This is a genomic window from Hathewaya limosa (assembly GCF_030815255.1).
In the GTDB taxonomy this organism is placed as follows: Bacteria; Bacillota; Clostridia; order Clostridiales; family Clostridiaceae; genus Hathewaya; species Hathewaya limosa.
The window spans coordinates 173,015-230,685 of record NZ_JAUSWN010000001.1; the positions used below are offsets into that span (position 1 = coordinate 173,015).

General features: G+C 27.1%; 52 protein-coding genes (1 of these 52 cut by a window edge). 36 read left to right on the forward strand and 16 right to left on the reverse strand.

All coding sequences use genetic code 11. The features are described from left to right. The 5 genes from guaB to dut all read left to right on the forward strand — a co-directional run. A protein-coding gene (gene guaB, locus QOZ93_RS00775; protein ID WP_307354743.1) for an IMP dehydrogenase crosses the window boundary here: on the forward strand, nucleotides 1–995 show its 3' portion. The gene continues 460 nt to the left of window position 1, outside the view; only the last 995 of its 1,455 coding nucleotides appear in the window; its start codon lies off the left edge, out of view; its stop codon occupies nucleotides 993–995. 26 nt (nucleotides 996–1,021) lie between these two features. After that, on the forward strand, nucleotides 1,022–2,557 hold the full coding sequence (guaA, locus tag QOZ93_RS00780) for a glutamine-hydrolyzing GMP synthase (protein ID WP_307354744.1): 1,536 nt from the start codon (nucleotides 1,022–1,024) through the stop codon (nucleotides 2,555–2,557). Between the two features lie 223 nt (nucleotides 2,558–2,780). Further along, a complete protein-coding gene (locus QOZ93_RS00785; RefSeq protein ID WP_307354745.1) occupies nucleotides 2,781–3,077 on the forward strand; it encodes a DUF4491 family protein in 297 nt (98 codons plus the stop codon). Between the two features lie 345 nt (nucleotides 3,078–3,422). Then, complete coding sequence (locus QOZ93_RS00790) at nucleotides 3,423–4,643, forward strand: NupC/NupG family nucleoside CNT transporter (protein WP_307354746.1); 1,221 nt, start codon at nucleotides 3,423–3,425, stop codon at nucleotides 4,641–4,643. Between the two features lie 313 nt (nucleotides 4,644–4,956). Continuing rightward, the gene (gene dut / locus QOZ93_RS00795; protein ID WP_307354747.1) at nucleotides 4,957–5,385 is read left to right on the forward strand and encodes a dUTP diphosphatase; all 429 of its coding nucleotides are present in this window, start codon (nucleotides 4,957–4,959) and stop codon (nucleotides 5,383–5,385) included. 284 nt (nucleotides 5,386–5,669) lie between these two features. Here the strand turns inward: dut and QOZ93_RS00800 are convergent, their stop codons facing one another. Next, entirely contained in the window at nucleotides 5,670–6,182 is a 513-nt protein-coding gene (locus tag QOZ93_RS00800; protein ID WP_307354748.1) for a hypothetical protein, read from the reverse strand. 116 nt (nucleotides 6,183–6,298) lie between these two features. Continuing rightward, complete coding sequence (locus tag QOZ93_RS00805) at nucleotides 6,299–6,892, reverse strand: superoxide dismutase (RefSeq protein WP_307354749.1); 594 nt, start codon at nucleotides 6,890–6,892, stop codon at nucleotides 6,299–6,301. Nucleotides 6,893–7,094: 202 nt separating this feature from the next. On the opposite strand from QOZ93_RS00805, the gene QOZ93_RS00810 reads away from it, so the two are divergent. Both QOZ93_RS00810 and QOZ93_RS00815 read left to right on the forward strand, forming a co-directional pair. Next, a complete protein-coding gene (locus tag QOZ93_RS00810; RefSeq protein WP_307354750.1) occupies nucleotides 7,095–7,766 on the forward strand; it encodes a hypothetical protein in 672 nt (223 codons plus the stop codon). A gap of 186 nt (nucleotides 7,767–7,952) precedes the next feature. After that, nucleotides 7,953–9,302: a glucose-6-phosphate isomerase gene (locus QOZ93_RS00815; protein ID WP_307354751.1), complete on the forward strand. Its 1,350-nt coding sequence runs from the start codon at nucleotides 7,953–7,955 to the stop codon at nucleotides 9,300–9,302. A 69-nt stretch (nucleotides 9,303–9,371) separates the two neighbouring features. Here the strand turns inward: QOZ93_RS00815 and QOZ93_RS00820 are convergent, their stop codons facing one another. After that, nucleotides 9,372–10,004, reverse strand: coding sequence for a DUF4397 domain-containing protein (locus tag QOZ93_RS00820; protein ID WP_307354752.1), 633 nt, complete (start codon nucleotides 10,002–10,004; stop codon nucleotides 9,372–9,374). Between the two features lie 221 nt (nucleotides 10,005–10,225). Here QOZ93_RS00820 and QOZ93_RS00825 point away from each other — a divergent pair, with 221 nt between their 5' ends. The 13 genes from QOZ93_RS00825 (at nucleotide 10,226) to QOZ93_RS00885 (ending at nucleotide 22,560) form a co-directional block, all read left to right on the forward strand. Beyond that, nucleotides 10,226–10,777 carry a manganese efflux pump gene (locus QOZ93_RS00825; protein ID WP_307354753.1) on the forward strand — a complete coding sequence of 184 codons (552 nt, stop codon included), beginning with the start codon at nucleotides 10,226–10,228 and terminating at the stop codon, nucleotides 10,775–10,777. Between the two features lie 15 nt (nucleotides 10,778–10,792). After that, nucleotides 10,793–12,244, forward strand: a complete 1,452-nt coding sequence (locus QOZ93_RS00830) for an aminoacyl-histidine dipeptidase (protein ID WP_307354754.1) — start codon at nucleotides 10,793–10,795, stop codon at nucleotides 12,242–12,244. A gap of 244 nt (nucleotides 12,245–12,488) precedes the next feature. Further along, nucleotides 12,489–12,647, forward strand: a complete 159-nt coding sequence (locus QOZ93_RS00835) for a clostridolysin BstA family TOMM peptide (protein ID WP_111943829.1) — start codon at nucleotides 12,489–12,491, stop codon at nucleotides 12,645–12,647. 229 nt (nucleotides 12,648–12,876) lie between these two features. Further along, entirely contained in the window at nucleotides 12,877–13,827 is a 951-nt protein-coding gene (locus QOZ93_RS00840) for a SagB/ThcOx family dehydrogenase (RefSeq protein WP_307354755.1), read from the forward strand. 3 nt (nucleotides 13,828–13,830) lie between these two features. Next, nucleotides 13,831–14,910 (forward strand): streptolysin associated protein SagC, encoded by a 1,080-nt coding sequence (locus tag QOZ93_RS00845; protein WP_307354756.1) that lies wholly within the window; start codon nucleotides 13,831–13,833, stop codon nucleotides 14,908–14,910. Nucleotides 14,911–14,914: 4 nt separating this feature from the next. Further along, on the forward strand, nucleotides 14,915–16,273 hold the full coding sequence (locus QOZ93_RS00850; protein ID WP_307354757.1) for a YcaO-like family protein: 1,359 nt from the start codon (nucleotides 14,915–14,917) through the stop codon (nucleotides 16,271–16,273). Further along, the gene (locus QOZ93_RS00855) at nucleotides 16,248–16,892 is read left to right on the forward strand and encodes a CPBP family glutamic-type intramembrane protease (protein ID WP_307354758.1); all 645 of its coding nucleotides are present in this window, start codon (nucleotides 16,248–16,250) and stop codon (nucleotides 16,890–16,892) included. The genes QOZ93_RS00850 and QOZ93_RS00855 overlap by 26 nt, the downstream gene beginning before the upstream one ends. Beyond that, a complete protein-coding gene (locus QOZ93_RS00860) occupies nucleotides 16,892–17,620 on the forward strand; it encodes a SagF family protein (RefSeq protein ID WP_307354759.1) in 729 nt (242 codons plus the stop codon). Before QOZ93_RS00855 ends, QOZ93_RS00860 begins: the two co-directional genes overlap by 1 nt. A gap of 35 nt (nucleotides 17,621–17,655) precedes the next feature. Then, a complete protein-coding gene (locus QOZ93_RS00865) occupies nucleotides 17,656–18,585 on the forward strand; it encodes an ABC transporter ATP-binding protein (RefSeq protein WP_111943819.1) in 930 nt (309 codons plus the stop codon). An 11-nt stretch (nucleotides 18,586–18,596) separates the two neighbouring features. Further along, a complete protein-coding gene (locus QOZ93_RS00870; RefSeq protein WP_307354760.1) occupies nucleotides 18,597–19,721 on the forward strand; it encodes a SagG family ABC transporter permease subunit in 1,125 nt (374 codons plus the stop codon). A 1-nt stretch (nucleotide 19,722) separates the two neighbouring features. Continuing rightward, complete coding sequence (locus QOZ93_RS00875; protein WP_307354761.1) at nucleotides 19,723–20,865, forward strand: ABC transporter permease; 1,143 nt, start codon at nucleotides 19,723–19,725, stop codon at nucleotides 20,863–20,865. A 141-nt stretch (nucleotides 20,866–21,006) separates the two neighbouring features. Then, nucleotides 21,007–21,423 (forward strand): Fur family transcriptional regulator, encoded by a 417-nt coding sequence (locus tag QOZ93_RS00880; protein WP_111943813.1) that lies wholly within the window; start codon nucleotides 21,007–21,009, stop codon nucleotides 21,421–21,423. Nucleotides 21,424–21,552: 129 nt separating this feature from the next. Next, a complete protein-coding gene (locus QOZ93_RS00885; RefSeq protein WP_307354762.1) occupies nucleotides 21,553–22,560 on the forward strand; it encodes a rhomboid family intramembrane serine protease in 1,008 nt (335 codons plus the stop codon). A gap of 312 nt (nucleotides 22,561–22,872) precedes the next feature. Here QOZ93_RS00885 and QOZ93_RS00895 read toward each other — a convergent pair whose 3' ends face one another. Then, nucleotides 22,873–24,630: an ATP-dependent metallopeptidase FtsH/Yme1/Tma family protein gene (locus QOZ93_RS00895; protein WP_307354763.1), complete on the reverse strand. Its 1,758-nt coding sequence runs from the start codon at nucleotides 24,628–24,630 to the stop codon at nucleotides 22,873–22,875. 181 nt (nucleotides 24,631–24,811) lie between these two features. On the opposite strand from QOZ93_RS00895, the gene QOZ93_RS00900 reads away from it, so the two are divergent. From QOZ93_RS00900 to QOZ93_RS00935, 8 genes are all read left to right on the forward strand, one after another. Further along, nucleotides 24,812–25,825 (forward strand): YkvA family protein, encoded by a 1,014-nt coding sequence (locus tag QOZ93_RS00900; protein WP_307354764.1) that lies wholly within the window; start codon nucleotides 24,812–24,814, stop codon nucleotides 25,823–25,825. An 81-nt stretch (nucleotides 25,826–25,906) separates the two neighbouring features. Then, nucleotides 25,907–26,089, forward strand: a complete 183-nt coding sequence (locus QOZ93_RS00905; RefSeq protein WP_307354765.1) for a YtxH domain-containing protein — start codon at nucleotides 25,907–25,909, stop codon at nucleotides 26,087–26,089. Nucleotides 26,090–26,298: 209 nt separating this feature from the next. Beyond that, on the forward strand, nucleotides 26,299–27,603 hold the full coding sequence (locus tag QOZ93_RS00910; RefSeq protein WP_111944419.1) for a helix-turn-helix domain-containing protein: 1,305 nt from the start codon (nucleotides 26,299–26,301) through the stop codon (nucleotides 27,601–27,603). Nucleotides 27,604–27,629: 26 nt separating this feature from the next. Further along, nucleotides 27,630–28,895: a helix-turn-helix domain-containing protein gene (locus QOZ93_RS00915; protein ID WP_111943803.1), complete on the forward strand. Its 1,266-nt coding sequence runs from the start codon at nucleotides 27,630–27,632 to the stop codon at nucleotides 28,893–28,895. A gap of 363 nt (nucleotides 28,896–29,258) precedes the next feature. Then, entirely contained in the window at nucleotides 29,259–31,853 is a 2,595-nt protein-coding gene (clpB, locus tag QOZ93_RS00920) for an ATP-dependent chaperone ClpB (RefSeq protein ID WP_111943801.1), read from the forward strand. Nucleotides 31,854–32,024: 171 nt separating this feature from the next. Then, the gene (gene galE, locus QOZ93_RS00925) at nucleotides 32,025–33,011 is read left to right on the forward strand and encodes a UDP-glucose 4-epimerase GalE (protein ID WP_307354766.1); all 987 of its coding nucleotides are present in this window, start codon (nucleotides 32,025–32,027) and stop codon (nucleotides 33,009–33,011) included. Nucleotides 33,012–33,034: 23 nt separating this feature from the next. Next, the gene (locus tag QOZ93_RS00930; protein WP_111943797.1) at nucleotides 33,035–33,967 is read left to right on the forward strand and encodes an aldose epimerase family protein; all 933 of its coding nucleotides are present in this window, start codon (nucleotides 33,035–33,037) and stop codon (nucleotides 33,965–33,967) included. A 126-nt stretch (nucleotides 33,968–34,093) separates the two neighbouring features. Continuing rightward, nucleotides 34,094–34,864, forward strand: a complete 771-nt coding sequence (locus tag QOZ93_RS00935) for a polysaccharide deacetylase family protein (protein ID WP_307354767.1) — start codon at nucleotides 34,094–34,096, stop codon at nucleotides 34,862–34,864. Nucleotides 34,865–34,890: 26 nt separating this feature from the next. On the opposite strand, the gene QOZ93_RS00940 is transcribed toward QOZ93_RS00935, so the two are convergent. Genes QOZ93_RS00940 through QOZ93_RS00950 form a run of 3 tightly spaced genes read right to left on the reverse strand, consistent with a single transcriptional unit; the run spans nucleotide 34,891 to nucleotide 38,221 of the window. Beyond that, a complete protein-coding gene (locus tag QOZ93_RS00940) occupies nucleotides 34,891–35,628 on the reverse strand; it encodes a type 1 glutamine amidotransferase (protein ID WP_111943793.1) in 738 nt (245 codons plus the stop codon). 19 nt (nucleotides 35,629–35,647) lie between these two features. After that, a complete protein-coding gene (locus tag QOZ93_RS00945; RefSeq protein WP_307354819.1) occupies nucleotides 35,648–37,003 on the reverse strand; it encodes a Mur ligase family protein in 1,356 nt (451 codons plus the stop codon). 18 nt (nucleotides 37,004–37,021) lie between these two features. Then, nucleotides 37,022–38,221 (reverse strand): CapA family protein, encoded by a 1,200-nt coding sequence (locus QOZ93_RS00950; protein WP_111943789.1) that lies wholly within the window; start codon nucleotides 38,219–38,221, stop codon nucleotides 37,022–37,024. A gap of 240 nt (nucleotides 38,222–38,461) precedes the next feature. Here QOZ93_RS00950 and QOZ93_RS00955 point away from each other — a divergent pair, with 240 nt between their 5' ends. After that, a complete protein-coding gene (locus QOZ93_RS00955; protein ID WP_111943787.1) occupies nucleotides 38,462–39,280 on the forward strand; it encodes an undecaprenyl-diphosphate phosphatase in 819 nt (272 codons plus the stop codon). 86 nt (nucleotides 39,281–39,366) lie between these two features. Here QOZ93_RS00955 and QOZ93_RS00960 read toward each other — a convergent pair whose 3' ends face one another. Next, complete coding sequence (locus tag QOZ93_RS00960; RefSeq protein WP_111943785.1) at nucleotides 39,367–40,335, reverse strand: ComEC/Rec2 family competence protein; 969 nt, start codon at nucleotides 40,333–40,335, stop codon at nucleotides 39,367–39,369. 197 nt (nucleotides 40,336–40,532) lie between these two features. Here QOZ93_RS00960 and QOZ93_RS00965 point away from each other — a divergent pair, with 197 nt between their 5' ends. Continuing rightward, complete coding sequence (locus tag QOZ93_RS00965; protein WP_307354768.1) at nucleotides 40,533–41,237, forward strand: lysophospholipid acyltransferase family protein; 705 nt, start codon at nucleotides 40,533–40,535, stop codon at nucleotides 41,235–41,237. A 53-nt stretch (nucleotides 41,238–41,290) separates the two neighbouring features. Here QOZ93_RS00965 and QOZ93_RS00970 read toward each other — a convergent pair whose 3' ends face one another. The 5 genes from QOZ93_RS00970 to QOZ93_RS00990 all read right to left on the reverse strand — a co-directional run bounded on the left by QOZ93_RS00970 (nucleotide 41,291) and on the right by QOZ93_RS00990 (nucleotide 44,554). Continuing rightward, nucleotides 41,291–41,500 (reverse strand): DUF378 domain-containing protein, encoded by a 210-nt coding sequence (locus QOZ93_RS00970; protein WP_111943783.1) that lies wholly within the window; start codon nucleotides 41,498–41,500, stop codon nucleotides 41,291–41,293. Between the two features lie 74 nt (nucleotides 41,501–41,574). Then, nucleotides 41,575–41,958 carry an aspartate 1-decarboxylase gene (panD, locus tag QOZ93_RS00975; RefSeq protein WP_307354769.1) on the reverse strand — a complete coding sequence of 128 codons (384 nt, stop codon included), beginning with the start codon at nucleotides 41,956–41,958 and terminating at the stop codon, nucleotides 41,575–41,577. A 3-nt stretch (nucleotides 41,959–41,961) separates the two neighbouring features. Then, the gene (panC, locus tag QOZ93_RS00980; RefSeq protein ID WP_307354770.1) at nucleotides 41,962–42,810 is read right to left on the reverse strand and encodes a pantoate--beta-alanine ligase; all 849 of its coding nucleotides are present in this window, start codon (nucleotides 42,808–42,810) and stop codon (nucleotides 41,962–41,964) included. Between the two features lie 55 nt (nucleotides 42,811–42,865). Further along, on the reverse strand, nucleotides 42,866–43,693 hold the full coding sequence (panB, locus tag QOZ93_RS00985; RefSeq protein WP_307354771.1) for a 3-methyl-2-oxobutanoate hydroxymethyltransferase: 828 nt from the start codon (nucleotides 43,691–43,693) through the stop codon (nucleotides 42,866–42,868). After that, nucleotides 43,694–44,554, reverse strand: coding sequence for a Rossmann-like and DUF2520 domain-containing protein (locus tag QOZ93_RS00990; protein WP_307354772.1), 861 nt, complete (start codon nucleotides 44,552–44,554; stop codon nucleotides 43,694–43,696). Between the two features lie 267 nt (nucleotides 44,555–44,821). Between QOZ93_RS00990 and QOZ93_RS00995 the strand changes: the two genes are divergently transcribed. Together QOZ93_RS00995 and QOZ93_RS01000 are read left to right on the forward strand one after the other, a co-directional pair. Then, nucleotides 44,822–45,184, forward strand: coding sequence for a hypothetical protein (locus tag QOZ93_RS00995; protein ID WP_111943777.1), 363 nt, complete (start codon nucleotides 44,822–44,824; stop codon nucleotides 45,182–45,184). Nucleotides 45,185–45,335: 151 nt separating this feature from the next. After that, the gene (locus QOZ93_RS01000) at nucleotides 45,336–46,406 is read left to right on the forward strand and encodes a uroporphyrinogen decarboxylase family protein (RefSeq protein ID WP_307354773.1); all 1,071 of its coding nucleotides are present in this window, start codon (nucleotides 45,336–45,338) and stop codon (nucleotides 46,404–46,406) included. A gap of 82 nt (nucleotides 46,407–46,488) precedes the next feature. Here the strand turns inward: QOZ93_RS01000 and QOZ93_RS01005 are convergent, their stop codons facing one another. Both QOZ93_RS01005 and QOZ93_RS01010 read right to left on the reverse strand, forming a co-directional pair. Continuing rightward, on the reverse strand, nucleotides 46,489–49,473 hold the full coding sequence (locus QOZ93_RS01005; RefSeq protein ID WP_307354774.1) for a vitamin B12-dependent ribonucleotide reductase: 2,985 nt from the start codon (nucleotides 49,471–49,473) through the stop codon (nucleotides 46,489–46,491). Between the two features lie 409 nt (nucleotides 49,474–49,882). Beyond that, entirely contained in the window at nucleotides 49,883–50,638 is a 756-nt protein-coding gene (locus QOZ93_RS01010; protein ID WP_111943771.1) for a biosynthetic peptidoglycan transglycosylase, read from the reverse strand. A 165-nt stretch (nucleotides 50,639–50,803) separates the two neighbouring features. Between QOZ93_RS01010 and QOZ93_RS01015 the strand changes: the two genes are divergently transcribed. From QOZ93_RS01015 to QOZ93_RS01030, 4 genes are all read left to right on the forward strand, one after another. After that, nucleotides 50,804–52,285: a transposase gene (locus tag QOZ93_RS01015; protein WP_307354775.1), complete on the forward strand. Its 1,482-nt coding sequence runs from the start codon at nucleotides 50,804–50,806 to the stop codon at nucleotides 52,283–52,285. A 357-nt stretch (nucleotides 52,286–52,642) separates the two neighbouring features. Beyond that, nucleotides 52,643–53,146, forward strand: a complete 504-nt coding sequence (locus tag QOZ93_RS01020; RefSeq protein ID WP_307354776.1) for a gamma carbonic anhydrase family protein — start codon at nucleotides 52,643–52,645, stop codon at nucleotides 53,144–53,146. 93 nt (nucleotides 53,147–53,239) lie between these two features. After that, nucleotides 53,240–53,731, forward strand: coding sequence for a GAF domain-containing protein (locus QOZ93_RS01025; RefSeq protein WP_111943767.1), 492 nt, complete (start codon nucleotides 53,240–53,242; stop codon nucleotides 53,729–53,731). A gap of 11 nt (nucleotides 53,732–53,742) precedes the next feature. Beyond that, nucleotides 53,743–54,762, forward strand: coding sequence for a CvfB family protein (locus QOZ93_RS01030; protein WP_111943765.1), 1,020 nt, complete (start codon nucleotides 53,743–53,745; stop codon nucleotides 54,760–54,762). A gap of 50 nt (nucleotides 54,763–54,812) precedes the next feature. Here QOZ93_RS01030 and QOZ93_RS01035 read toward each other — a convergent pair whose 3' ends face one another. Continuing rightward, nucleotides 54,813–57,485, reverse strand: coding sequence for a cation-translocating P-type ATPase (locus tag QOZ93_RS01035; protein WP_307354777.1), 2,673 nt, complete (start codon nucleotides 57,483–57,485; stop codon nucleotides 54,813–54,815). Between the last annotated feature and the right edge of the window lie 186 nt (nucleotides 57,486–57,671).

Sequence of the window (57,671 nt, forward strand, 5' to 3'; positions counted from 1 at the left end):
GTGAAAATTTAATTACAGCTCCAGAGGGAACTGCTATAGATGAAGCTAAGAAGATTCTTCAAAAGCACAAAATAGAGAAATTACCACTAGTAGACAAAGAAAATAATTTAGTTGGATTAATTACTATAAAAGATATTCAGAAGAGTATTTTATATCCTAATTCAGCTAAGGATGAAAGAGGCAGACTACTTTGTGGTGCCGCAGTAGGAATCACAAGTGATATGTTAGAAAGAGTTTCTGCACTTGTTAAAGTTGGCGTAGATGTAGTTGTTCTAGATACAGCACATGGACATTCAAGAGGAGTTCTTGAAGGTGTTAAAAAAATAAAAGAAAACTATCCGGAGTTACAAGTTATTGCAGGAAATATTGCAACTCCTGAAGCAACAAGAGATTTAATTGAGGCTGGTGCTGATTGTGTCAAAGTAGGTATTGGACCTGGATCAATTTGTACTACAAGGGTAGTTGCAGGTGTAGGTGTGCCACAATTAACAGCAGTTATGGATTGTGCGGAAGAAGCTAAAAAATATGGAGTACCGATTATAGCTGATGGTGGATTGAAATATTCTGGTGATATTGTAAAAGCATTGGCAGGAGGAGCTCAAGTTTGTATGATGGGTTCATTATTTGCAGGATGTGAAGAAGCTCCAGGAGAAGTAGAAATATACCAAGGAAGAAGCTATAAGGTATATAGAGGCATGGGATCTTTAGGAGCTATGGCTTGTGGAAGTAAAGATAGATATTTCCAAGAAGGAAACAAGAAATTAGTTCCAGAAGGTGTAGAAGGAAGAATTCCATTTAAGGGAAGTGTAACAGATACTATATATCAATTACTAGGTGGAATACGTTCAGGAATGGGATATTTGGGCTCAAAAGACATTAATACTCTATGTGAAAGTGCTAGATTTGTAGTACAAAGCTCAGCAGGATTAAGAGAAAGTCATCCACATGATATAAATATTACAAAAGAAGCACCAAATTATAGTGTGAAACTATAATTAATGTTGAAATGGAGGAAAACTAAGTGGCAAATAATAAAGAATTAATTTTGATAATAGACTTTGGGGGACAATATAAACAACTTATAGGCAGAAGAGTTAGAGAAAATCATGTTTATTGTGAGATTGTGCCATATACAGTTACAGTAGAAGAAGTAAGGGCAAAACAACCAAAAGGAATAATTTTTACAGGTGGACCTAATAGTGTATATGAAGATGGTTCACCAAGGGTTGATAAAGAAATTTTTGAGTTAGGAATTCCTGTATTAGGTATTTGTTATGGGGCTCAATTAATGTCTTATACTTTAGGTGGTAAAGTTAGTACAGCTACAGTTAGAGAGTATGGAAAAACTGATGTTGATTTAAATACAAATTCTTTAATCTTCAAAGATACAAAAGACAAACAATGTTGGATGAGTCATACTGACTATATATCAGCAGTACCAGAAGGATTTGAAATTACAGGGACAACATCTCAATGTCCGGTAGCTGCTTTTGAGAATGAAGATAGAAAATTATATGGAGTTCAATTCCATCCAGAAGTTGAACATACTTTATTTGGAAGACAAATGATAACTAACTTCCTATTCAACGTATGTGAGGTTGCTGGAGAATGGTCAATGTCTTCATTTATAGAAGAAAAGGTTAAAGAAATAAAAGAAATAGTTGGAGATAAAAAAGTACTTTGTGCATTATCAGGTGGAGTTGATTCATCTGTAGCAGCAGTACTTGTTCATAAAGCTATAGGAAAACAATTAACTTGTGTATTTGTAGATCATGGTTTACTTAGAAAAGATGAAGGAGATCAAGTTGAGAATATATTTAGAGAACAATTTGATATGAATCTAGTTAGAGCTAATGCACAAGAGAGATTTTTAGGAAAGTTAAAAGGTGTTTCTGATCCAGAAAGAAAGAGAAAGATAATTGGAGAAGAATTTATAAGAGTATTTGAGGAAGAATCAGATAAATTAGGAAAAATGGATTTCTTAGTACAAGGAACTATTTATCCAGATGTAGTTGAAAGTGGAACTCAAACATCTGCTGTTATAAAAAGTCATCACAATGTTGGTGGACTTCCAGAAGATGTTGAATTTACATTAATAGAACCTTTAAGAGAACTATTTAAAGATGAGGTTAGAGCTGTTGGAGAGGAATTAGGAATTCCTACGAAATTAGTTTGGAGACAGCCATTCCCAGGACCAGGACTTGCAATAAGGGTTTTAGGTGAAATTACAGAAGATAAGTTAGAAATAGTTAGAGAAGCAGATGCTATATTAAGAGAAGAAGTGGCAAATGCGGGGCTTGAAAGAGATATCTGGCAATACTTCGCTTGTCTACCTAATATTCAATCAGTTGGAGTTATGGGTGATGAAAGAACATACTGCCATACAATAGCATTAAGAGCAGTAACATCTTCAGATGGAATGACTTCAGATTGGGCAAGAATTCCATATGATGTTTTAGATAAAATATCAAGAAGAATAGTAAATGAAGTTAAAGGAGTAAACAGAATTGTTTATGACATAACTTCAAAACCACCATCAACTATTGAGTGGGAATAAATATTATTTAGTTGTATAATTAAAAATTAACAATATATTTTAAAATAAAACCAAAAACAAAAAGTAGTCTAAATTTAGGCTACTTTTGTTTTTTTAGAAATAGACTAAAAGATATTTATAATAAAGATGATTATTTTATTTTTTATAGAATACTATATAATTGTCATAAATAATTTAGTACAATAACTAGATTTTGTAACAAGATATAGTGAAAGGAGAAAATATGAATTTTCAAGGAATTTTTATTGGCTTTATAACATTTATAATTATAGGTATGTTTCATCCAGTAGTTATAAAGGGTGAATATTACTTTGGAAAAAAGATTTGGCCAATTTTTCTTATGTTAGGAATTGTTTTTATAGGTTCAGCTTTATTTACAAAAAGTAGTATACTTAGTTCTATTTTGGGAGTAACAGGATTTTCTTGTTTATGGAGCATATTTGAGATAATTGAGCAGGAAGAGAGAGTTAAAAAAGGATGGTTCCCATCAAATTCTAAAAGAATAAATAAGAAAAAATAATCGGGATAAAATATATATAAGAAAGGAAGGAGGTTAATAGCACAACGTATAAAATTTCATGTCAGAATTATATGATAATAGGTTATACTAAGGATACAAGAAAAAATGTCTATTATAGTCGAAAAAAAGTTTAAATTAAAAAATTTTAGATATTAAGACATAAAATTACTATAAAACATTAAACTGTTATACTATATATAATTAAATATTTATTATTATTAAAAAAAATAAAAAAGTTATTTAAATGTGATACAATATATGATAAAATTTTAATAAATAATAAAATTTATATTAACATTTTAATAATAAAATTAAAATACTTAAGAAAATAAAGGGAGAAAACAAATGAGTAGATTCATAGGTTTACTTGGTATTATTGTGATAATAGGAATTGCATATTTATTATCCGATAATAAGAAACAAATTAATTGGAAATTAGTAGGAATTGGTATAGGTCTTCAAGTTCTATTCGCTTTAATAATACTTAAAGTTCCATTGGGAAGAATAGTTTTTCAGTCAGTGGGTTCAGTTATTGATAGTTTGTTAGCTTTTACTAATGAAGGTTCGAAATTTTTATTTGGTCCTTTGGTTACATCAGATAGTTTAGGGATGATATTTGCTTTTAAAATATTACCTACAATAGTATTCTTTTCAGCTTTTATGAGTATTTTATATTATTTAGGAATTATGCAGTTTATAATATCTATATTAGCAAAAGGTATAGCTAAATTACTAGGAACTAGTGGTGCAGAAACATTATCAGCAGTAGGAAATATATTCTTAGGACAAACGGAAGCGCCTTTATTAATAAAACCATTTATAAAAGGAATGACAAAGTCCGAACTTTTAACTATAATGGTTGGAGGAATGGCTACTGTTGCTGGTGGGGTAATGGCTGGATATGTAGCTATGGGTGTTGATGCAGCTAACTTACTTGCTGCAAGTATTATGGCTGCACCTGGAGGACTTATTATTTCAAAAATTATATGTCCTCAAGATGAAGTTCCAGAAACAAATGGATCAGTTAAAATAGAAATAAAATCAGAATGTTCTAATATAGTAGATGCAGCAGCAACAGGAGCTAGTGAAGGGTTATCTCTTGCATTAAATGTAGGAGCAATGCTTTTAGCATTTATAGCATTAATAGCTTTAGTTAATTCTCTTATAGGAGTAATTGGAGTTAGGATAGGGATGCCATCATTAGATTTAGGATGGATTCTAGGAAGAATATTTGCTCCACTTGCTTATGTAATGGGGATACCTCAACAAGATATAATTCAAGCAGGAAATTTATTTGGAACAAAGGTAGTTTTAAATGAATTTGTAGCTTATGCAAATTTTGCTCCACTTATAAAATCACATGCATTACATCCTAAAACAATTCTTATTTTAACTTATGCTCTTTGTGGATTTGCAAATATAAGTTCTATAGGTATACAAATAGGTGGTATCGGTGGACTTGCTCCAGAAAAACGTAAAGATATTGCCAAATTAGGATTAAGAGCTATGATAGGTGGATTACTAACTACCTGTCTAACAGGTACAATAGCAGGTATATTATTTTAACTAAGATAAAATAATTGACTATCTCAAATAGAAAGTTTATTTCTAAAATGAGGTAGTCTTTTTTTGTAAAAAGACTGATAATAAAGTTTATAAAATAAATATAAATTTTAATACTAATAAGTTGTATATATTTATATTTTATTTTAATATAGTATAGACTGAAATGATACTATAGTATATAACATAATAAATAGTGATTTAAGGATTTATTTAAGTATGTATAGAATATAATGAGACTTAACATTAAGTATGCATATTAATAAAATTTACTTAAAATAAAAGATTTTAATAAGTTATAGATGGAGGAAAAATTATGAAATTATTAATAGAAAAAATCAGTGATAGAGCTATTATTCCGTTTAGAGCACATGAAGGAGATGCTGGCCTTGATTTATTTTCAATAGAAGAGGTTATTCTTAAACCGTTGGAAAGAAAGTTAATACATACAGGCATTAAGATTCAATTACCTAAAAATACTGAGGCGCAAGTAAGACCAAGAAGTGGATTAGCATTGAAGCATGGCGTAACAGTATTAAATACTCCTGGTACTATAGATGAAGGGTATAGGGGAGAAATATGTATAATATTAATTAACCTTGGTAATGAAGAATTTAAGGTAGAAGAAGGAATGAAAATAGCTCAAATGGTTATTAAACCAACTTTAACTTTAGATGTGGAAGAAGTATGTGAATTGAGTGAAACAACAAGAGGTCAAGGTGGATTTGGTTCAACAGGTGTATAAAAATGAGGTGTTAAGTTAAGATTAAATAATCTAATAAAAAAGTAAATAAAAATTATTTAAGGAGGTGATATATCACCTCCTTTTTTATAATAAGCAAATAAGACTTAAAGTTATATATATGTTTAATCATTAATAGATACACTTTAATAATGCAATTTAAAGATTACAAGTAATTAATAAATTTTGATAATATACATTTTACACTTTACTTTAATTTATCATTATATATTTTGTCTTTAAATAGATTTTAAAATATAACTGAAAGAACTTATTTGGGTATTATTCTAGTCTATTTGCACAAAAGTATTTGCATTAGCTTGTTGAATAGCTGATTCTAAAGTATTAATTTGTAATTGAATTTTATGTTTTTTATTACTGTATATATCCAAGTCGAAGTTTAACTTTTCTACTTTATAATATGCATTAGAACCATTACCATCAAAACATCTTTTTAAAGAGGGAGTTTTATCACATAATTCTTCTAGTAAATTTAATTGCTTTTTTAAGTTATTGATATTATTTAAGGTTTCTAAAATAGTCATATCTTTATAGGCTATAGAAGTGGCATTAGCTTTAGATAATTTATTTTTATAACATTCCAATTTATTTATGGAATCTACATAAAGATTGTACTCTTGATCAAATTCTTTTATCTCATTTAAAATAGTTTCTTTGCCATCTAATTCTCTATCCTTAATTACTATACTGTTATTTAAAACGTTATAAAAGTTATAATTGGTTTCTTTTTCAGTTTGATTTATTAATAGAATTAATTCAGATAAAGTTATTTTTTTCATATAATATTCTCCTATGTTTTTAAGATAAAATAATTATAAATAATTATAACATAATAATTAGTACTTATCATTAGTAAGATAAAAGGTTGGTTAAACCAACCTTTTATAATGAAATATTAACAACAACAACATTGGGCTAACCTTAAACTTATTACTTTCCAATTTAAATTATCAAATATAACATCTACATATTTAGATCTATCTGTACCAAAGTCCATAAAGTATGCATGTTCATATACATCTATGACTAAAATAGGACATGCACACCATAGTCCACCTTCATCATGCAAGTCAGAGCCTGTAATTCTAAGAGAGCATGTTAAACAATCATAGGTTACTATTGCCCATCCTCGCATAGAAAGACATACGGATTTTAGATATCCTAAAAAATTATTAAATGAACACCATTGACTACATATTAATTTTTTTAAATTATCACTAATATAACAATTAGAATTAGTAATGTTTTCGAAATATAATTCATGAAGTTTAACACCGTCAAAAGAATAACTTTCACCCAATTTTAGGCATCTCATAGGACTGTAAGTGGGATTTGGACCAGGATAACATTTATAGTTTTTGGAAAAATTATCTATTTTATTTATTGTATTAACATATCCTACATATAACTTATAATGTTGGCTAATTTGTTCTGGAGTTAATCCTTTAATAGTACAAAAATCATAATGTTTAGGCTTTAGTTTTTTCATATTTATTCATCCCCTGTAAATAGTTAATAACTGTACACTAATTATTATATTAAGATTTATTTCCTTGGTGCAGAAAATAGGTAAATGTTTTAGGTGAATAGAAATTAATTATAAGTAGTTGAAAACATAAAGAGAAAGAAAAATAAAACGAATATAAAAATATAGAAATATTTATAGTAAAATACGGAAAAGGGGTGGTTTTGTGGGAATAAATATTAATAGTATTAAAAGTTTATTAGGATATACAAAAAAATCAATTAATAAACAAAATAGTGAAGAATTTTCAATTGATGGTAGTAAGATAAAAAAGAATACAATTGAAAAAGAAGAATTAAAATATAAAGAGCTTAGAAGAGACAGTGTTAATATTTCAGATAGAGCAAGAGATTATTTAAAACCTAATGGTGTAGGTTTTAGTTTAGATAAAGGAACAGCTGCTAATACAACCATGTATGTAGATAAAGCAACTTTTAATAACATTGTAAGTTATACTACCAATAATCCTGATTGTCAGTGGGAGGAACTTGGCATTGATGGAGAAAAAAGATGGGTAGTTGTTAATGGTCAGCGTTTTGAATGTGAATTAACTAAAGAGGAAAAAGAGGCAGCTAAAAGAGCAAAGAAAACATTAATAGATTTTATAATGGAAGCAGAAGAAAAAAATGATAAAATAAGAAAAAAAGAAAAAGAAACAAAAAGAAAAGAGAACACATTTAAATTAGATTTTAGAGAAAATAAGATTGAATTAAATGGTAATGAAAATATAGGACAAAGTGAAAAAGTGAGAAATCTTATGAAAAATCATAAGGTTATGCAGATGTTAGCTGAGGTTTCAAGATTAAATGGTGGGCAAATAAGTTTAAGTACAGTATAGATAGAAAAGCTAGGTATAAATGTACCTAGCTTTTCTATCTATATTATAAGGATTTAAGTTAATGCAAATATGCGAATTATTGATAATATTTTTATAAAAAGGTATAATAAAAAGGATATTGTATATAGAAATTCAATATTTTTACTTTAAATATTTATATAAATATATTACTTGGGAGGGAAGATAATGTCAAAGATTAAACTTGATTTAAGTAAAGCCATGCCTTATTTAAAGGAAGATGAGATAAATATGATGGAGGGTATGGTTAAAGAAGCTCATAGTAAGTTGCATAATAAAGATGGAGCAGGAAATGACTTTTTAGGATGGTTAGATTTACCTGTTGATTATAATAAGGATGAATTTAATAGAATAAAGAAAGCAGCAGAAAAGATACAAAATAATTCAGATGTATTGATAGTTATAGGAATTGGAGGCTCGTATTTAGGTGCTAGAGCCGCTATTGAAATGTTAAGTAATTCTTTTTATAATTGTCTTCCAAAAAACAAGAGAAAAACACCGGCTATTTATTTTGTTGGAAATAATATTAGCTCAACTTATATTAGTGATTTAGTGGAACTTGTAAAAGATGAGGATATATCTGTTAATGTAGTTTCTAAATCAGGTACAACAACAGAACCTGCAATTGCTTTTAGAATTTTTAAAGAACTATTGGAAAATAAATATGGAAAAGAAGGGGCAAAGGAAAGAATTTTTGCAACTACAGATAAAGAAAAAGGTGCTTTAAAAACTTTAGCCACTTCGGAAGGATATGAAACATTTGTAATTCCTGATGATGTTGGAGGAAGATTTTCAGTTCTTACAGCAGTAGGATTGCTTCCTATAGCTACAGCTGGAGTTAATATTGATGAAATGTTAGAAGGGGCAAAAGAAGCTAGAAGAGATTTTGATAGACCATCAATAAAAGAAAATCCATGTTATTCTTATGTAGCGGCTAGAAATGCACTATATAGAAAAGGTAAAACAACTGAAATTTTAGTTAACTATGAACCAAGGCTTCAATATTTTTCAGAATGGTGGAAGCAATTGTATGGAGAAAGTGAAGGAAAAGATGGAAAAGGAATTTTCCCTGCTTCTGTTAATTTCTCAACAGATTTACATTCTATGGGGCAATATATACAAGATGGAATGAGAAATATCTTTGAAACAGTGATTAATGTAGAAAAAGCAACTAAGGAAATTACCCTAAAAGCTTTTGAAGAAGATTTAGATGGATTAAATTATTTACAAGATAAAACTATAGATTTTGTAAATAAGAAGGCCTTTGAAGGAACAGTACTTGCACATAATGATGGAGGAGTACCAAATATAATTATAAATATTCCAGAAATAACTCCTTATTATTTTGGATATCTTGTATATTTCTTTGAAAAAGCTTGTGGAGTAAGTGGATATTTATTAGGTGTTAATCCATTTAATCAACCAGGAGTTGAAGCATATAAAAAGAATATGTTTGCACTTCTTGGAAAGCCAGGTTACGGAGAACTTAGAAAAGAATTAGAAGAAAGATTAAAATAAACAGATAAAAAAGAGATTAGATAATTAAAATTATTTAATCTCTTTTTTTATGAAATATACCTTTAAAAACTAACTATAGAAACTTATATAAGAATTTCCATCAAGAGGAATTAATACTTGTAAAGGAGGATTGTCATTTAATAAACCTACTGAATAAATAGTGTAAAATTTATTTGGCATTAATTTTATATTTGGCACATATAAAATTGAAGTTGTAGTATCCGCTAACTTCATATCTACCGCGTAAATTTGTGGATTTAGTTGAATATAGTTTTGTTTTTGTTTATATGATGTATTTTTAAATAATCTTATACCATTAGAAGTTACTATATCTACAGGTGGTGTATTTGGTGAAAGCTGAATAAATCTTAAGTAGGCTTTAGTATTATCTATATTTAACTTTGGATCTAATACTGGGAAAAGTGATAGTGATTTAGGGCCTAAACCTATAGCAGCTATAGTAAGTATTTTGTTTGGATCTATTGTTACAGTGTCATTTAATAAAACTGTATTTGTACCTGAAACATAAATTTTTATATTATAGGTACCAGCAGCAACAGGCATATATTCAGTAAAGCCTCTATATCTTAGTTCTTTAATGACAGGAGAATTATTTATATAAATGTCTACAGTAGGAGTTTTTGGGGAGGCATGAAGCACCCTTATAAAAGATTTTAAATATTTAGGTATAGAAATTTCCATACAAATTATCCTTTCATAAATTATCTCACAATTATTATATGCACAAATTTTTAATAGTGATAATAAGTTAATAATATTTTGAAATTAATATAGGATAATGATATTATTATTATAATGGATAAATTTATCAAAATAAAATTAAATCTTCTTATTTTAAACTAAGAATTATTTTTAAATATTAGTAATAGTAATAATAATAGTTTAATAGTAGGAGGATAAAAATGAATTTAAATTATTTATTGGTTATTGCTTTAGCTTTAGCTTTAGATGCTTTTGGAGTGGCTTTAGGAATCGGATTAAACCCAGAGGTAAAATTTAAAAATAAAATAGGTTTTATTTTTTCTTTTGCATTCTTTCAATTTTTATTTGCATTTATTGGAGGGTATGGAGGTATTCTATTTAGTACATACATAGCCTCAGTACCTAAAATTCTAGGGGGATGTGTTATATCTTTAGTAGGAGTTATTATGATAAAAGAAGGAATGGAAAAAAATAAGAAAAATATATTATTAAATCTTAAAACAAATATTATATTAGGAATATCTGTTAGTATAGATGCAATGGTAATTGGATTTACTGTATTAAATGATCTTAATTCGGTAGGTGTTTTAATAAATTGTACAATAATAATAGGCTTAGTAACTTTGATTATGACTACAGTTGCCTTTTTAATTTCTAAATTATTAAATAAAATAGAAGTATTTCAAAAATATGCAGATTATATTGGAGGAATTATCTTACTATTCTTTGGAATAAAAATGATGTTTATATAGAAAGGATGATAAATAATGTTAGATAGTTTAAAAACACTAGAAAGTTATAAAGTATTTCAATTCTTTAAAGAAATGAATCAACATCCAAGAGGATCTAAAAATGAGAAGGAAATAAGTGATTGGTTGGTACAATTTGGAAAAGACCGTAATTTAGAAGTTATACAAGATGAAGCTTTAAATGTTATTATAAGAAAACCAGGTACTAAAGGTTATGAAAATTCACCAATAGTTGTAATCCAAGGACATATGGATATGGTTTGTGAAAAAGATGCATGTAGTGATCATAATTTTTTAAAAGATCCAATAGATTTTTTAGTAGAAGGTGATGTTCTACGAGCTAATAAAACAACATTAGGTGCAGATGATGGTATAGCTATAGCAATGGGATTAGCTATTTTAGATTCTAATGATATTAGTCATCCTCCAATTGAATTATTAGCTACTACAGAAGAGGAAGTAGGTATGGGAGGAGCTCAACATTTAGATCCTAAGAATATAAAAGGTAGAAGAATGATAAACATAGATTCTGAAGAGGAAGGTAAGTTATTAGTAAGTTGTTCAGGTGGAGTAAGAGAAGTAATAACACTTCCTATAATAAAAGAACAAAACGAAAAACAATGTTATAGGGTTTTTGTTCATGGTCTTCAAGGTGGACATTCAGGAATGGAAATAGACAAGCAAAGAGGAAATGCAAATAAGATTTTAGGACGAATTTTATATGATTTAAGTTCTAAAGTTAAATTTAATTTAGTTTCTATTAATGGTGGAGCTAAAATGAATGCAATTCCAAGGGAAAGTGAAGCGATAATAGCAATACAAGATAATGAAATTGTAAATTTGCAAGAAAATATTGATAAATGGAATAAAATACTTAAAGTAGAATTAAATGCTCAAGATAAAGAAGTAGAAGTATCACTAAATAAGGTAATTAAGTCTATAGATATGTTTACAAAAGAAAGTACAGAGAAAACTATAGGCACTTTAATGTTAATTCCTAATGGAATAGAAACTATGAGTAAAGCTATAGAAGGATTAGTAGAAAGTTCTACTAATTTAGGAATCGTGGCAACAACAGATAAAAGTGTACATTTTGAAAGTACAGTTAGAAGTTCTGTTGGTACATTAAAAGAGTTTATTTGTAACAAAGGCAAACTAATATCAAGTTTGTATGGAGCTAAAATTGAATTATTGGCAAATTACCCAGAATGGCAATACAATCCTGATTCTAAACTAAGAGAAACTTTGGTAGGTGTATATAAAGAGTTATATAAAGAAGAACCAGAAATTTCAGCAATACATGCGGGGTTAGAATGTGGATTGTTTAGTGGCAAGTTTAATAGAGAAATGGATATGATTTCTGTGGGACCTAATATTTTTGATGTACACACACCAAAAGAACATTTAAGTGTTTCATCTACAGATAGAGTATATGGATATATATTGAAAGTTTTAGAGGCATTAAAATAATATAAATTATAAATGAATATTAATAATTAAGTTAAAGAGAGATGAATTAGAAGGATATTATAAATTTTAATACAACTCTCTTTATTTTTGTTCAAAAATTGTAGATAACAAAGAATTATTAAAAAAAATTTAAAAAAAAGTTTAAATATATTTAACTTTGTATTAAAATCGTGTATAATATAAGAGAAAGGTGATGAAAGAATTCATTTACCTTATATATAGTTTAGCATAAGGGGGAGATTTTATGTTAAAGTTTGAAAAAAATGTATTAGCAACAAGTGCTAAAAAGGAAAACGTTCAATTAGCACCAGGCGGATGCTGCTGTTGTTGTTGCTGCTGCTGTGTATCTGTAGGAGTTAATGGTGGTACAGCTACAAGCACAGTTCCAACTCCAGGAAAATAGTATTTTTTAAAATACTATTTTTGGACAATCCCCCATCAAATAATGATGGGGGATATAGTTCAAAAACTTAATTAAGAATTTATTTATGATATTATTTTAATACTACTTTAATATTTGAATAAGGCTGTTATGCAATGCTAAATTTTATAATGAAGCAGTGTAATACGGTCTATTTTATTATTAACTTAAAAATAATGGTGTTTTATCTTTAATTGAAAAGGAGAGTAGTATGCTTTTAAATAAAAATAAAGAAAAAAATAAAGAAAAAAGAACATTGAGTTCTATAGAAAGTAAAGAAATAATTTCTTTTAATACACAATATTTAAATATGTCACCTTATGTAGAAAGTACTGTGGTTAAAATTTCTGATAATATTATAAAAAGTAATTTAACTTCTAAAGAAAATAGATTTTTAGGAGAACAATATCTCTTAAATTATAAGACAAATAATGATTACATAGGTTATAAAATTGGAATATCTAATTTTATAAAACAAGAGGCTATAGCTACAGCAACTAATTTAGAATTTAATGAGGACTTAGAAGATATTATTAAATTGCCAATACATACAAAGGTAAAGGTAGCGTTATCTACAGCTATAATTAATAGAAGAAGCGTAAGGAAATTTAGTGGTAATTCTATGCATTTAAAAGATTTATCTAATATTTTATACTATAGTCAAGGAATATCGGCTGAAGTACCTGCTTATGGTTCTATGGAAAATAAAAATTTGAAGCTTAGAAATGCACCATCGGCTGGTGGACTATATCCAATAGAACTATACCTATATATAAATAATGTAAAAGATTTAGAAGATGGTATATATAGATATTATCCTTATGCCCATGCCTTAAAAAAGGTTTCAGGTAATATAAACGAGAAAGAAATTAGATCTTTAGCTGAATTTGCATTTATTAATGCAGAAAAAGCCAATGTTATTGTATTTTACATATATAATTTACCTATTAATACTAGAAAATATGGTGATGCGGGTATGGCATATGCATTCATAGAAACAGGTGAAATAGCTCAAAATCTTCAACTAGTATCAACTGCTTTAGCATATGGTGCATGCGATATTGGGGGATATGAAAAACAACATGTAGAAGAACTTTTAGGACTTGATGGAGTTTTAAAACATATGATTCATATGACGTTAGTTGGGGTACAGGAGGAATAGATTGTGGACAAAATAAAAGAATATGTTTTTAATAATAATTTAAGAATACTTACTTTAAATAAAGATGAAATAATCTTTAGAATGGGATTATGGAATTATAATGAAGCAACATTAGATTTAAAAGAAGAAAGTGAAAGCTTTAAAAAAGTTATAAAAACTTTCATAAATAATATGGAAAAAGGCAATAGTATTACTTTAGAAGAAATTGAAAAAAGTGATTTAAATGATAATGATAAAGCCAATATATTAGGAACTATGGAAGCATTATGGCAATCAGGTATGATTTGTAGCAAAGAAGATTCGGATATTCATAATGAAATAAGTAAAATACTTTTGGGTGATTTTAGATATCTTGCGCCAGTTAAAGATAATGAAAAAAAATTATTATTTATAGGTGATAGTGATTATGAAAATAAGATAGTAAAGGAACTTTCAAAATCTATAGATTTAGATTTAGATGTATGTTCTAAAGATTTAAAAAATCTTATAACATCAATAGATGTAACATCAAATTTAGATGCTTTAAGTATGAAACAAAATTTAGAAAAGTTAAAACAGGAATTAGGCGGATATTGTTGTATACTTCTTTGTATGCAACAGGTTAGCATAAGTATGCTTAGAAATTTAAATAGAGTATGTATATACAATAATATTCCCGTAGTAACTGCTTTTATAGATGGTCCTTTTATAAATATTTTAAGTACTAAATCACCGAAAACCGGATGTTTAGAATGTTATGAAGAAAGAATTTTAGCAAGACTAGAAGATCATATATTATATCATAAATTTGCATCACAAAAATGCAAGGAAGAGTTTCCAGTAAATAAAGGTATTATTCCAATAATGAATATTATGAGCAATTTACTTGTTTCAGAAGGATTCTTAATAGCTAATACAGGAAGTTCTAAGTTTGAAGGGAGAGCGCTAAGTATATATGTTCCAACATTAGAAATACAAGTACAAGATGTATTAAGAGTACCTTTTTGTAAAGCATGTGGAAACGTGGCTAAGGCTAAACTAGAGGATATAAATGTATCTACTAGAGTAGTTATGAAAAATATAATAGAAAGTCTTGAGGATTAAAGTTATGCTTAAGTATTCTCCTAGTTTTAATAATGTTTTTCAAGAATTTAAAAATTTTTCAAGTAGTCAAAGTGGAATTATGAACACTTCAGCAGCCCCATTAACTAACCATTTAAAAGATGTATCATTAAAAAGTATTACTGGAAATATGCCTAATTATCATAAGCAAGTTATAGATAATTCTACTACGGTACAATATCATATTATAGGATATGGATCACACTATGAAGAGGCTCTGATAAAATATACAGGAGAAAGTATAGAAAGATATTCATCTGTAGTTGCAGGCAAATTATTAGAGGATAAAATTATTTATGCTACATATGAGGAAATCTCTAAAAAGGGTAAAACATTACCATTAAAATATATAGATGTATTTACGGAAAAACAAGTTAATGAAAATAATAAATTAAATATGACTATGTGTAATAAAAAAATAGATGAAAAAGATGTAATAGGATGGATAAAATGTTCATCTTTATTTAATCCAGAAGAAAAGATTTGGGTACCGGCTAAAATGATGTTTGTTGGTTATAATGTTAATTTGGAAAAAGGAGAAAAAAATCATATACCATCTTTTAGTACGGGAACAGCATCACATAAAAGTTTAAAAAAGGCTTTATTAAATGCTTTAATTGAATATATTCAAATTGATGCATTTATGTTAAGTTGGTATACAAAAAGAAAGTGTTCATTAGTACAAATAGATAATCCTATAATTAATAAAGTACTAGAAGATGTTAATCTAGGTAATAACTCAGACTATAATATTATTCCTCTTTATATGACTTTAGAAGAACTTCCTATTCATACTTTAGGTGTATTTTTAGAGAGAAAAGATAAAACTATGCCTTATTTGTTATTTGGAGTACAAGGTGACTTAGATCCTGTACAAGCTATGACTAGAGGAATAATGGAAGCGGCAGCTATTTCATATAGTTCCTATTTTAATACAATATATAATACGGAAACTTTAAAAGCTATGAGCGGAGAAAATCCTAGATTTTTAGATTTAGATAGTAATGTTTTATTTTATAGTATTCCTAAGAAAATAGAGGAAAAACAAAATCTCATAAAAGATTTAATAGATGATGAAATTAAATTATCTAGTTTAGAAGACTTAAGAAAAGACAATATAGATGAGGATATAAAGTTTATATTAAAACATTTAAAGAAAGTAAGTGAATATGCAGTATTTATGGATATAACACCGCCAGAAACTAGAGATAAAGGGTGGTATGTTATGAGGGTACTAGTACCAGAGTTATTAGAAATGTGTATACCAGATTTTCCATTTGCAAACCATCCAAGAATGAAGCAATATGGGGGGATAAAGAATGAATATCCGCATCCAATGCCTTAGTTTATTAATAATACTATTTACTTTCAACCCCACAATTTTATCTCAATGTTTTTTAAATGCTAAAAAAGGTGGTATAGAATTAGAAAAACTTTTAAAAGGTTTATTAATTACTTATATTTTTATAGTTTTAACAGTTTTTATATTAATGCCTACAGCATTAAAACCAAGATTAATTTGTGGAGATCTATGGTACTTTCTGGGGATAGCGACTATTCCTATAGTATTTTTGGGAGAAATTTCTGTAGTGGCATTATGTTTGAAGGCAAAAGGTATTGATATAGAAGGGGTAAAAATATTATCAGCTTGGAAAAAATGTGATTCTAAGAGTATAATTTGTACTGCATTGATAGGAGCCTTTGAAGAACTAGTTTATAGATTAATGTGGTTTTATATTTTAGCTAATGTATTTAACATAAATACAATTATCATTTTGATTATTACTTCAATAGTATATGCATTAAATCATATTTTAATGGGTAAAGAAATATTTTTATCAAAAATATGGAGTGGTTTAATTTATGGATTAATATATTATTTAAGTGGATATTGTATTGTTGTACCTATAATAACTCATTGTATAGGTAATGTACTTATTCTTATAAAAGGAGGAAGAGAATAATGGAATATTTAAATAAGTTTATGATTATAATCTTCCTTTTTATATATGTGTATTTTTTATATATTTTTATGAGAATAAACATAAAGAATGTTTTATGGATTAAAAAATGTTATTTATGGTTTAATGGATTATGTAATCTTTCTAAAGAAAGTTTTATGGAAGGTGTTAAAGTAATTTATCTAGGGATTTTAACATTAATACCTATTTTGTTCGGAACATTCAAAGGGTTTAAGATGTTAATTAAAATTGTACCAACTATAGGAATAATAAAAAGTGTTTTTCTTTTTCTTTTAAGTTTTTTTACTATAATTCAAATTTTATTTTTTGTTATGATCGTACTAGTTGAAGTTATTATGAAACAGGATAGCAGAAAACAAATGCAAGAAATAAAATGGATAAAATTTAATAGAAATAGGCCGTTATACACAGGAATTATTAGACCTCTTTGTTATTCTTTGTGGGAAGTTGTGATTTTATATAATATATTCTTCTACATATTAAACAATAAATTGAAATTAAATATTTTTCTAGTAATATTAATTTTAAGTTTATTATATAGTTTTTCTAAATTAATAGCTATAAAAACAATTCCACAGGCTCTTATATATGGGATATGGGCTTTTTGTTTATGTTTATGTAGTACTCTTGTATTAATTTATTCAGGAGGAATTTTGATAAGTTTTTTAATTTTTTTAAGTTTTAATTTTCTAGTAGCATTTAAAGAGTAAATAAAATAAAGTTTTTAATCATAGGAGCTGATAATATGAGTTTGGTTGAAATAAAAAATTTATGTAAAAGATTTGGACAACATATGGCAGTTAAAGATATTAGCTTAAACATAGAAGAGGGACAAATATATGGACTATTAGGTCCTAATGGTGCTGGAAAAAGTACTACTATAAATATTATATGTGGTCTCCTATCTAAAGATAGTGGAGATATAAATATTTTTAATAAGCCTATGAATAAAAAAGCTAGAGATATAAAAAAGAATCTAGGAGTTGTACCTCAAGATATAGCAATATATGAAGATTTAACTGCCTATGAGAATATAGCATTTTTTGCTTCTTTATATGGAGTAAAAGGGAAAGAACTGAAGAAAAGAGTTGCGGAAACTTTAGAGTTCGTAGGACTTAAGGATAAGGCAAAAGAATATCCAGCAAAATTTTCTGGAGGAATGAAAAGAAGACTTAATATTGCTTGTGCAATAGTACATGAGCCAAGATTAATAGTAATGGATGAACCAACAGTGGGAATAGATCCTCAATCAAGAAATCATATTTTAGAGTCAATAAAGGAATTAAATAGACGAGGATGTACGATTATATATACTAGTCATTATATGGAGGAAGTTGAAGCTATATGTTCTAATCTTGCTATAATGGATCAAGGAAAAGTTATAGCAGAGGGAGAAAAACATGACTTAATACAGAAATATACCGATTGTAGTACTATTATCGTAGAGGTTCATAGTGTTGAACATATAGAAGAATTAAATAAATTAAAAGGTGTACAAAGTGTAGTTGTAGAAGAAAATAATATTATTATAAAACGAAATTCTAATGAAATGGATCTACAGGATGTAATAGAAGTTATAACAAAAAATAATATGATAATTAAAAGTATAGAAAGTAAAAATAATGATTTAGAACATATCTTTTTAAGTCTTACAGGAAAAAAACTTAGAGATTAGGGGGAAACCAAATGGGCATAATAAGTATCTTTAAAAAAGAATTAATTCAAAATGTACGTGATAAGAAAAGTATGTTTATGATGGTTATATTCCCTATTGTAATGATTTTAATTTTAGGAACTGCATTTAAAGGGAATTTTTCCAATACAGGGAGTATTCCTAAGATGAAGGTAGTATATACTTTAAATAAAAATGTCAAGATAACTAAAACTTTTGAAAGTTTTATGAAAGACATGGAAAAAAGTATGAACCTGGAGTTTAAGAAAATAGATAATAAAAATAAAGCTGTAGAATTAATTAAAAATGGTAAATATGATTCTTATATAGAAATTAAAGATGATAAGTATATAAATATAAGTACAAATAATCTTAGAGAATTCAATGCTAGTTTAATTCATACTTTAATAGATACATTTGTTCAAAGATCTAATGTAATGGAACAGATAGTAGAAGTTAATCCTAGGGGAATAAGAAATATAAAGGAAAATAAAGAGCCAAGTTATGTTAAAGTAAGATCTTTAAATGCGAAACGTGCACCAAGAGCAATAGATTATTATACTATAACAATGTTTACTATGATAATTTTATATAGTATAGCAACAGGCGCTATGTCTATACTTTCAGAAAAGAGAAGAAGAACTCTAGAGAGAATACGTTGTAGTGGTATATCACTAGGGAAAATTTTTATAGGAAAAATTTTAGGATGTATAAGCATAACTATAATTCAAGTTAGTATTATTTTTTTATTTACAAAATATATTTTAAAAAGTGATTGGGGAAGTAACGTAGGAGCTATACTTTTAATTTCTTTTTCATTAATTGTTATGGCAGTTTCTATAGGTGTTGGAATGGCCGTCTTAATCAAAAATGAAAATATAATGTCTGTAGCTTTAAATATGATTATTCCAATATTTGTTTTCCTAGGGGGAGGATATATTCCTTTAAATTTATTAGGAAGTAATGTTTTAAATAATATGTCTAAGATATCACCAATAAAGTGGACTAATGATGCTATATTTAGAATAATTTATGGTGGGGATTTATCAGTGACGTCTACAGCTATTTTGGTTAATTGTATAATTGCTTTAGTATTTCTAATGATTCCTTTAATTTTTTCGAGAAGGGAAGTGGCATAATATGAACAATATACTTTCTATTACTAAAAATATATTAAAACAAGCTTTTAGAAGAAAATCTAATTTATTAACTTTTATATTGTTGCCTATTATTGGAATACTTATATCCTTAGGAGTAAATAACAATACTCAATCTTTAACTAAGGTTGGATTAGTAGATTTGAATAATACATATTTATCGCAAGATATGGTTAAATCAATAGGAGACAATAAAAATTTTACAATTCAAAAAGTAGATGAAAAATATATTGAAGAAAGCTTGTTGAATAAATATGTGGATTGTATTTTAGTAATTCCCAAAGGATTTGATAAAGAGGTATATAAAGGTGACATAAAAAAATTAAATATAATTTCTTTAAGAGGTCAGGATATAACTTCATGGATAGAGAACTATGTTAATTATTATGTAGAAAATCTTAGCCATATAGGAAAGGCATCAAATAATAATAATAAAATATTTGATAAGATTTATAAAGGATATAAAGATAAAAAATTAAAGTTAAAGGATGTTGCAATTAAGGATATTAGTGTAACAAAAAGTGTAACAAGACAAAGTATAGGTTTTTTACTGGTCTTTATGCTTATGGCATCTAGTGTAACTTCTAATTTTATAATGAAAGATAAGTGTAATAGGACATATTTTAGAACATTTTGTGCCCCAGTTAGTAAAACAGAGTATATAATTTCTAATATTTTAGCTAATTTCGTAATTTTTTTAATACAAATATTGTTAATATTATTTATGTCTTTAAAGGTATTTAAGATGAGTTTTTACATAAGTACACCAATAATGTTTATGATATTGTGTAGTTTTGGATTGGCATGTATAGGTTTTGGCATAGTTATATCAGCGTTTTCAAAAACTATTTCACAGGCATCGCAACTATCTAATGTTCTTATTGTTCCAACATGCATGTTAGCAGGATGTTATTGGCCAATTGAAATAATGCCAAAATGGCTTCAAAATTATTCGAACTTATTTCCACAGGCATGGATTATAAAAACTATAGAAGCTATGCAATATGGTAAAAGTTTTAGTGAAGTTTATATTAATATAGTATTCGTATTAATTTTTGCAGTGGTATTATTTGCAATAGGAATTTTTAAGATGTATAGAGATGAAAATTTAAAAAATATTTTATAAAGATTAGAGAAAATAAGAATGATATTTGGGCTGAAATAAATTAGCTTAAATATCATTTTTTGTTGAAAAAGCTAGTGTTATTGAGTTTAATTTTGACTTAACCTATGTTAAAATAAAACATAGGATTGGAGGGAATTAAGTATGAACGAAGAAGAATATTTAAGAGATATTGGTATAAAGGTTACAAAGGCCAGAATTAATATTTTGCATATTTTAAAAGAGAGTAATAAATCTTTAACAGCGGAAGATATACATAGAATGTTATATAATGATAAAATTAATATAGATTTATCTACGATATATAGAACTTTAGAAAATTTTTATAAAAATAGTATAATAAATAGGTGGTATCTAGATGAGGGAAAGTACAGTTATAGCTTAAAGACAAAGGGACATAAGCATTTAATAAAGTGTTCTATATGCAATAAAGAGGTAGAATATGAATGTCCAATGCCACAAATAAAAGAATTAATAAAAAAGGAAGTTGGATTTTATGTTACCTGTGGAGATATTACTTTAGAAGGTGTCTGTGACAATTGTAAGAAGAAAAAACATTAGGGTATATAAATATTTTTTGGAATCTTCTGATAAAATTAGTGAAAATTTTGATAAATTTTAAATAAAGGTTTTTAAAAGAAGTAAGAGTTTTTAAAGAAACCTTTAAATAATTAGGAGAGTTTTTTATATATGAAAGATTGCAATGGAGAATTAATTCAGGAATTAATAAATAAAAAGAATTATAATCTTATTGAAATTAAAGAGAATGAAAATGTAAAAAATATATGGTGTCTTTCAAAAATGGAATATAATAAACAATGTTATATCCTCTTTTTAAATAAAGATACATATGAAAATTTTAATGGATATAAACAAATAATTTTAAGCAATACTAGAAATTCTAATATTCCCATAGAAATCTATTTTGTAGTAGATATAAATATGATTAGCGAAGAAATTATATATAAATGTATACAAAATAATATGGTTATTTTAGATTTTAAAAATAGAAGTATAAAATATGTAGGAAATATAGAACAAAAAATTAGAAGTGATATAGAACAAAGTTTGCAGATAATTACTAATAGAACTATTGAAAAAAAGAATTTTATAAAAAATAATAAAGGTACATCTATAATAATTGCTATAAATATAATTGCATTTATTCTAACATTATTTTTAAATTTAAAAATAGGAGCAGGGGTACTGGAAATAAATACAAGCGTTTTATATAAACTAGGTGGATTAGTAAATATAGCATTGTTGAATAATCAGTTTTATAGATTTATTACCTGTATGTTTTTACATGGAGGGGTTGCTCATATATTTTTTAATATGTATGCATTATATGCAATTGGTCCAGTAGTTGAAAATGTTTATGGTACTAAAAATTTTCTTATAATATATTTTATAGCTGGGTTAACAGCTTCTATTTTAAGCTCATTTACACTAAATGGAGTAGCTATTGGAGCATCAGGTGCTATTTTTGGAGTATTAGGGGCAGTACTAATATTTGCGTATAATGCAAAAGGAAAAATTGGAAAAGGACTTTTATATAATATAATAGCAGTAATTTTTATAAATATAATAATCGGATTAAGTATGCCTAATATTGATAATAAGGCACATATAATTGGATTAGTATCAGGTATAGTGGTCAGTCTTGGAATGTATCAATATAATAGAAGAAAGCAGTAAAAGTTAAAAACGAGGCGTAGCCTGATTTTAACTTAATCGGAAATAAGTCGAATATAAATCTGTTAAATCTATCTCTTCTACAAATTGACTTAGCAAACGCACCGAATCATTATTTGGAATCATGTATTCAATATTTAGTGGAAGTTTTAATTGATAATTTCCACGATTTGAAGTATAATTTTTATGTAAATTAATATGTTTTGTCATATATTAATTTTACTATAAATCTTTCACTCTTTCGAGTGGGAGATTTATTTTTTACGCAAAAAGCTGTCGCACTATTTTTTAGTGCGACAGCCCCTTTTTTCTTTATTAAGAAAAAGTAATATTATTAAAAATTATGTCTAAATCACTATCATACAAGGTTTCCTTATCCAAAAGAGAATTTACCATAGTATCGATAAGGTTTTTGTTCTTTTTTATAAGTTTTTTAGTTTCATCATATAAAATTTCTATAGTTTTTGTACACTCATCTAATATCAATGTAGAATTGTTAATTCCTAATTTAGATAGTTCATTCATATTTAGAAGACCGATACTTTGGCCCATTCCATAAATACTAATCATGCGAACAATAAGATTTGTGCATTTTTCAATATCATTAGATGCTCCAGTAGTTATATTTTCTTCTCCTAAATAAAGTTCTTCCGCTGCTCTTCCACCTAAAAGAACCATTATTTTATTTTGTAAATAAGATTTATCTCTAAATAAACTATCTTCAGGAATACTTAAAGTATATCCTCCAGCACCTTTGGTACTAGGAATAATAGTAACCTTAGAAATTTTTTCTTGAGGTAAAAGTATATGTGAAAGTAAAGCATGACCACTTTCGTGTATAGCTGTAATTTTTTTATCTTGTTCTTTAATAAAATCTCTATTTATTTTTTCATGACCAGCTAATGAAATAGAATAAGCCCTGTCCAAAATAAAATCATCTATATATTCGCTATCTTCATTACAAGCGATAATAGCAGCTTCATTTATAAAACTTTCTAATTTTGCACCGGAAAAATAAGCTGTTTTTTTTGCCCATTCATAAAAATTTATATTTTTATGAGGTTTATTTTTTAGATATAGTTTAATAATTTTATCTCTTGCTTGTAAATCGGGAAGAGCAACTTCTATATGTCTATCAAATCTGCCAGGTCTTAAAAGAGCAGGGTCTAATACATCCAATCTATTGGTAGCTGCAATAACAATAATTCCTTCTTTTTCATTAAATCCAGACATCTCCGTTAAGAGAGCGTTTAGAGTTTGATCTTTTTCATCGGAACTTCCTCCACTTTTAGAACCATCTCTTTTTTTACCTATGGCGTCTATTTCATCAATAAAAATTACTGCTTTTCCACCTTGTTTTTTTGCTTTTTTAAATAGATCTCTAATTCGTGCAGCACCTACACCTACATAAACTTGGACAAAATCAGAACCAGATACGGCATAAAAAGGTACGCCAGCCTCACCAGCAATAGCTTTTGCTAAAAGAGTTTTCCCAGTTCCAGGTTCACCATATAGAATAATTCCTTTAGGCATACGTGCGCCATAAGAAGCATATTTTTCTGGAGTTCTTAAGAAATTGATTATATCTTTAACACTTTCTTTAGCCTCTTCATTACCAGCTATACTGTTAAAGTTATAAGAACAATTTTGTATAGCTTCCGCCTGTATTGAACATTGAGAAAAAGAGCTTTTGGAAAAAACTTTTGATGTTTTTAAAATAATATATAAAATGCTACAAATTGAAATAAAAAATACTAAAGCAGGAATAAGTTCTTGTATAGATTTAAATGAATTTTCATGAACTAAAATATTATTTTTTAGTAAGTCTTCTTTTAAGCTTTCTTTTCTGGGATTATCTGTTTTATAAACTTGTCCATTTTTAAGTTTTACAGTGAGAATTGATGAGTTATCTAGGTAAACTTCTGATACTTTTTTTGATGATATTTCTTGTAAAAATGTAGAGTAATTTTTGTGTAGATTTTTATTATAAGTTAAATTTACTGTTATCATAGAAATTAAAGAAATTATACAAAAGGCAATAGGTATTAATAAAAATTTATTTTTTTTCTTCATTAATTATCACCTACCAAATTAATTTTTATTTTAATGTGTTCTCATTATATTAGTTTTTAATAATTAAGTCTAATGAAATACATAAATTATGGATATGTAAATTATAGAACTACATATGATATACTAGAATTAAAACATAGTATAGGAAAATTAGTAAATTGAATTAGGGGGAGGAAAATAAATGAATATTTCTGAAGCAACTATAAAGGTCACTTCTGAAGATTTAATTAGTATAATACAAGAGGTTATTTTACTTGCTAAAATAAAAGGATTGGAAATAAGTTCCACGGTATTTGATGAAGGAATGCTTGTTTTAAAAGGTACATATAAATTTAAAATTAAAATACCCTTTGAAATTAAATTAAGATTTATTTATTTAGAGGATAATTTATTAAAATTAAAGATAGAGAAAATTTCTATAGCTAAATTAGGTATTTTTTCTTTTATAAAAAAATTTGCATTAAAGAAAGCTTTAAAAGATTTTATGGTTATAGGAATTATTACATATAAAGATCAAGTATGTATAGAATTAAATACTTTGTTTACTATAATTCCATATGTAACTTTACAACTTAATGAGATAAATGTAAGTGATGAAGATATTTTTATTAAAATTAAAGAAATATCTTTTAATATGGATAAAAAATATGTTGAATTTGAAGAAGCTATGAAAAGAAATGAAAAAATACAAAATGTATGGGAGCTTAATCTAAAAAAAGAGAAAAATGAAGAAAAAGTTGTATTAAATGCGGAGAATAAAGTAGAAGATAGATATACTTTAATAAGAGATAATATAGAAAACTCTGTAACATGCGATTATAAAGACTTACTTAAATATGCTTTAATTATTCCAGATATTATGGCCTTAATATATAGGCTAATAAAAGATAAACGAGTTGAAAATAAGTATAAAATTATTTTAGGAGGAGTTATAACGTATATTGCATCGCCAATAGACATAATTCCAGATAAAATACCGTTTATAGGAAAAGTAGATGAATTAGCTTTAATATTTTTTGCATTAGATAAGATTATAAACCAAGTTCCTGATGAAGTTATTCTTCAAAATTGGGAAGGAGAAGAGAATATAATCTTAACTATAAAAGAAGGTGTTAAAGTTATAACGAGCGCTGTTGGTGGTAATAATGTGGATAAGGTGTTTAATTATATAAATTTTGGGATAAAAAATATTTAACACTAAAAAAAAACAGGATTAATAAAAATAAAATTACACATTCTATTAATGTAAATATTTATTGAAAGGGAGTGTAGTAAAATGGGTGCTAAATTTGCAAAGGGAATAACTGCTGGAGCATTAATAGGAATGGCAGCAGGTATGATGATGGTTCCATCAATGGATAGACAAACAAAAAGAAAAATTAGAAGAGCTAATAGAGTAGTAAAATCTTATGGTGGGGACATGATTAATTCAATGAGAGATATGATGATGGACAAATAATTTTAAATTTAGATGAAAACAGCCAAAATAAAAGCGCTTTTAAAGGAAAAATGCTTTAAAAGCACTTTTATTTTTTTATAAGAAAATTTTTTAGATATTTTTGCAGTAAAGGTTTAAATTATGTTATAATATTGTTAATATTTTATATCTAATTTAAATTTTATTAAATTATTTTTATTACCGTGAAAAGGAAGAGTGGGTATATGGACATGGAAATTTTGTCTTTAGGGGAAAAAATAAAGAGGAAAAGAAAAGAACTTAATATGACACTCAAAGATCTTGCAGGAGACAGAATAACACCAGGACAAATAAGTCTTGTAGAGTCTGGTAAGTCAAATCCTAGTATGGATCTTTTAGAGTATTTGGCCATGGCATTAAATACGTCAGTTGAGTATCTAATGGAATCTGAAGAAAGTCAGGCAGAAAAAATATGTGAATTCTTCCAAAATATAGCCGAGTCTCATATGTTAGAAAACGATTTAACTAAAAGTGAGCAATATATAGAAAAAGCATTATACTATGCGGAATCTTATAATCTAGAATATATAAAGGCTAAAACTTTATTTCTAACCGGTAAAATTCACATGATTAAAGGAGAAAGAGCCTTAGCTCAACAGTTTTTCCTTTCAGCTAATGTTATATTTATTAAACTTAATAAGTATGAGGAGATAATCAATACATTTTTGAATTTAGGGGTTATTACCTTAGAATTAAAGGCATATCATTCTTCATGCACTTATTTTCAACAAGCTGAAAAAGTATTTTTAGATAATAATGTTGGAAATGATTTTTTAATAGGTCAGATATATTATTATATAGCGTATACTTATTTTAAATTAGAGCAAGTAGACAAGTCTATCAAATACTCATATTTAGCAGAAGAAAAATTTAAGCAATTAAACAATAAAAAAGATTATGCAAAATCTTTATTACTGTTATCAGAACAATATTGTAAAAAAGAACAATTAGAAAATGCAATAAATTATTCAAAAAGAGCATTAGCTATATATAAAGAAATTCAAGATGTTAAAAATATATCTGAAATTGAAAATAATATTGGAAAACTTTTCTCAGATTTTGGCAATATAGATGAAGCGTTTATACATCTACAAATTTCTAAAAAATTGAGAATAGATAATAAAGATCCTAAAGTTATAGAAACGTTAATAACAATGTGTGAAAACTATATAAAGTTTAAAAATATATCTAAGTCTAAAGAAATTTTAGAAGAAATAATGATAGAAGTACAAAATGGAAATAAGAAGGCATTAGTAGATTATTATCTTTTAAAATATAGGATTGACATGCAAGAAGAGAATTTCTTAGAAGCAGAAAACACATTAATCATAGCATTAAATTTTTCAAAAAGTATGGGTTATTTAAAGGAAGCAGGAGAAATTTCAATGATGATTGGTAAGTTTTATATGGATAAGGGAAATGAATCTTCAGCGGCTAAGTATTTAAATGAAGGTGTTGAAATTTTTAAGGAACTTGGAATTATAAATTATTTATAATGTTTACTTGGATGGGTGAGATTAGTATGGAGATATTATCAACAGGGGAAAAAATAAAAAGAGCTCGTATTTATAAAGGATTAACATTGAAAGAGCTGTGTGAAGATAAAATTTCTGTATCCAAGATGAGTTGTATTGAAAATAATAAAATAAAGGCAGAACCTTGGATATTGGAGTTTACCAGCAAAAAACTAGATATTAATTATGATTATTTAAGCAAAGATGTAAGAGATCATTTATTGGAAAATCTTGAAAATATTAAAAATAACAATAATAGCATCAATTACGAAAAAGAATTGCAATATAATTTAGAGTATGCAGATGAATATAGGTATGATGATATATCTATGAGTTTAATGCATTTACTTTTTAAATACTATTTGGTAAAAGAAGATTTAAAAATGTTGGAAGATGTTCAATGTAAGTATTATGATGTTTATCAAAAAGTATATAATGAAGAAAATCATAAAATTTATTATATTGACATGGCTAACTATCTTTTTATTAGTAAAGAATATTTACAGGCAGCGAATTATTATAATAACGTAAAAAATTTAATTATGAATGGTCATAATAGTAGTGATAATTATAATGATTTGGCAAATATTATTTATGAAGAAGCTTCATGTTATGTTATGATGAAAGAATATGAAAAAGCTTATAGTATAATAATGAAATCTATAGAGTATATTCAATGGGTTAAAGAGGATTTATTAAAAGCAGAAATTTATCATATGATGGCATATCTATGTTTGCGTATGAATGATGATAGATTTTCCAAATATGAGGAAAAAGCTTTTAAGTATTATAAAGAAGAAAATATACAAAAAGCTAAAGCTATGAATGAATATGCTAGTATAATGTTAGAATTAGGCTTAAAAGATGAAGGTATGGAGTATATAAATAAAGGACTAAAGGCCTGTCCTCAAGAAGAAAAAAAGGAATATATAGAATACCTTCTCATGGTATGTGATACATTATTTAAAAATAGCATTTTAGAAAAAGCAGATGAAATTTGTTCAGTTGCATTAGATATATCAATTAAAATTGATGATATACATTTAATTGAAAAATCATATTATACAAAATCTTTAATATGTATGAAAAAAGAAAGTGATTATTCAGCTGAAATGTATATGAATTTAGCTTTAGATTCACTTGTGAAATTTGCACCTAAAAAAGATATATATAACAGATATTTAGAAATGGGAAAAATGTATTTTAAATTTGATAATGTAAGAGAAGCTTTAAAATATTTTAACTTAGCTATTAAAATTGAAAAATTCATTTAGAAAAAACAGAGTGAAATGTATTTAGTATACTTTTTACTCTGTTTTTATATAAAAATATAAAATAACATTAAAGAGATTAAGATTAGTTATTGTTGCAAATAATAAAAATGTTATAAAACTTAAAAAAGTTTCATAATAGGAATAAAAAAGTAGGGATTTTTTAGATAAGAAAGATAAAATATAGTGACGAATTAATAATAAAATGAGTACACTAGTATTATTTGAAAGGATTATAAAATCATAAATTTTTTAATAATAATTTTATATTTTTTATAAAAAATAGTATTATAATAGTAAATATAAAAATATTATTTTATAACTTAGTAATTAAATAATAAAATGAAAAAGGAGATGAATTATAAGATGGATATTGAAAAACTTACTATAAAAGTACAACAATCCATTAATGATGCACATAGTATTGCAGTTAAATACAATCATCAGCAATTGGATGCAATTCATCTTTTTATGGCTTTGATTTCAGAAGATGAAGGTTTAATTCCTAATATTTTTAGTAAAATGGGTGTTGATGTAAAAGCATTAAGAAACTTAACACATAAAGAATTAGATAGGATGCCTAAAGTATTAGGTGAAGGTGGGAATAGTTCAGGAGTTTATCCTACAAGAAGATTTGAAGAGATTTTTGTAAAGGCAGAAGATATAGCTAAAAAATTTAATGATAGTTATATAAGTGTAGAACATTTAATGTTAGCTATGATGGAAATAGATTCAAATGGTGCTATAGGTAAAGTATTAAAAACATTTAGTATTAAAAAAGATGGATTTTTAAAGACTTTAATGGAAGTAAGAGGAAATCAAACAGTAGATACTAACGATCCAGAAGGAACCTATGATGCTTTATCTAAATATGGAAGAAATTTAGTTGCAGAAGCTAAAAAGAATAAATTAAATCCTGTTATAGGTAGAGATGATGAAATTAGAAGAGTAGTTAGAATTTTATCTAGAAGAACCAAAAATAACCCAGTACTTATTGGAGAACCTGGGGTAGGTAAAACTGCCATTGTTGAAGGACTTGCAGAAAGAATAGTAAGGGGCGACGTACCAGAAGGTCTAAAAGATAAAATAGTATTTTCGCTGGATATGGGGTCATTAATAGCAGGAGCTAAGTATAGGGGAGAATTTGAGGAAAGATTAAAAGCTGTACTAAAAGAGGTTACAGCTAGTGAAGGAAAAATAATATTATTTATAGATGAAATACACACTATTGTAGGTGCAGGAAAAACAGAAGGAGCTATGGATGCAGGCAATTTAATTAAACCAATGCTTGCAAGGGGAGAACTTCATTGTATAGGGGCAACTACTTTTGATGAATATAGAAAGTATATAGAAAAGGATAAAGCCTTAGAAAGAAGATTCCAACAGGTTCAAATTGAGGAACCGACTGTAGATGAATGTATTACAATTTTAAGAGGATTGAAAGAAAAATTTGAAATTTTCCATGGAATTAGAATCCATGATAATGCTATAGTAGCTGCAGCAAAATTATCCGCTAGATATATAAATAATAGATTTTTACCTGATAAGGCTATAGATTTAATAGATGAAGCTTGCGCTATGATAAGAACAGAAATTGATAGTTTACCAACAGAAATGGATGATATTAGAAGGAAAATATTTAACCTTCAAATAGAAAAACAAGCACTTGATAAAGAAAAAGATGCAGTTTCTATGGCTAGATTACAGGATGTAGAAAGAGAATTAAGTAATTTAGAAGAAGAAAATAAAGAATTTACTGCTAGATATGAAAAAGAAAAAGCTCAAATAGAAAATGTAAAAGAGTTAAAAGAAAAAATAGATAACTATAAAGCAGAAATTGAAGCAGCAGAAAGAGAATATGATTTAAATAAAGTTGCTGAAATTAGATATGGTATAATACCTTCTCTTGAAAAACAATTAGAAGAGAAAGAAAAAATATTAAAAGAAGAAGGGTCTAAATCCTTATTAAAATTAGAGGTTACAGAAGAAGAAATTTCAGATATAGTGGCAAAATGGACCGGTATTCCTGTAAAAAGACTAGTTGAAGGAGAAAAGTTAAAACTTTTAAGATTAGAAGAAGAACTACAAAAAAGAGTTATAGGACAAGAAGAAGCCGTTACCGCAGTTTCAAATGCAGTAATTAGAGCCCGTTCTGGTCTTAAAGACCCTAAAAGACCAATAGGTTCATTTATATTCTTAGGACCTACTGGTGTTGGTAAAACTCAATTAGCAAAAACCTTAGCAAAAAATTTATTTGATAGTGAAGAAAATATGATAAGAATAGATATGTCTGAATATATGGAGAAATATGCCGTATCTAGATTAATTGGAGCACCTCCAGGCTATGTGGGATATGAAGAGGGCGGACAGCTTACAGAAGCAGTAAGAAGAAATCCATATTCAGTTATACTTTTTGATGAGATTGAGAAAGCTCATGAAGATGTATTTAATATATTTCTTCAAATATTAGATGATGGAAGATTAACAGATAATAAAGGTCAAGTAGTAGATTTTAAAAACACTATAATTATTATGACATCAAATTTAGGAAGTTCTTACTTACTTCAAAATATGGAAGAAAACAATTTAACTGAAGAAGTAAGAGATAATGTATTAAATGAGTTAAAATTAAGATTTAAACCAGAATTTATTAATAGATTAGATGATGTTATAATGTTTAAGCCGCTTAACATTGATGATATAGAAAAAGTTATAGATATATTCTTACAAGATACTAAAAATAGGTTAAGTGAAAGAAATATAGGATTAATTATAAGTGATAAGGCAAAAGAATTAATAGCAAAAGAAGGATATGATCCTGTATATGGAGCAAGACCATTAAAGAGATATATTGAAAATAATATAGAAACTGAAATAGCTAAAATGATAATAAAAGGCAGTGTCTCAGAAGGCGATACTATTAATATTGATTTTAATGGAGATAAGTTATGTTTTAGTTAAATAAAAATAAGAAAATCAGTGGAGGGATACCATCCACTGGTTTTTTATTGAGGAAGAATATATAAAAGCTTAGGCCATTTTTGCAATATATTAAATATTTCTAATTTATCTTTTGTGATATAATGTAGGAAGAAAAAGTGATAAAAAGTTTTGTTTTAGGAGGATACATAAATGAAGATTTTAGTTTGTGGTGGCGCAGGATATATAGGAAGCCATATGGTAGCTGAACTTTTAGAAAATGGACATGAAGTAGTTATTTTAGATAACTTTCAAAAAGGTCATAGAGATGCTATTTTAGGTGGCAAGGTTTATAAAGGGGATTTAAGAGATAGAAGTGTATTAGACAAAGTCTTTTCAGAGAATAAAATAGATGCTGTAATAGATTTTGCAGCAGATTCTTTAGTTGGCGAAAGTGTTGCAGAGCCTTTGAAATATTTTGATAATAATATAGGATCTACAATTAATTTATTAAAAGCAATGAGAGATCATGAGGTTAAGTATATAGTCTTTTCTTCTACAGCAGCAACTTATGGGGAGCCAGAAAATATTCCTATAGTAGAGGGAGATAGAAATCTACCAACAAATCCTTATGGAGAATCAAAACTTGCCGTAGAAAAAATATTAAAATGGTGTGATAATGCTTATGGTATTAAATATACGGCTTTAAGATATTTTAATGCAGCAGGAGCACATGTAGATGGTAAAATAGGAGAAGATCATAATCCAGAGTCTCATTTAATACCTATAATTCTTCAAACTGCATTAGGTAAAAGAGATAAAATATTTATTTTTGGTGATGATTACAATACAGAAGACGGAAGTTGTGTAAGAGACTATATTCATGTAACAGATTTAGCTAATGCACATCTTTTAGCATTAAAAAGATTAATGAATGGTGGGGAAAGTAGGATATATAACTTAGGAAATGGAAAAGGTTTTTCGGTTAAGGAAGTTATAGAAGTAGCAAGAAAAGTTACAGGTAAGGAAATTAAGGCAGAAATAGCTGAGAGAAGAGCAGGAGATCCGGCTACATTAATAGCATCTTCAAAGAAAGCTATGGAAGAATTACAATGGAAACCTAAATATAATTCATTAGAAACAATTATAGAGACAGCTTGGAAATGGCATGTAAACCATCCACAAGGATATGAAAATTAATTCATATAAAAGGGGTTAGGATTATGCATACAGATGTTATTTTTAAGGGTGAAAAGGGAATTCAACTGGAAAATGCTAATATACAAATTATAGTTTTGCCTAAATTCGGGGGTAAGATTGCATCTATATATCACAAAAATAAAAAATTTGAATTTGCTTTTCAAAATAAAGAAAAAATATATAAAAAACCAAAACTATATTCTAATTTTTCACAATTTGATGCGGCAGGGTTAGATGATGCATTTCCTACTATAGATCAATGTGAAGTTGAATATATGGGAAAAAAAATAATATATCCAGATCATGGAGAAATATGGACAAGCGATTTTCAAGTGATTTCAATAGAAGAGAATAAGGTAAAGTTAAGATATGTTAGCCGAATTTTACCTTATGAATATATAAAAACTATAAGTTTAAAGAATAATAAAATAAAAATAGAGTATTCTATAGAAAATCATGGGGACGAAAAGTTTCCGTGTATCTGGGCAGCTCATTTCCTAATAAACTGTAATGAAGATATGGAGATAAGATTACCTAAAGGAACAAATTATGTTAGAAATGTTCAAAAAAGTAGTAGATTAGGACAAATAAACACAATTCATACATATCCTTTAACTGAAGATTTACAAGGAAATGAATATAATTTAAGTAAAGTTTTATCTGAAAGTAGTAATCATACAGAAAAGTATTATGTTAATAACAAGGTAAATGAAGGCATGTGTTCAATTTATTTTCAAAATGTAAATTTAGAATACATTTTAAAATATGATAAAGAGGTATTACCTTATTTAGGCTTTTGGGTTACAGAAGGTGGGTTTAGGGGAGATTATAACTGTGCCTTAGAACCTACTAATGGATTCTATGATAATATAGATATTGCTAAAAAAGAAGATAAAATATTTTACTTAAAGGCACATGACAAATTAGAGTTTAATATGGAAATAGAAATAAGATAAAAATTTTAACCCTTATAAAGAAATTAATTTTTCCTTTATAAGGTTTTTTTAGAAAGTATACTAAGAATAAAATTAGAAGGTCTACACACATTATAAATATAAAATATTTTAAGGAGATGTGTAGTTTTGTATAAGAATAAATTTTTAATTGCTATTCTATGTATAAGTATATTTTTAGGCAGTGTATTTATGGTTAATCCTATTATCGAGGCAAATGAAGAAACAGGCAAAACTAATGGTAAGAAAGAAAAAGTTGTATATTTAACATTTGATGATGGGCCATCTATAAATAATACAAAAAAGGTATTGGAAATTTTAAAAAAAGAAAATATTCCTGCTACCTTTTTTTTAATTGGTGAAAATGCTGAACGTAATCCTGAGATAGTAAAAGAACTTTTAAAAAATAATATGGCTATAGGTGAACATACATTTTCGCATAAAACTCATTACATTTATAAAAGTTCTCAAAATTATATTAAAGATTTAAATCAATGTTTAGAAGTATTGGATAAGATTATAGGGAAGAAATATATTAACATAGTTAGAATGCCAGGAGGATCTACAAACACTATTTGTAATAAAGCAGTAAAAAAACAAATTAAGAATAGTATAAAAGAAAAGGGATTTGATTACATTGATTGGAATGTAAGTGGAGAAGATGCAATTTCCAAAAATGTTGCTCTTTATAAAATAAAGAATAATGTTTTTAAATATAGCAAAAATAAAGATTGTATTGTAGTGCTTTTACATGATGGATATTATAATAGTAACACAGTTAAAGCCTTGCCTGAAATAATAAAATATTATAAAGATAGGGGATATACTTTTAAAAGTTTAAAAAATATTTCAAAACAAGATAAAGAAAGACTAGAAAGATTAAAAATTTTAAATAGATAAGAAGGCAGCCTTTAGCTGCCTTCTTATTATTTATTAATTTTTTCATAAGTATTGATAATATGTTCTTTACCTTTAAGTTCTAATGAATCATCTAATGGGGTTAGAATATCTTTTACATTATCATATTTTTTAGAAAGTGCTAAATATAATAGTCTATCAGCTAATTCAGGGTTCTTAGAAAGTAAACAACCATGAAAATACGTGCAAAAAGTATTTTTATAAATACAACCTTCGTTTTTATCAGAGCCATTATTTCCATATCCGACTTTAACTTTTCCTAAAGGTTTTAAATTTCCTATATAGGTTCTACCAGAATGGTTTTCAAAGCCTACATATGTTTCATTAAAATCTTCATTGTATATAACTGTATTTCCTATAAATCTTGTATCACCGGCTTCAGTATATATATCTAATATTGAAAGTCCAGGAAGTTTTTCACCAGTAGGTGTAGTATAATATTTTCCAAGAAGTTGATATCCACCACATATACTTAGAAAAACTTTATTGTTTTCAATATAATTTTGTATATTCTCTCTTTTATTATCTATAATATCGTTAGATACAATAGACTGTTCAAAATCTTGACCTCCGCCAAATAAAACTATATCATATAAATTTTCATCAAATTTTTCGCCAATAGAAAGGTTATGAATATTTATTTTAATACCTCTTTTTTCAGCTCTATATTTTAAAACTAAAATATTTCCGTAATCTCCATATACATTTAAAAGATCAGGATAAAGATGGCATATGTTTAATTCCATAAAAATCTTCTCCTTTTAGTTACCAAATTTCTTTTGCATATCCCTTAGTATTAAGAAGTTTTCTAAAACTTGTCATAGCTGTATAAGTAGCTAATATATAAGTATTTTCAGTAGAAATTTCTTTTATGTTATCTATGATATTATCAAATTCATTACAAATTATAAATTGATCTTCATTAAATCCAGCAATTTTTAATCTAACTGCCATATCATATTTTCTTATGCCAGCTATTAAAATTTTATCTACATTTAATTCTTTTAACTTTTCAAAATCTACATCCCAAATCCAAGATACATCTCTACCATCTGCATAATGATCATTAAGCATAAAACAAAGATTAATTTTATCTTTATCTAATAAAACTGTATTTAAAGCTTCATCGTATCCAGCTGGATTTTTTACTAAAATTACTTTAGCTTTTTTACCTTCAATATTAATTTCTTCTTGTCTTCCAAAACTACTTTCTTGAGTTTGTAGAGATTCCTTTATTTTATCTGTGGATATATTAAGTTCCTTTCCGATTGAAAAGGCACAAAGGGCATTATAGATATTGTATGTACCAGGTTGATTTATTAATATTTCTTCTCCATTTATTATAACAGTAGAACTAGAAGCTGTTTTTTCTATAATATTTTCCACATTATATTTAAGTTCAGGACGTTTATATCCACAATTAGGACAATAATAATCACCTAAATGGTTATAAGTTACAAAGTTATATTTATAAGAGCTCTTACAAAACTTGCAGAACTTTGCATCGGAATTTATATTAACTTTAGAAGTTCCATCCTCATAATTTTTAAATCCATAGTAGTGAACTTTATTAGGAAGTTCCAATTTACCTAGTAAAGATTCATCACCATTTAAAACTAATAGGGAATCTGGAGTTTTTACTACACCTTCTAATATTTTTTGAAGAGTAGTATATACCTCACCATATCTGTCTAATTGATCTCTAAAAAGATTAGTAACGGTAATAATTTTAGGAGATACATATTCTGTAACAAATTTTACATTAGCTTCATCAACTTCTATTACAGCATATTTTTCTTGATATTTATCTTTAAATTTAAAATTTGATACAAAAGAAGTAACTATACCAGGATAAAGGTTTGCACCAGAGGAGTTAGTTATTACTTTTTTATTAGGATTTTTATCTTTTAAAATATTATAAATCATATTAGTGGTTGTAGTTTTTCCATTAGTTCCTGTAATTAAAATAATAGTATAATCTTTAGCTACAGTTTTTAAAATATTTTTATCTAATTTTAAAGCTATTTTGCCAGGAAAGTTAGTTCCACCCTTAGATAAAAGTTTACAACTCTTAATTATAAGTTTTGAAGTAAGTATGCTAAAAAAAGTCTTAATATTAATTTTAAGTCACCGCCTTATTTATTCGTGTTTTTCAAAATGGAAGTCTTCTGAAAGTTTGAAACCACTTTTAGGAGATATCTCATTTAGTTTATTTAAGACCCTAGTATAATTATCTCCTTTCAAAGGAGTAGGGCAATAATCATTTTTGTATTTAACGGAAGAAATAGAACAAGGTATTACTTTTAATCCTGTTTCTATTAATTTGTCATTTTTAAAATTAAATTGAGTTTGAACTATCATTGTATCTTTATCTTGGGGATTATTATTTCCACCAAAACAAAAGTTAGCTAAACTATAGCAAATGTATTTACCTTTATAAGTTTCTATTCCTTGAAGTACATGAGGATGATGACCTATAATTAAATCGGCACCATTATCAATGCAAAAATGTGCTAATTTTTTTTGGAATTCAATTGGATGGTACTGTCTTTCAATACCCCAATGAAAACTAATTATAACCGTATATTCTTCAGATTTCAATTGGGTAATTTCAGATTTTAATTTATCAAAGTCTATATTATCTTCCCAACCCCTATAACCTAAAAATGCAAATTTTTTATTTTTTACAGTAGTCTTCCATATTGTTCCTTCACCAAAATAATTAATTTTTTCTTGTTCTAAGGTTTTTTTAGTATCATTATAACCCTTTTCTTTATAATCATAAATATGATTATTTGAAATATTAACCGCTTCTATGGAACCTAGAGTTAAAGATTCTACATATGATGGGGGAGCTTTAAAGTTGAAAGTCTTAGGATTCTTAATAGTAGCATCAGTAAATGTGGTTTCCAAGTTTGCAATAGTTAAATCATCTTTCTTAAAATAAGAAGATACATTTTTAAATAAATAAGAAAAATCCATGTTATTATTAGATAAAGTTACTGGCATAGTCTCACCACTAAATTTACTATCTGTTCCTAAAGTACAATCTCCTACAAAGGACATTAATATGTCTGTATAAGTGCTTTTTTTAGGTGTATTTTTAGAGTCTTTAGAAGAATTTTTAGTTTTTATTTTATCATCAATTTTATTTTGTATATTAGCTTTATTTACTTTATTGATTTTTTTATCGTTTAAATATAAAGAGTTTAAAGAAAGATTATTAATACTTTCTTCTTTACTTACAAATCGAATAGTTAGACTAATAATGATTAAAACTAATACAAATAAACTAACAAAAAAAGTTCCTTTTTTTCTTTTGAAAGTTTTTTTCTTCAATTAAATGCCTCCTCTCAATGAACTGTAAACATAATTATATTTTAACAACTTTTACTCTTTAAAACTACAGTGAATTTAAATAAAATTAAGTTTTATAGTATATACTATTTTTTTAGTACAGGGCTAAAATGTAAATTCTTAAAATTTCTTTACAAAGGTATTATTATAAAGTTCTTTATAGTATAATTATAAGGTATTTACATAAAATAAAATTTTAAATTAGGAAAAGGTGGATTAAGTATGGATTTATTATTTATATTTAAAGCCATAATCATTGCCATAGTAGAAGGAATAACTGAATTTTTACCTATATCTTCTACAGGGCATATGATTATAGTAGGCCATGTAATTAATTTTACTGGTGAATTTGCCAAATTATTTGAGGTTGTAATACAATTGGGTGCTATTTTAGCTATAGTTGTTTTATATTGGAATAAAATTTGGACTAGTATAATAAAGTTTTTTAAATTAGAACATGATGGACTAAAATTTTGGTTTAATATATTGATTGCTGTAATTCCAGCAGGAGTTTTAGGATTTTTATTCGATGATATTATAGATGAAAAATTAATGAATCCTCAAACAGTTGCTGCTGCATTAATTTTCGGTGCAATATTGATGATAATTATAGAATATAAATATAGAAATAGAAATGGTATAGATAGGATAGAAGAGATTAGTTATTCTAAAGCGTTTATAATAGGAGTTTTTCAATGTTTAGCTTTATGGCCAGGAATGTCAAGATCAGCTTCTACAATTATGGGTGCATGGCTTATGGGAGTTACAACTGTAGCTGCTGCTGAATTTTCATTCTTTTTAGCTATACCAACTATGGTGGGGGCTTCAGGTTTAAAACTAATCAAAGCTGGATTTACATTAAACTTTGGAGAAATAGTAGCATTAATAGTAGGATTTGTAGTTGCATTTATAGTTGCTCTTATTGTAGTAGAAAAGTTTATGAATTTCTTAAAGAAGAGACCTATGAAAGGTTTTGCAATATATAGGTTGATACTAGGTGGAATAATAGTAGCATTAATGTTTACTAATTTCTTTAAATAAACATAGGAATGTAATTTCATATTAAATTTTAATATAAAAAACTTGCAAAAGTATAGGTTAACCTTATATTTTGCAAGTTTTTATTTTTATTTGTTTAATTTTTTTATTGTAGTTCCATTGCTTGTTAATATAATAGTATCATCTATATACGTACTATAAGTTTTAATATTCATATCTTTAATTTTTTTTACTGTTTCCTTATGAGGATGACCATATTTATTATCTTTTGAACAAGATATTATTCCTATTTTAGGATTAACTTTTCTTAAAAAAGCAATAGATGATGATGTACTACTTCCATGATGACCAAATTTTAAAACATCTGATTTTACATTAAAATTTTTGCTTAAAATTTCTTTTTCACTTAATGTTTCAGCATCACCTGTAAATAAGAAAGAATTTTTACCATAACTTAATTTCATTACAGGAGAGTAGTTATTTAAATTTTCATAGCTTGCACTATTTGGTGAAAAAAATTCAAAGTTTACATTTTTATCAAGACTAATTTTTAATCCTGGTTTAGCAGTAGTAATTCTTAAATTTTTAGATTTCAATGCAGTAATCATGGATTTAAAAGTAGCTGTAGTTGATGAAACCTTTGGAGCTATAAATTCTCCAATTTGAAAATTGCGAATAACATCATCCATATTTCCAATATGATCCTCATGTGGATGAGTTGCTACTACATAATCTAATTTTTTTATACCAGCACCTTTTAGATATTTTAATAGGCTATTTCTTGCTGAATTTGGACCAGCATCTATAAGCACATTCTTACCTTTATACTGGATCAATTCCGAATCACCTTGGCCTACATTTATATAATGTACAAATAGGTCATTTTTAAAGACCTCTTTAACATTATTTTTGGAATCTTTTTTAGGATTTTCTTTATTATTTTTGGATAAATTATATGTAGAGGAAGTTTTATTACTGTTTCCAGAATTATCACTAGAGGATACATCAACTTGTACATTATTACATCCTGAAAGAATAAATGAAAAAGTTAAAATTAAGCTACATAGTAGTAAAGCGTATTTATTAAATTTTTTCATATTCAAAATCTCCTTTTTTAAAATATATACTAATTATAATAACAAGCAATTGTTTTAACAAGTGTTTCCTAATTTTAAAAAAGGAAATTCTTAATTTATTAATGAGAAAGTCTTATGATTGAAAAAAAAACATTAAAAATGTATAATTTAACTGTAATATATATTTATATTATATTTCATTATGAAAGGAAAAAAATATGAGAACTTATTTACTTTACTTAGAATTTGCTTTATATATGATAGGATGCTCTTTTAAAAAGGCTAAATATAATAAGCTAAAGAAAAAATCAGAGGAAGAAGCACAAAAATATTTAGAGACATGTGTAAAGGGATGGGCCCAGTTTATAGTTAAGAAAATCCCTCTAAATGTTGAAATTACTGGATTAGATAATATTCCAAAGGAAGCGTGCTTATTTGTTTCTAATCATCAAAGCTTTTTAGATATTCCAGTTTTATTATCTAATTTACCTGGAATGGTTGGATTTGTTGCCAAGAAGGAATTAGCCACTTCACCAATGATAACATTTTGGATGGAACAGATAGGTTGTGTATTTATAGATAGAGAAAATCCACGTGAAGGAATAAAGGCGATATTGAAGGGTGTAGAAAATTTAAAAAATGGGAAATCTATGTTAATATTTCCAGAGGGAACTAGAAGTAAGTGTCAACAAATGAATGATTTTAAAAAGGGAAGTTTAAAGATGGCTCAAAAGTCTGGAGCACCAGTGGTACCAATTACTTTAGATGGAACTTATAAAAGTTACGAAGGAAATAATAAAAAGATTAAATCTGATACTGTAAAAATAAAAATACATAAACCTATATATATTAATAACTTAGATAAAGAAGAAAAAGATTCAATTCATACTAAAGTTCAAGAGATAATAAAAAATGGTTTTTAAAAAAATATAAATAATTAAAGCTCACTAATATTAGTGAGCTTTAATATATTTTATTATTTTTCTTCAATAGTATCTCTATCTCTTCCAAAGAATGAAATAGAATATAGACCTGCTAATCCTACTAAAGCGTAAATTACTCTACTAAAAGCTGTCATATGCCCAAATAAAGTTGCTACTAAGTTAAAGTTAAAAAATCCAATTAAACCCCAATTAATAGCACCGATTATAACAAGTAAAAGAGCGATAGTATCTAATGTTTTCACCTTAATACATCTCCTTTAATTAAGTTTTCGAGATTAGTATTGGCTAATTAACAAAAAAATATAACTTGAAATATTTATTTTATTTCTCCATTCAATTCATAATTAGTAATTTCTTTTATATTATTATTATCATTAACAAAAACTACTGTGGGTTTATAACTTTTAGCTTCTTTTTCATCCATTTGAGCATAGGCCATGATAATAATTTTATCACCTTCATTTACGAGTCTTGCTGCAGCACCATTAAGACAAATAACACCACTATTTTCTTTTCCTCCAATTATATATGTTTCTAATCTATTACCATTATTTATATCAACTATTTGAACTTTTTCATATTCTATAAGTCCAGATGCTTTTAGAAGATTTCTATCGATAGTTATACTTCCTACATAATTTAAATTAGCTTCAGTTACAGTAGCTCTATGAATTTTTGACTTTAACATATTTAGTATCATTTTTTATCTCCTAATTATAATATTATCTATTAATCTAGTTTTTCCTATATATACAGCTATTGCAATTAAGGATTCTTTATTTAAGGTGTCAATTTCACACATTAAATTAAAATCTACTATTTCAACATAATCTATTCTAGCTAAAGGTTCTGAAATTAAGTTATCTATAATTAAATTTTTTAAAATAATAGTATTTTTTTCACCATTAGCTATAGCTATTTTAGCTTTCTTTAAACTTTTACTCAAAATTAATGCAGCTTGTCTTTCTTTTATGGAAAGATAAGTATTTCTAGAGCTTTTAGCAAGACCATCTTTTTCTCGGACAATAGGACATCCTATAATTTCAATAGGAAAATTTAAATCTTTTACCATTTGTTTAATAACAGACAATTGTTGTGCATCTTTTTCACCAAAATAAGCTTTGTTAGGAGCAACTATATTAAATAATTTAGATACTATTGTACAAACACCTTGAAAATGACCAGGTCTTTTAGCACCGCAAAGACAATTGGTTATATTTTCTACATTAACAAAGGTAAGGGGATTTTTATCAGGATACATTTCTTCAACCTCAGGGTTAAAGATTAAACTAGCACCTGCATCGGTACAAAGTTTAGAATCCTTTTCAATGTCTCGAGGATATTTATCATAGTCTTCATTAGGACCAAATTGAATAGGATTTACAAAGATGCTAACAACAACCTTATCATTTTCCTTAACAGCCCTTTGTATTAAACTTTTATGACCTTCATGTAAAAATCCCATTGTTGGTACTAAACCTATAGATAAACCAGCTTTTTTCCACATATCTATTTCAATTCGAAGATCTTTAATATTTTTTATAGTTTTCATATGTCAGCGCTACACAAATGTAGCTTCACATCCTTTCAAATTTAAAAAATTTTTATTAGTATAATTTTTTTAAAGTTTCTTCTGAAATTTTAAAAGTATGTTCTTCAGCTGGAAATGTACCATTAGATACATCTTTAATATAAGACTTTATTCCATTTTTCATAAGGTCACCAACATTAGCGAAAGTTTTTACGAATTTAGGCTTAAAGTCAGAGAACATATTAAGCATATCTTGATATACAAGTATTTGACCATTGCAACCAGATCCAGCACCAATGCCTATAGTAGGTACAGAGAGTTCATTAGTTATTATTTCAGCAAGTTTTGCTGGTATACATTCTAAAACTATGGCAAATACACCGGCTTGTTCTAATTTTTTAGCATCTTCTATAAGTCTCCTAGCATTTTCTTCAGATTTACCCTGAACCTTAAAGCCACCAAACATGTTTATAGATTGAGGAGTTAAACCTAGATGTCCCATAACAGGAATTTGTGCATTAACAATAGCTTTTATTTGGTCTATCACTTTAGTTCCACCTTCTAATTTAACTGCACCAGCATGACCTTCTTTTATAAGTCTACCAGCATTTACAACGGCATCATATACTGATGTATGATAAGACATAAAGGGCATATCACCAACTACAAGAGCATTCTCAGTACCTCTAGATACAGCTCTAGTATGATGAATCATATCTTCCATAGTTACACTTAAAGTATCTTTATACCCAAGACATACCATACCAAGCGAATCACCTACTAATATTCCATTTATACCTGTTTCATCAATTAATTTAGCTGTTGAATAATCATAAGCAGTTAACATACTAAGTTTTTCATTATTTTTTTTTGCTTTTAAAAAAGTACTAACTGAATTTTTCATTTACTTGTCCCCCAAAAGTAAAGTTTGTAAATCCTCATAATTTTTGTGTGGATTTTTAATCTTAGATAATTGTAATAAATTTAAGGATAAAATCTTATATAACTCTATATGTTCTCTAGGAATAATTTTAAGATGAGAATCTATAGTTCCTATATCATTACGTTCAATTGGTCCTGTTATTGAATTTAAAATTCCTTGTTTTTTAAAGTTATTTATGTTATTTAAAATTAAAGGTTTTAATGCTTTTTCTGCATCTTCTTTTGAAACTCCACACATAACTAAATAATTAGTGCCTAGTTCTATTAAAGATAGTAAAAAATTAGATACAGTTACACTAGCAGAATGATACAAACTTTTATTTTTACTGGTTATTGTAAAAGAATTATTTCCTAAGGAATTTATAAATTTTTTTATTATAGGAAGTTTTTCCTCATTTCCCTCTATGGAAAAATAAGAGTTTTTAAGATTTTTATAGGAATTATATTTATCTGAAAAGGCCCACATAGGGTGAATTGAAAATTCATAAGCACCAAAACTGTTTATATTAGAAAAGATTTTTGAACTTAAGGAACCACTTGTGTGACAAATATATTTTTTTTCTAGGTTTCCACAATTTTTTAATTGCTCCCAAACATGTTTTATACAGTCATCAGGAGTAGTAATAAAAATAAAATCACTATTTTTTACAAGTTCATCTAAAGAATTAAATGGACTAATATTTAAAAAATCACAAGTGTTTTTTAAAGAAGCTTGAGATTTACTATAGAATCCTGCAATATTATAGTTATTTTCCTTAAAATATTTTGCAAGAGAAGTTCCGACTTTCCCAGCTCCAATAAATGAAATGTTTTTGAAAATCAAGTTTAATCACCACCAATCTATAAATTAGTGGATTCCTTATACTCATTGTCTTATTCTTAAAAGATACAAGCAATGTAAAATTAAATTATTATAGTATAAACAATTGGTGCAGTTCTTCAAATAAAGATACTACCCAAAAATATTTTATCACATATTTTTTACACACTCAATTAATAAACTTATAATTAACAATTATAAATTATACTTGATAATATTGTAGAAATATTAAATAATAGTATTGTTATATATTTTTTGGAGGTGTATCTTATGCAAATAGTAAAGATTATATTAATGGCCTTATTAGTTGTTTTTACAGGACTTTTACTTTTTGGAGTTTTAACACAAACTGTTTTTAAAAAGTTTAAAGTAAATAAATGGATTATTCTTTTAATAACAATTGTAGCTATTCTTTTACCACCTTTTTTTAGAATAAGTTATAATAAAGGATTCTTGGGTTTATTTGTATTCCCAGTTATATATATCGTACTTGTACTTTGGTTTTTACAAACATCAGGGTTATTAAATAGTAAGGATCAAAGAGAAAAGGAAAAGAAAAAGCAACAACAGGAAGTAATAAGACCTAAGGCAAAACCTAATAGAGTAAAAAATAATAAAAAGACAAATAAATAATAATTAAATAGGTTTATTTATATTTAAAAAAGTAATAGTACAAAATTGTACTATTACTTTTTTTTATTAGACTAAAATTCATAACTAGCCTACAATTTATAGTATGTGGGGTATAAAAAGTTTTAATATTATTATAGGGGAAGTGTTACATATGTTAACCGAAATAAAACAAGATGAAATGACATCTAAAGAGAGAATGAAGTTTTTTTCTAAAGGAGAGGAGGTTGATAGAATACCTTGTTCACCAATTATGGGGGTGACTAGTGCTCCAATGTTTGGAATTACTCCTAAGGAATATGATTATTCGGCAGAAATAATGGCTAATGTTGAAATTGAAGTATATAAGAAATTTAAGGCAGATGGAACCGGTATAGGAACAGGATTGAGAGGCATAGCAGAGGCCATGGGAACAAAAATAGAGTATCCCAAAGTTGGTGTATCTTATGTAAAAGAACCTTTATTAAAAAGTTATGATGATTTAGGAAAATTAAAGATTGTTGATCCTCATAAAGATGGGAGACTTCCAATAATATTAGAGGCTATTCAACGAATTGATAAGGCAGTAGGACATGAGGTTGGTGTATCTACAGATATAGCTGGTCCTATAAGTATAGCAGCTGCTGTACGTGGAGCAGAGAAGTTAATGAAAGATATTAGAAGATGTCCAGATAAATTACATGAATTATTACAATTAGTAACTGAGTGTAATTTAAGATTTATTGATGCTGCTTGTAGTCTAGGATATGGAGTAGGATTTTCAGATCCAGTAGCATCTTGTAGTATGATTAGTTCTAAACAATTTAAAGAATTTGCAAAACCTTATTTAAAACAATGTATAGACAGAGTAGTTAAATGGAGAGGACCAGGAGTGTTTTTACATATATGTGGTAAGTCACGAGATATATGGGAAGATATGATTGAGCTTGGAGTATCAACTTTTAGTATAGATAATGTTGAAAGTCTAGAAGAGGCTAAAAAAGTCGTAGGTGATAAGGTTTGTTTAGTGGGGAATGTTAGACCAGTAGAAACTCTTAGATTAGGAACTACAGAGGATGTATATAAAGAAAGTAAAGAATGTATAGAAATAGGATGGAATAATCCTAAAGGATACATTTTAAGTACAGGTTGCCAAATTCCAATAGGAACTTCAGAAAAAAATATAAAAGCTTTAGTGGATTCAGCGAGAATGTATGGAAGAGGATATAGAATCCCTAGTAAATAAGATAACTGAAATTTTAAAAGAATTTTTAAAAATTATAAAAAAAGATAAAAGGAGATAATATCCTTTTATCTTTTTACGTTCTTTAACTACAACCAGTAGTAGTTCCACATTCTAGGCAAACTTTACAAGTGCCATTTCTTACAAGACGAGTACTCGCACAATTTGAACAAATCTCACCATAAAGTCTTTCACCGTTAGCTGTATTTATAGAAGTAGGGGAGTTAGTTGTATTTTCTTCCTTTGAAACGGCGATGTATGGTAGATTATAGTTATCGGGCTTTACTTGACAACGGGAAAAATCACCTATTTCAATATCTATTATCTTACTAATTAAATCAGAAATTGAAGAAACATATTTTATATATGGATGTTTTTGAACAAATCCATAAGGTTCATATTTTTGGCCTCTAAGCATTTTAGCGATATCTTTAGGAGGTACATGATATTGTAACATTACAGAGATAGATTTAGAAAGAGAGTTTAGTAAACCTGTTATTATGGTTCCTTCTCTGTCAGTTGTAATGTAGATCTCACAAATTTCACCATTTTCACGTCTATTTACAGTGGTATAAATTTTTACATCATCTATTTGAGCAGGATGAGTAGTTCCAACCCTAATTCCATCCGGTTTATCACGTTCTGAATATTTAGAATAATAAAGTTCCTTAGCTTTTTCAAGTAATTCTTTATAAGATAAATCCTCAAGTTTTTTATTATCATCATCACTTAAAGATGTATTTAATGGTTGACTTGCTTTTGAGGCATCTCTATATAGTGCTATACCTTTAACACCTAATTTCCAAGAAAGTAAAACAACATCCTTAAAATCTTGTACTGAGGCATTTTTAGGTAAATTTACAGTTTTAGAAATAGCACCTGAAATTAGGGGGGTAATAGAAGCCATCATTAAAACATGCCCCTTAGCAGAAATAAATCTTTCGCCACTACCGCACTTATTAGCAGTATCAAATATTCTCAAGTGTTCTGCCTTTAAATGAGGTGCACCTTCAATTTTACCATCAATTATTTTTTCATACTCAAATCCATCTTCAGTGACAGTTTCTTTCCTTAAAATGTATTCTAAAATATCATTAATTTCTTTCTCAGTATATCCTAAATTTTCAAGAGATAATTCTATAACTGGGTTTACAATGGTCATATAACCACCACCAGATAACTTTTTATATATAAAATGACTAAAATAAGGTTCTATGGAAGTAGCACCACAATCCATAGCAAATGAAATTGTACCAGTTGGCGCAATAACAGAAACTTGAGCATTTCTATAACCAAATTTTTCACCATAGGAAAGGGCTTTATTCCAAGTATCCTTTAATTCTTCACTTATATAAGCTAAATTCTCTTTAAACAATATATCATGATTAATATTAACAGGAATATAATTTAATCCTTCATATGGAGTTTCTAAGGATCCCGCAACCCTACAATGATTTCTTATAACTCTAAGCATATGATTTTTATTTACATTATACATTTTAAAAGGTTCTAGTTTTTCTGACATTAAAGAAGATATATAGTAAGAATGCCCAGTTAACACACCAATTAAAGAAGATGTAAGGTTTCTTCCTTCATCTGAATCGTATGGGTATCCCATAACCATTAAAAGAGATGCTATATTAGATATACCTAACCCAGTAGTTCTAAATAAGTATGATCTTTTAGCTATATCTTCTGTAGGAAATTGTCCCCAATGAATAGAGGCTTCTAGAGCTAATTGAAGTAATCCTACTAAATGAGTATAAGCGTTTAAATCTATTTTTTTTGTTTTTAAGTCGTAAAATTTAAATATATTAATTGAAGCCAAATTACAAGCAGTATTATCTAAGAAAGCATATTCACCACAAGGGTTTGTTGAATTTATTCTATTATATTTTGCATTATACACACCATCTTCACCACAAGGACAAGTATGCCAAGAGTTGAAAATATCATCAAATTGTGGAGCAGGATCTGCACAATTCCAGGCTGCCTCATTAAAGGCATTCCAAATTTCTGTAACTTTAAGTTTTGAGTTTACGGAATTATCAACACGGCCTTTAAGTTCTATTTCAGCATTGGGATTAGTGTTTAAATTATCTACCATTTTCATGAAATTATCTGAAAATCTTATAGAATTGTTTCCGTTTTGTCCAGAAACGGTTTCATAAGCCTCACCTTCAAAACTCATATCATATCCCATTTTACCAAGAGCACGAACTTTGTCTTCTTCTTTAGCTTTCCATGTTATGAAATCCATTATTTCAGGATGATCTACATCTAAAATAACCATTTTAGCTGCTCTACGAGTTGTACCACCAGATTTTATAGCTCCTGCATTTCTATCAAAAGATTTTAGGAAACTCATAAGTCCGGAAGAAACTCCTCCACCAGATAATTTTTCACCTTTAGCCCTGATACTAGAAAAGTTTGTTCCTGTACCAGAACCACCTTTAAATAATTTTGTTTCTGTTACAAATTGATCAGAGATTGAGTGAGTACCTAATAGTTTGTCTTCTATTGATAATATAAAGCAAGCTGATGCTTGAGTTCTACTATAAAAATCTTTTGTTTTAACTACTTTGTTTTCTTTTTCATCAAAATAGAAGTTATTATTTCCAGTACCTTTAATACCATAGGAGAGTTCTAAGCCAGTATTAAACCATTGAGGAGAGTTAGGTGCATACATTTGATTTAAAAAAGCATAAATCATTTCATCATAAAAAATAGTCTTTTGTTTTTCTGAATCTATTAATTTTTCATCTGATAAAGATTCACACCAGAAGTTAACTATTCTATGAGCAACTTGTTTCATGCTATTTTCATACCCTAATTCATTAGGAATACCGGCTTTTCTAAAATATTTTGAGGCTATGATGTCACATGCATTTTGTGAATAGTGTATAGGAAACTCTAAATTTTTCATATCAACAAGAACTTTACCTGTTTTATGATCTTTAAGAAATACATTTACTTTTTTCCATTGGAACAAATCAAATACTGTTAAGTCTTTATTTTTATCTAAATCTTTGGTAAAAATCCTTTTAAAAATCGAATCTATTTTATGCATAATTTAACTAAAAGTTATTACGTTAACTTTTAGTTATTTCACCTCCTAAATTATAAATATAGTATAATACTATATATAGTTTTTAAAATACTTATATATACTACATCTAGTATTATAAGATATAATAATAATTATTTCAAGATAAATATAATTATAGAATAATTATTATTTGATAAGCAAAGAAGTTAATTCTATATTAAGTTTTGCAAATTTAATAAAAATATTTATAAAAGTATAAATAGCAATTTCTACACGAAAGATGTACACTTTGTTTCCCTAGTAAAAGTTATTTATTTTTTTAACTGATAAAAAACAAATAAAATAAACAAAATAAACAAAATAAACCAAGTAATTAGTTTACTTGGTTTATTGATCTTCTATGATAAAATTTATGTAATAAGAATTTATTTTAATTTACTAAAAGATTTAATAGTATATTTGGAAGGTTACTGTTTGTAGTTTTAGCTAAATTTTTCGCAGATATTATAAAAAAATGTTTTATAACAGTTCCTGATTTATGAGTTTGCTCATATTTTTTTAAAGCATTTATAACCTGTAGTTGTCTTTTTTTCGCAAGAGCTATGTTTTTATTTGATGAATATATATTTGGTGCTTGGGGTAAACCAGCTAAGGACGTAGCCTCGTTTAAACTTAAATTCTCAGGCGTTTTTTCAAAGTATCCTTTTGAGGCTTGTTTTATACCAATATATCCATTTCCAAAAGGGATAACATTAACATACAATTCTAAAAGTTCATTTTTAGAATAATTTTTTTCAAGTTCTATAGCTAAAAACAATTCTTTAAATTTTCTACTAAAACTTTTTTCATTTGATAAATATAAATTTTTAGCTAACTGTTGGGTTATTGTGCTTCCACCTTGTACAATTTTTTTTGCCTCAATATTTTTAAAGGTGGATCGTACTATTGATATAATGTCAATAGCTCCATGATTATAAAATCTATGATCTTCAGTTGCTATAATAGAATTTAAAAATTTTTTATCAATATTATTCAATTGTATATAAGAAGCATCATTTTTAACATCATATATTTTATTTTGTAATGCTTTATTATCTATGGTTAAATTTGTACTTAAATATCCTAAAGTTATAATTAAAAGTATTCCTAGAAACATAAAAAATTTAAACAATTTTGTTTTGTTCATATCTTTTTATCCTCCTTAAAAGAACTGTTTTTCTTAGTCGCTTGCGGAATTTCGCAAGCGTTGATTCGCCTAACTTTTTAGCCGTTAGGCTTTTATATTTTCCTCCACTATGAAATAATAAATGTTGTCACGCAAAATAATAAACCATAGCGGAGGAGAACAAACATGTTTTGTCTTAATAAAATTAAACAACTAAATCTTTTTGAACAGGTATCTGAATTAAAACACATGACTACTAAACAACCCGTAGGGTTCATTGAGTTACTTGCTCATAACTTTGATATTAATACCTTCATTCCTAATTCATTTAAAGAACACTATTATTCTGACTTAGGAAAGGATAGAGAATATGAACTTTCTTCTGTGTTATCAGCACTACTAATCATGCAAATATTTCATATACCTACTACTGTTTTACTAACAATTTTTCTTGTATTTTCTACTGAAATAAGAGAATTCTGTGGTTTTTACAAATCACTACCTGATGAATCATTTTTCAGTAGATTTAAAACTACATTTGAAAATGATCTTAGTAATTTATTTGACTCAATGGCTCTTAAAGTCATTGATATCTGTGAAGATATTAATAATAATCTTCCAAATGATTCACCTATGAAAAACCTTAATTCTATGATTATATACGATACTTCTGGCTTAAAACCAAGAGTTAAAGAAAATAATCCTAAAACTCTTGTAGCTGAAATCAACAGGCAGAAATCTTATGCTAAAGCTACAAACAAAGAAATTTTTAATCCTTATGCTGCCGCATATAAGAACATGCCTAAATTTGCACAAGCTAATTCTAATATCAAATTAGACTTTGTTAATGGGCATTTCGGCTACTTTTATAAATTTGGTCTTTTAACAAATGGTTGGGGTATTCCCTTAAATATAAAGTTTCTCGATGAGGATTTTTACAAATCCTTAGATGAAAAAAATTTTATTACTCCTGAAGAACAAAAATATTTTTATGATAATGCTTCTCTAAAGCCAGTAGTTATGCCATTTTTAGAAAACTTAAAAGCTAATTCTAATTTTAAATTTGAAACTTTTTTAGGTGATTCTGAATTTGATAGTTATGATAATTTTGGCTTACTTAAGCATTTAGAATTTAAACGAGTATTTATACCTCTTAATTCTCGTAATCAGTCCAATAATAAAATCGGAGATTTAGAATATAATACCCAAGGTATCCCTCTTTGTCCGTTAACTAAAGAAGAATTTAAATCCGAAGGATCTTGTAAAGGTAAAAATAGAAGTCTTAGATTTAAATTCACATGCCCAAAATCTCATAGAGATAAAAAAGGTAAATGTTATCATACATGCAAAAACCCTTGTACTGATAACAAAAGTGGTCGTATAACTTATGTTTATCCTGATAAAGATTTTAGACTTTATCCTGGTGTCCAAAGAAACTCAAAAGAGTGGGATGAAAATTATACAATTCGTACATCTATTGAAAGATGTATATCTTCTCTTAAGTTCAACCCATGTATTGAACAACCAAGAACAGTAAACACCATAACCATGCGTGCTGATTTATATTTAACCGCTATAGCTAAACTTATAAATGTTATCGTAGCTTACGCTATGAATAAGCCTAATTATATAAGAAGTATAAACAAATTTCTTAAAATAATAGCATAGTTAACATATCCACAACTAAATATCAACTGAAATGCTACGCATGCCTTTTTCCCAAAAGGCTTTTTGTCGTGAAGTTTTTTTCACATTTTTAATCAAAATGTAGAAAATTATCCACAACTTTTAATTTTCAATTCTGCAATCATCTAAGAACTGTTTTTCTTTATGATATTATTATAGAATTTAAAGGGAAAATTTCATATTTAAATTCATTACGTTAATCTTTCATTTATGTAAGATTAATAATTTTTGTATGAAAAACAAATTAAGAATATAAAGATGAGAATAAGTTTATATAAAAACAAGAATTCATGTTAAAATATATATACTGTAAATAAATATTAATTGGAAGGTGTAAATATGATAAAAAAAGAATTTAGAGGAATTAATCCTGAAATTCATGAAGATACATTTATAGCAGAAAATGCAGTTATTATAGGAGATGTACATATAAATAAAGATGCGAATATTTGGTATGGTGCTGTTTTAAGAGGAGATATAAACAGTATAACTATTGGAGAGGGAAGTAACATTCAAGAAAATTGTACAGTTCATGTAGGAGATAAAGAACCCGTTACAATGGGTAAAGGAGTTACAGTAGGCCATAATTGTATTATACATGGATGTAGTATAGGAGATTATTGTTTGATAGGTATGGGGTCTACCATATTAAATGGAGCTAAGATAGGAGCTAATTGTTTAATAGGGGCTGGAAGTTTAGTTACTGGAAATAAAGAGATTCCAGAAGGGTCTCTTTGTTTGGGGTCACCGGCAAAATTTATAAGACAACTTACAGAAGAAGAAATAGGAAATCTTAAAAATTCAGCTGAAAATTATATTAAGATTTCTAAAGAATATAAATAAATATAACATATAAATCAATTGAACATATATGTTGGTAATGATATACTTTTAATAATGTGAATTAAACTTTTCCATAAAGGAGAACTGTAAGACATGTTTAAATTAAATTGTATAGAAAGTATGACAATTGAGCAAAAATATAGATATATGTTAAATTTATTACAGGCACAGTTGAGTTCCGAAAAAAATAACTTAGCAAATCTTTCAAATGCCTCAGCTATTATAAATGTAATTTTTCATGATATAAACTGGGTAGGTTTTTATTTCATGGAAAATGATGAACTTGTTTTAGGACCTTTTCAAGGACTTCCAGCTTGTAATAGAATAAAAGTTGGTGCTGGAGTATGTGGAACGGCAGTAGCACAAGAGAAAGTCCAAAGGGTTTATGATGTACATAAATTTCCAACGCATATAGCTTGTGATGAGGCTACCAGATCGGAAATAGTTGTACCAATAAAGGTTAAAGGTGAGGTATTTGGAGTTTTAGATATAGATAGTCCGAAAATAGGAAGATTTACAGAATTAGAAGAAGAATATTTAATTAAATTTGTTAAGATGTTGGAAAAGTATTTAAATGAAAACTAAAGGAGAATTTTATGATAAGAATAGGTGAATATAATAAATTATTAGTAAAAAAAGAAAGAGATTTTGGATATTATTTAGGAGAAGATTTAGATCCTAATAATAAAGAGGAAATTTTAATTCCTTTTCCTAATATTCCAAGTAAAGAATTAAAAGTTGAAGAAGAAGTAGAAGTATTTGTTTATAAGGATTCAAAAGATAGACTAATAGCAACATTAAAAAAACCATTTGCTACAGTAGGGGAAGTTGCTTATTTAAAAGTTGTAGATAAGACAGAAATAGGTCACTTTATAGATTTTGGCTTAGAAAGAGATGTTTTAGTTCCATTTAAGGAGTTAGCTTATGATCTAGAAGTTGGAGAGAAATATTTATTTTACTTATATTTAGATAAAAGTGATAGAATAACTGCTACTACATATGTGGATAAATATCTTCATACTACAAATCATTTTAATGTAGGGGAAGAAGTTATGGCAACAGCTTATGGTGAACAAGAAAACGGGACAGTAATGGTTGCTATTCAAAATCTTTATATGGGTGTTATTTTAAAGAAAGAAAATTTCTCTAAAATAAGACCAGGAGAAATTTTAAATGTAAGAGTTAAAAGATATTATGAAGATGGAAAGATGGAAGTTACTCCGAGAAAGAAGAGAATGGAAGAAACAAACGATTTAGAAACAGGAATTATGTGTTATTTAAGATCACATAATAATCATATGAAATTTAATGATGCATCTTCTCCAGAACAAATAAAAAGTGTATTTAAATGTAGTAAAAATGCTTTTAAAAGAGCACTTGGTGGTTTAATGAAAAAAGGAATGATAACTCAAGATGAACAAGGTACTACATTAATTAATGAAACACCTATTAGAGAAGTGAAACCTAAGAAAAATAATAATTTTAAAGGCAAAAATAATAAACTTAGTAAGAGTGAATATAAAAAAGAGTATAGAGAGTTAAAAAAAGAACTTATAGAAGCAGAAAAGAAAAAAGAAGAACAAAAAAATAAATTTTATGGTAAGTTCATGAAGTAATTATAATTAAAATAAAAATGCCGCCTAAATTAGGGGGCATTTTTATTATTTTAAGAATAACTTTTTTCATTCTTAGATCTTATAAATATTTTTGCTATTTCATTTATAATAAGAGGAACTAAACTTAATCCACTTACAAATAACCAATCTATTAAAGTTAGGTCATGAACATTAAATATTTTTGCAAGGAATGGAACAGTAATAATTATATCTTGTAGGAAAATACCAAATATAATAGAAGCTATTATATATTTATTACTGAACAAACCTAGAGAGAAAATAGATTTTTTATCACTTCTCATATTAAGAGAATGTACTAATTGAGATATGCTTAATACTACAAATGCCATAGTTTGGGCATGCATTAAAGCATCTTTACTAATATTTTTAGGGAATATAGGGAATAAACTAGTAGTTCCACTAAAAATTCTAGCACCCAATACAAAAGCTGTTAAGGTAATAAATCCTATTAAAAGTCCATTTAGTATTAGGCCTAAAATAGAGCCTTTAAACAAACTGGAATTAGGATCTCTTGGCTTATTTTTCATTATATCAGGATCACTAGGATCCATTCCTAAAGAAAGTGCAGGGAAAGAATCCGTAATTAAATTAACCCATAAAATGTGAATAGGTTCTAATGGAGTATTCCAACCAAATAGTATAGCAAAGAATAAGGTTACAATTTCACCGATATTACAAGATAATAAGAAAAATATAGATTTTTTAATATTGTTAAATATGTTTCTTCCTTCTTCGATAGCTTTTACTATGGTTGAAAAGTTATCATCAGTAAGTATCATATCAGAAGCACCTTTAGCAACATCAGTACCTGTAATTCCCATTGATACACCAATATCTGCTATTTTTAAGGATGGGGCGTCATTTACTCCATCACCAGTCATGGAAACTATATTTCCTTTAGATTTAAGAGCTTTTACTATCTTTACCTTATGTTCAGGAGATACTCTTGCAAATACTCTTAAAGAGTCAATTTTAGAACTGAGTTCACTATCTGATAATTTATCTAACTCGGAACCTGACATTACTTCACTTTCATTAGAAGCGATTCCTAGTTCCTTTGCTATAGCAAAGGCTGTATTTTTATGATCACCAGTTATCATAATAGTTTTTATTCCAGAAGCCTTTGTAAGACTTATTGAATCTTTAACTTCAATTCTAGGAGGATCAATCATACCGACTAAACCTATAAAAATTAAATCTTTTTCTAAAGAATAGATTTCTAAATGGGAATCTTTTGTTTCTTTATATGCAGATCCTAGTACTCTAAGAGCATCATTTGACATTAAATAAGAACTATCTAGAATTTCTTTTTTATCTTTTTCAGTTAAATCTTTTATTTCACCATTGACCAAAATTTTAGTACAAATTTTTAATAAATTATCTATAGCGCCTTTGGTCATTATATAGAACTTATCGTTATATTCATTTACCGTAGTCATAAGTTTTCTATCTGAATCAAAAGGAATTTCATTTATTCTTTTATGACTTTTTTCAAGTTCAGATTTTATTAGGTTATTATTAAAACCTACTTCTAATAATGCAATTTCTGTTGGATCACCAGTTCTAGATTCTTCAGAATATGTTGCATCATTGCATAGATTTAGGTTTTCTACTAAAAGTTTTTCACAAGAATCTTCCATACTAATTTCTGATATATCTTTAAGAACATTATTAGCATAATATTTAGTTACAGTCATTTTATTTTGTGTTAAAGTACCTGTTTTATCAGAACATATGATGTTTACAGCACCTAAGGTTTCTACAGCTGGAAGCTTTCTTATGATTGCATTTTGTTTAATCATTTTTTGAACACCTATAGCTAAAACTATAGTAACAATTGCAGGTAGTCCTTCGGGAATAGCTGCTACAGCTAAACTGATAGCAGTTAAGAACATTTCTAATATATTTCTACCTTGAAATAATCCAACACCAAGCATAATGACACATATAACTAGGGCACCGATTCCTAAAGTTTTTCCAAGTTCACCTAATTTTTTTTGAAGAGGTGTTTCATCATTATTGTCTTCATCAAGCATTTTTGCTATTTTACCTATTTCAGTATTCATACCAGTCTCTACAGCTACACCAATACCTCTACCATAGGTTACCAATGTGGACATAAATGCCATATTTTTTTGATCACCTAAGGGAGTATCTTCACCAGTAGTAATAGTATCATTATTTTTTTCTACTGGAACGGACTCACCAGTTAAAGCAGATTCTTCGATTTGTAAATTAGCACTTTCAATAAGTCTTAAATCACAGGGAATATAGCGTCCAGCATCTAATACTATAATGTCTCCGGGAACTACTTGTTCTGAAGGAAGTTCTATAAGGGAACTGTCACGTTTTACTATAGCTTTTGGCGTAGACATTTCTTTTAATGCTTCTAATGCTTTTTCAGCTTTAGATTCTTGTACCACTCCAACAATAGCATTGACTAAAATAACAATACCAATAACTATGGAATCACTTACTTCTCCTAAAAATGCAGATATAATAGCAGCTCCTATAAGTATATAGATTAATATATCATTAAGTTGAAGAAAAAAAAGTTGTAACATAGTTTTTTGTTTTTTACCTGTAAGTTTATTAGGACCATATTTTTGTAAACGATTTTTAGCTTCTTCCGAATTTAATCCGGTTTTAGGATTTACATTAAGCTCATTTAAAACATCTGAATTGTCTTTATAAAACCACATTAAAAAATCACCTCTTTTTTAGTATCTCAAAAAAAAAATTTTGTAAACAAAAAAGACCTTGTTCTTAATTATTTAAATGTAATTTTAGATATTAATATTATAATAACCAAAATTACATTTATAATAACTAGAACAAAGGTCTTGCAAACTCAAAATTTATAGAGTTAATTATCCGGACTATATAGT

Excerpts from the sequence above, each read along its gene's own strand:
- QOZ93_RS00960 (WP_111943785.1), bottom strand. The coding sequence starts at position 40,335 with ATGAAAAAATTTAATAAATACGCTTTACTACTATGTAGCTTAATTTTA.
- QOZ93_RS00865 (WP_111943819.1), top strand. The coding sequence starts at position 17,656 with ATGAGTTTGGTTGAAATAAAAAATTTATGTAAAAGATTTGGACAACAT.
- galE (WP_307354766.1), top strand. The coding sequence starts at position 32,025 with ATGAAGATTTTAGTTTGTGGTGGCGCAGGATATATAGGAAGCCATATG.
- QOZ93_RS00965 (WP_307354768.1), top strand. The coding sequence starts at position 40,533 with ATGAGAACTTATTTACTTTACTTAGAATTTGCTTTATATATGATAGGA.
- QOZ93_RS00825 (WP_307354753.1), top strand. The coding sequence starts at position 10,226 with ATGAATTTAAATTATTTATTGGTTATTGCTTTAGCTTTAGCTTTAGAT.
- QOZ93_RS00910 (WP_111944419.1), top strand. The coding sequence starts at position 26,299 with ATGGAAATTTTGTCTTTAGGGGAAAAAATAAAGAGGAAAAGAAAAGAA.
- QOZ93_RS00900 (WP_307354764.1), top strand. The coding sequence starts at position 24,812 with ATGAATATTTCTGAAGCAACTATAAAGGTCACTTCTGAAGATTTAATT.
- QOZ93_RS00805 (WP_307354749.1), bottom strand. The coding sequence starts at position 6,892 with ATGAAAAAACTAAAGCCTAAACATTATGATTTTTGTACTATTAAAGGA.
- panC (WP_307354770.1), bottom strand. The coding sequence starts at position 42,810 with ATGAAAACTATAAAAAATATTAAAGATCTTCGAATTGAAATAGATATG.
- QOZ93_RS01020 (WP_307354776.1), top strand. The coding sequence starts at position 52,643 with ATGATAAAAAAAGAATTTAGAGGAATTAATCCTGAAATTCATGAAGAT.
- QOZ93_RS00850 (WP_307354757.1), top strand. The coding sequence starts at position 14,915 with ATGCTTAAGTATTCTCCTAGTTTTAATAATGTTTTTCAAGAATTTAAA.
- QOZ93_RS00875 (WP_307354761.1), top strand. The coding sequence starts at position 19,723 with ATGAACAATATACTTTCTATTACTAAAAATATATTAAAACAAGCTTTT.
- QOZ93_RS00870 (WP_307354760.1), top strand. The coding sequence starts at position 18,597 with ATGGGCATAATAAGTATCTTTAAAAAAGAATTAATTCAAAATGTACGT.
- QOZ93_RS00940 (WP_111943793.1), bottom strand. The coding sequence starts at position 35,628 with ATGGAATTAAACATATGCCATCTTTATCCTGATCTTTTAAATGTATAT.
- QOZ93_RS01035 (WP_307354777.1), bottom strand. The coding sequence starts at position 57,485 with ATGTGGTTTTATAAAGACAATTCAGATGTTTTAAATGAGCTTAATGTA.
- QOZ93_RS00820 (WP_307354752.1), bottom strand. The coding sequence starts at position 10,004 with ATGGAAATTTCTATACCTAAATATTTAAAATCTTTTATAAGGGTGCTT.
- QOZ93_RS00790 (WP_307354746.1), top strand. The coding sequence starts at position 3,423 with ATGAGTAGATTCATAGGTTTACTTGGTATTATTGTGATAATAGGAATT.
- QOZ93_RS01015 (WP_307354775.1), top strand. The coding sequence starts at position 50,804 with ATGTTTTGTCTTAATAAAATTAAACAACTAAATCTTTTTGAACAGGTA.
- QOZ93_RS00955 (WP_111943787.1), top strand. The coding sequence starts at position 38,462 with ATGGATTTATTATTTATATTTAAAGCCATAATCATTGCCATAGTAGAA.
- QOZ93_RS00835 (WP_111943829.1), top strand. The coding sequence starts at position 12,489 with ATGTTAAAGTTTGAAAAAAATGTATTAGCAACAAGTGCTAAAAAGGAA.
- QOZ93_RS00880 (WP_111943813.1), top strand. The coding sequence starts at position 21,007 with ATGAACGAAGAAGAATATTTAAGAGATATTGGTATAAAGGTTACAAAG.
- panD (WP_307354769.1), bottom strand. The coding sequence starts at position 41,958 with ATGATACTAAATATGTTAAAGTCAAAAATTCATAGAGCTACTGTAACT.
- panB (WP_307354771.1), bottom strand. The coding sequence starts at position 43,693 with ATGAAAAATTCAGTTAGTACTTTTTTAAAAGCAAAAAAAAATAATGAA.
- QOZ93_RS00830 (WP_307354754.1), top strand. The coding sequence starts at position 10,793 with ATGTTAGATAGTTTAAAAACACTAGAAAGTTATAAAGTATTTCAATTC.
- QOZ93_RS00895 (WP_307354763.1), bottom strand. The coding sequence starts at position 24,630 with ATGAAGAAAAAAAATAAATTTTTATTAATACCTATTGCCTTTTGTATA.
- clpB (WP_111943801.1), top strand. The coding sequence starts at position 29,259 with ATGGATATTGAAAAACTTACTATAAAAGTACAACAATCCATTAATGAT.
- QOZ93_RS01025 (WP_111943767.1), top strand. The coding sequence starts at position 53,240 with ATGTTTAAATTAAATTGTATAGAAAGTATGACAATTGAGCAAAAATAT.
- QOZ93_RS00885 (WP_307354762.1), top strand. The coding sequence starts at position 21,553 with ATGAAAGATTGCAATGGAGAATTAATTCAGGAATTAATAAATAAAAAG.
- QOZ93_RS00855 (WP_307354758.1), top strand. The coding sequence starts at position 16,248 with ATGAATATCCGCATCCAATGCCTTAGTTTATTAATAATACTATTTACT.
- QOZ93_RS00995 (WP_111943777.1), top strand. The coding sequence starts at position 44,822 with ATGCAAATAGTAAAGATTATATTAATGGCCTTATTAGTTGTTTTTACA.
- QOZ93_RS01010 (WP_111943771.1), bottom strand. The coding sequence starts at position 50,638 with ATGAACAAAACAAAATTGTTTAAATTTTTTATGTTTCTAGGAATACTT.
- QOZ93_RS00815 (WP_307354751.1), top strand. The coding sequence starts at position 7,953 with ATGTCAAAGATTAAACTTGATTTAAGTAAAGCCATGCCTTATTTAAAG.
- QOZ93_RS00905 (WP_307354765.1), top strand. The coding sequence starts at position 25,907 with ATGGGTGCTAAATTTGCAAAGGGAATAACTGCTGGAGCATTAATAGGA.
- QOZ93_RS01030 (WP_111943765.1), top strand. The coding sequence starts at position 53,743 with ATGATAAGAATAGGTGAATATAATAAATTATTAGTAAAAAAAGAAAGA.
- QOZ93_RS00860 (WP_307354759.1), top strand. The coding sequence starts at position 16,892 with ATGGAATATTTAAATAAGTTTATGATTATAATCTTCCTTTTTATATAT.
- QOZ93_RS00800 (WP_307354748.1), bottom strand. The coding sequence starts at position 6,182 with ATGAAAAAAATAACTTTATCTGAATTAATTCTATTAATAAATCAAACT.
- QOZ93_RS00840 (WP_307354755.1), top strand. The coding sequence starts at position 12,877 with ATGCTTTTAAATAAAAATAAAGAAAAAAATAAAGAAAAAAGAACATTG.
- QOZ93_RS01005 (WP_307354774.1), bottom strand. The coding sequence starts at position 49,473 with ATGCATAAAATAGATTCGATTTTTAAAAGGATTTTTACCAAAGATTTA.
- QOZ93_RS00930 (WP_111943797.1), top strand. The coding sequence starts at position 33,035 with ATGCATACAGATGTTATTTTTAAGGGTGAAAAGGGAATTCAACTGGAA.
- QOZ93_RS01000 (WP_307354773.1), top strand. The coding sequence starts at position 45,336 with ATGTTAACCGAAATAAAACAAGATGAAATGACATCTAAAGAGAGAATG.
- dut (WP_307354747.1), top strand. The coding sequence starts at position 4,957 with ATGAAATTATTAATAGAAAAAATCAGTGATAGAGCTATTATTCCGTTT.
- QOZ93_RS00915 (WP_111943803.1), top strand. The coding sequence starts at position 27,630 with ATGGAGATATTATCAACAGGGGAAAAAATAAAAAGAGCTCGTATTTAT.
- QOZ93_RS00785 (WP_307354745.1), top strand. The coding sequence starts at position 2,781 with ATGAATTTTCAAGGAATTTTTATTGGCTTTATAACATTTATAATTATA.